54 protein-coding genes and 1 tRNA gene (2 of these 55 only partly in view) are annotated in these 55,517 nt (G+C 73.3%); 33 read left to right on the top strand and 22 right to left on the bottom strand.

Annotation, left to right across the window (positions count from 1 at the left end):
* Positions 1-245: the 5' end (the start) of an ATP-binding cassette domain-containing protein gene (locus ACQPXG_RS24955; RefSeq protein ID WP_433461531.1), read on the bottom strand. 694 nt of this gene lie to the left of the window's left edge; only the first 245 of its 939 coding nucleotides appear in the window; its start codon is at positions 243-245; the stop codon falls past the left edge of the window.
* Between the two features lie 176 nt (positions 246-421).
* Here ACQPXG_RS24955 and ACQPXG_RS24950 point away from each other — a divergent pair, with 176 nt between their 5' ends.
* From ACQPXG_RS24950 to ACQPXG_RS24905, 10 genes are all read left to right on the top strand, one after another.
* Positions 422-1,663 (top strand): arginine deiminase, encoded by a 1,242-nt coding sequence (locus tag ACQPXG_RS24950; protein ID WP_433461530.1) that lies wholly within the window; start codon positions 422-424, stop codon positions 1,661-1,663.
* A gap of 25 nt (positions 1,664-1,688) precedes the next feature.
* Positions 1,689-2,624 (top strand): carbamate kinase, encoded by a 936-nt coding sequence (gene arcC / locus ACQPXG_RS24945; protein WP_433461529.1) that lies wholly within the window; start codon positions 1,689-1,691, stop codon positions 2,622-2,624.
* A 230-nt stretch (positions 2,625-2,854) separates the two neighbouring features.
* Positions 2,855-3,625: a helix-turn-helix transcriptional regulator gene (locus tag ACQPXG_RS24940; protein WP_433470045.1), complete on the top strand. Its 771-nt coding sequence runs from the start codon at positions 2,855-2,857 to the stop codon at positions 3,623-3,625.
* Positions 3,622-5,034 carry a Fe-S cluster assembly protein SufB gene (sufB, locus tag ACQPXG_RS24935; RefSeq protein WP_433461528.1) on the top strand — a complete coding sequence of 471 codons (1,413 nt, stop codon included), beginning with the start codon at positions 3,622-3,624 and terminating at the stop codon, positions 5,032-5,034. The genes ACQPXG_RS24940 and sufB overlap by 4 nt, the downstream gene beginning before the upstream one ends.
* The gene (gene sufD / locus ACQPXG_RS24930; protein ID WP_433461527.1) at positions 5,034-6,170 is read left to right on the top strand and encodes a Fe-S cluster assembly protein SufD; all 1,137 of its coding nucleotides are present in this window, start codon (positions 5,034-5,036) and stop codon (positions 6,168-6,170) included. Before sufB ends, sufD begins: the two co-directional genes overlap by 1 nt.
* Positions 6,167-6,529 carry a non-heme iron oxygenase ferredoxin subunit gene (locus tag ACQPXG_RS24925; RefSeq protein WP_433461526.1) on the top strand — a complete coding sequence of 121 codons (363 nt, stop codon included), beginning with the start codon at positions 6,167-6,169 and terminating at the stop codon, positions 6,527-6,529. Before sufD ends, ACQPXG_RS24925 begins: the two co-directional genes overlap by 4 nt.
* A gap of 26 nt (positions 6,530-6,555) precedes the next feature.
* Positions 6,556-7,320: a Fe-S cluster assembly ATPase SufC gene (gene sufC, locus ACQPXG_RS24920; RefSeq protein ID WP_433461525.1), complete on the top strand. Its 765-nt coding sequence runs from the start codon at positions 6,556-6,558 to the stop codon at positions 7,318-7,320.
* Positions 7,317-8,579, top strand: a complete 1,263-nt coding sequence (locus ACQPXG_RS24915; RefSeq protein ID WP_433461524.1) for a cysteine desulfurase — start codon at positions 7,317-7,319, stop codon at positions 8,577-8,579. Before sufC ends, ACQPXG_RS24915 begins: the two co-directional genes overlap by 4 nt.
* Before the next feature lie 42 nt (positions 8,580-8,621).
* On the top strand, positions 8,622-9,080 hold the full coding sequence (sufU, locus tag ACQPXG_RS24910; RefSeq protein ID WP_433461523.1) for a Fe-S cluster assembly sulfur transfer protein SufU: 459 nt from the start codon (positions 8,622-8,624) through the stop codon (positions 9,078-9,080).
* On the top strand, positions 9,077-9,454 hold the full coding sequence (locus ACQPXG_RS24905; protein ID WP_433461522.1) for a metal-sulfur cluster assembly factor: 378 nt from the start codon (positions 9,077-9,079) through the stop codon (positions 9,452-9,454). Before sufU ends, ACQPXG_RS24905 begins: the two co-directional genes overlap by 4 nt.
* A gap of 60 nt (positions 9,455-9,514) precedes the next feature.
* On the opposite strand, the gene ACQPXG_RS24900 is transcribed toward ACQPXG_RS24905, so the two are convergent.
* Positions 9,515-10,087 (bottom strand): hypothetical protein, encoded by a 573-nt coding sequence (locus ACQPXG_RS24900; protein ID WP_433461521.1) that lies wholly within the window; start codon positions 10,085-10,087, stop codon positions 9,515-9,517.
* 156 nt (positions 10,088-10,243) lie between these two features.
* On the opposite strand from ACQPXG_RS24900, the gene ACQPXG_RS24895 reads away from it, so the two are divergent.
* Both ACQPXG_RS24895 and ACQPXG_RS24890 read left to right on the top strand, forming a co-directional pair.
* On the top strand, positions 10,244-11,419 hold the full coding sequence (locus ACQPXG_RS24895; protein ID WP_433461520.1) for a sensor histidine kinase: 1,176 nt from the start codon (positions 10,244-10,246) through the stop codon (positions 11,417-11,419).
* The gene (locus ACQPXG_RS24890; RefSeq protein WP_433461519.1) at positions 11,416-12,093 is read left to right on the top strand and encodes a response regulator; all 678 of its coding nucleotides are present in this window, start codon (positions 11,416-11,418) and stop codon (positions 12,091-12,093) included. The genes ACQPXG_RS24895 and ACQPXG_RS24890 overlap by 4 nt, the downstream gene beginning before the upstream one ends.
* Positions 12,094-12,109: 16 nt before the next feature.
* On the opposite strand, the gene ACQPXG_RS24885 is transcribed toward ACQPXG_RS24890, so the two are convergent.
* The gene (locus tag ACQPXG_RS24885; RefSeq protein ID WP_433461518.1) at positions 12,110-13,240 is read right to left on the bottom strand and encodes an EAL domain-containing protein; all 1,131 of its coding nucleotides are present in this window, start codon (positions 13,238-13,240) and stop codon (positions 12,110-12,112) included.
* A 116-nt stretch (positions 13,241-13,356) separates the two neighbouring features.
* The gene (locus ACQPXG_RS24880) at positions 13,357-13,752 is read right to left on the bottom strand and encodes an ABC transporter permease (protein ID WP_433461517.1); all 396 of its coding nucleotides are present in this window, start codon (positions 13,750-13,752) and stop codon (positions 13,357-13,359) included.
* 68 nt (positions 13,753-13,820) lie between these two features.
* Between ACQPXG_RS24880 and ACQPXG_RS24875 the strand changes: the two genes are divergently transcribed.
* The 3 genes from ACQPXG_RS24875 to ACQPXG_RS24865 are packed head-to-tail and all read left to right on the top strand — an operon-like array spanning position 13,821 to position 15,878.
* Entirely contained in the window at positions 13,821-14,459 is a 639-nt protein-coding gene (locus tag ACQPXG_RS24875; protein ID WP_433461516.1) for an AIM24 family protein, read from the top strand.
* Positions 14,460-15,113, top strand: a complete 654-nt coding sequence (locus ACQPXG_RS24870; protein WP_433461515.1) for an AIM24 family protein — start codon at positions 14,460-14,462, stop codon at positions 15,111-15,113.
* Between the two features lie 3 nt (positions 15,114-15,116).
* Positions 15,117-15,878: an AIM24 family protein gene (locus ACQPXG_RS24865; RefSeq protein ID WP_433461514.1), complete on the top strand. Its 762-nt coding sequence runs from the start codon at positions 15,117-15,119 to the stop codon at positions 15,876-15,878.
* 38 nt (positions 15,879-15,916) lie between these two features.
* Here ACQPXG_RS24865 and ACQPXG_RS24860 read toward each other — a convergent pair whose 3' ends face one another.
* The gene (locus ACQPXG_RS24860; protein ID WP_433461513.1) at positions 15,917-16,714 is read right to left on the bottom strand and encodes a VOC family protein; all 798 of its coding nucleotides are present in this window, start codon (positions 16,712-16,714) and stop codon (positions 15,917-15,919) included.
* Between the two features lie 270 nt (positions 16,715-16,984).
* On the opposite strand from ACQPXG_RS24860, the gene ACQPXG_RS24855 reads away from it, so the two are divergent.
* The 3 genes from ACQPXG_RS24855 (at position 16,985) to ACQPXG_RS24845 (ending at position 19,876) form a co-directional block, all read left to right on the top strand.
* Positions 16,985-18,583: an ABC-F family ATP-binding cassette domain-containing protein gene (locus ACQPXG_RS24855; protein WP_433461512.1), complete on the top strand. Its 1,599-nt coding sequence runs from the start codon at positions 16,985-16,987 to the stop codon at positions 18,581-18,583.
* A 116-nt stretch (positions 18,584-18,699) separates the two neighbouring features.
* Positions 18,700-18,912, top strand: a complete 213-nt coding sequence (locus ACQPXG_RS24850; RefSeq protein ID WP_021596738.1) for a helix-turn-helix domain-containing protein — start codon at positions 18,700-18,702, stop codon at positions 18,910-18,912.
* A gap of 145 nt (positions 18,913-19,057) precedes the next feature.
* Positions 19,058-19,876 (top strand): enoyl-CoA hydratase/isomerase family protein, encoded by an 819-nt coding sequence (locus ACQPXG_RS24845; protein WP_433461511.1) that lies wholly within the window; start codon positions 19,058-19,060, stop codon positions 19,874-19,876.
* A 46-nt stretch (positions 19,877-19,922) separates the two neighbouring features.
* Here ACQPXG_RS24845 and ACQPXG_RS24840 read toward each other — a convergent pair whose 3' ends face one another.
* The gene (locus ACQPXG_RS24840; RefSeq protein WP_433461510.1) at positions 19,923-21,851 is read right to left on the bottom strand and encodes a Xaa-Pro dipeptidyl-peptidase; all 1,929 of its coding nucleotides are present in this window, start codon (positions 21,849-21,851) and stop codon (positions 19,923-19,925) included.
* Positions 21,852-22,032: 181 nt separating this feature from the next.
* Here ACQPXG_RS24840 and ACQPXG_RS24835 point away from each other — a divergent pair, with 181 nt between their 5' ends.
* On the top strand, positions 22,033-23,982 hold the full coding sequence (locus ACQPXG_RS24835; protein ID WP_433470044.1) for an ABC transporter ATP-binding protein: 1,950 nt from the start codon (positions 22,033-22,035) through the stop codon (positions 23,980-23,982).
* Between the two features lie 7 nt (positions 23,983-23,989).
* Here the strand turns inward: ACQPXG_RS24835 and ACQPXG_RS24830 are convergent, their stop codons facing one another.
* The gene (locus tag ACQPXG_RS24830; RefSeq protein WP_433461509.1) at positions 23,990-24,958 is read right to left on the bottom strand and encodes a sulfotransferase family protein; all 969 of its coding nucleotides are present in this window, start codon (positions 24,956-24,958) and stop codon (positions 23,990-23,992) included.
* Positions 24,959-25,113: 155 nt separating this feature from the next.
* Between ACQPXG_RS24830 and ACQPXG_RS24825 the strand changes: the two genes are divergently transcribed.
* The 4 genes from ACQPXG_RS24825 (at position 25,114) to ACQPXG_RS24810 (ending at position 29,188) form a co-directional block, all read left to right on the top strand.
* Positions 25,114-25,869 (top strand): SIR2 family NAD-dependent protein deacylase, encoded by a 756-nt coding sequence (locus tag ACQPXG_RS24825; RefSeq protein ID WP_433470043.1) that lies wholly within the window; start codon positions 25,114-25,116, stop codon positions 25,867-25,869.
* 88 nt (positions 25,870-25,957) lie between these two features.
* Positions 25,958-27,067 carry a S66 peptidase family protein gene (locus ACQPXG_RS24820; protein ID WP_433461508.1) on the top strand — a complete coding sequence of 370 codons (1,110 nt, stop codon included), beginning with the start codon at positions 25,958-25,960 and terminating at the stop codon, positions 27,065-27,067.
* The gene (locus ACQPXG_RS24815; RefSeq protein WP_433461507.1) at positions 27,064-27,954 is read left to right on the top strand and encodes a hypothetical protein; all 891 of its coding nucleotides are present in this window, start codon (positions 27,064-27,066) and stop codon (positions 27,952-27,954) included. Before ACQPXG_RS24820 ends, ACQPXG_RS24815 begins: the two co-directional genes overlap by 4 nt.
* A 106-nt stretch (positions 27,955-28,060) precedes the next feature.
* Entirely contained in the window at positions 28,061-29,188 is a 1,128-nt protein-coding gene (locus tag ACQPXG_RS24810; RefSeq protein WP_433461506.1) for a glycerate kinase, read from the top strand.
* Here ACQPXG_RS24810 and ACQPXG_RS24805 read toward each other — a convergent pair.
* Entirely contained in the window at positions 29,185-29,811 is a 627-nt protein-coding gene (locus tag ACQPXG_RS24805) for a YczE/YyaS/YitT family protein (RefSeq protein WP_433461505.1), read from the bottom strand. The genes ACQPXG_RS24810 and ACQPXG_RS24805 overlap by 4 nt on opposite strands.
* 94 nt (positions 29,812-29,905) lie before the next feature.
* Between ACQPXG_RS24805 and ACQPXG_RS24800 the strand changes: the two genes are divergently transcribed.
* Complete coding sequence (locus ACQPXG_RS24800; RefSeq protein WP_433461504.1) at positions 29,906-31,375, top strand: PLP-dependent aminotransferase family protein; 1,470 nt, start codon at positions 29,906-29,908, stop codon at positions 31,373-31,375.
* A 38-nt stretch (positions 31,376-31,413) separates the two neighbouring features.
* On the opposite strand, the gene ACQPXG_RS24795 is transcribed toward ACQPXG_RS24800, so the two are convergent.
* From ACQPXG_RS24795 to ACQPXG_RS24755, 9 genes are all read right to left on the bottom strand, one after another.
* A complete protein-coding gene (locus tag ACQPXG_RS24795; protein WP_433461503.1) occupies positions 31,414-31,848 on the bottom strand; it encodes a CBS domain-containing protein in 435 nt (144 codons plus the stop codon).
* Between the two features lie 189 nt (positions 31,849-32,037).
* The gene (locus ACQPXG_RS24790) at positions 32,038-33,651 is read right to left on the bottom strand and encodes a phytoene desaturase family protein (protein ID WP_433461502.1); all 1,614 of its coding nucleotides are present in this window, start codon (positions 33,649-33,651) and stop codon (positions 32,038-32,040) included.
* A 50-nt stretch (positions 33,652-33,701) separates the two neighbouring features.
* Positions 33,702-35,471 (bottom strand): SDR family oxidoreductase, encoded by a 1,770-nt coding sequence (locus ACQPXG_RS24785; protein ID WP_433461501.1) that lies wholly within the window; start codon positions 35,469-35,471, stop codon positions 33,702-33,704.
* Entirely contained in the window at positions 35,468-36,313 is an 846-nt protein-coding gene (locus ACQPXG_RS24780) for a M24 family metallopeptidase (RefSeq protein ID WP_433461500.1), read from the bottom strand. Before ACQPXG_RS24780 ends, ACQPXG_RS24785 begins: the two co-directional genes overlap by 4 nt.
* A gap of 70 nt (positions 36,314-36,383) precedes the next feature.
* Positions 36,384-37,316 carry a metal-dependent hydrolase gene (locus ACQPXG_RS24775; protein WP_433461499.1) on the bottom strand — a complete coding sequence of 311 codons (933 nt, stop codon included), beginning with the start codon at positions 37,314-37,316 and terminating at the stop codon, positions 36,384-36,386.
* 159 nt (positions 37,317-37,475) lie between these two features.
* Positions 37,476-38,288, bottom strand: coding sequence for a formate dehydrogenase accessory sulfurtransferase FdhD (gene fdhD / locus ACQPXG_RS24770; protein ID WP_433461498.1), 813 nt, complete (start codon positions 38,286-38,288; stop codon positions 37,476-37,478).
* Positions 38,289-38,338: 50 nt separating this feature from the next.
* Positions 38,339-38,965 (bottom strand): trimeric intracellular cation channel family protein, encoded by a 627-nt coding sequence (locus tag ACQPXG_RS24765; RefSeq protein WP_433461497.1) that lies wholly within the window; start codon positions 38,963-38,965, stop codon positions 38,339-38,341.
* Between the two features lie 113 nt (positions 38,966-39,078).
* Positions 39,079-39,174: transfer RNA gene (locus ACQPXG_RS24760), tRNA-Sec, on the bottom strand.
* A 10-nt stretch (positions 39,175-39,184) separates the two neighbouring features.
* Positions 39,185-41,026 carry an AMP-dependent synthetase/ligase gene (locus ACQPXG_RS24755; RefSeq protein ID WP_433461496.1) on the bottom strand — a complete coding sequence of 614 codons (1,842 nt, stop codon included), beginning with the start codon at positions 41,024-41,026 and terminating at the stop codon, positions 39,185-39,187.
* A 174-nt stretch (positions 41,027-41,200) separates the two neighbouring features.
* On the opposite strand from ACQPXG_RS24755, the gene selD reads away from it, so the two are divergent.
* Positions 41,201-42,193 (top strand): selenide, water dikinase SelD, encoded by a 993-nt coding sequence (gene selD, locus ACQPXG_RS24750; RefSeq protein WP_433461495.1) that lies wholly within the window; start codon positions 41,201-41,203, stop codon positions 42,191-42,193.
* Positions 42,194-42,271: 78 nt separating this feature from the next.
* Positions 42,272-42,547: a GlsB/YeaQ/YmgE family stress response membrane protein gene (locus tag ACQPXG_RS24745; RefSeq protein ID WP_433461494.1), complete on the top strand. Its 276-nt coding sequence runs from the start codon at positions 42,272-42,274 to the stop codon at positions 42,545-42,547.
* Between the two features lie 3 nt (positions 42,548-42,550).
* Here the strand turns inward: ACQPXG_RS24745 and ACQPXG_RS24740 are convergent, their stop codons facing one another.
* Together ACQPXG_RS24740 and ACQPXG_RS24735 are read right to left on the bottom strand one after the other, a co-directional pair.
* Positions 42,551-44,434 (bottom strand): propionyl-CoA synthetase, encoded by a 1,884-nt coding sequence (locus ACQPXG_RS24740; RefSeq protein ID WP_433461493.1) that lies wholly within the window; start codon positions 44,432-44,434, stop codon positions 42,551-42,553.
* 72 nt (positions 44,435-44,506) lie between these two features.
* Positions 44,507-45,994 (bottom strand): MFS transporter, encoded by a 1,488-nt coding sequence (locus tag ACQPXG_RS24735; protein WP_433461492.1) that lies wholly within the window; start codon positions 45,992-45,994, stop codon positions 44,507-44,509.
* Positions 45,995-46,259: 265 nt separating this feature from the next.
* On the opposite strand from ACQPXG_RS24735, the gene ACQPXG_RS24730 reads away from it, so the two are divergent.
* From ACQPXG_RS24730 to ACQPXG_RS24720, 3 genes are all read left to right on the top strand, one after another.
* Positions 46,260-48,014 (top strand): SelB domain-containing protein, encoded by a 1,755-nt coding sequence (locus tag ACQPXG_RS24730; protein ID WP_433461491.1) that lies wholly within the window; start codon positions 46,260-46,262, stop codon positions 48,012-48,014.
* Positions 48,015-48,128: 114 nt separating this feature from the next.
* The gene (locus ACQPXG_RS24725) at positions 48,129-49,322 is read left to right on the top strand and encodes an RtcB family protein (RefSeq protein WP_433461490.1); all 1,194 of its coding nucleotides are present in this window, start codon (positions 48,129-48,131) and stop codon (positions 49,320-49,322) included.
* Positions 49,323-49,327: 5 nt separating this feature from the next.
* Positions 49,328-50,152 (top strand): hypothetical protein, encoded by an 825-nt coding sequence (locus ACQPXG_RS24720; protein ID WP_433461489.1) that lies wholly within the window; start codon positions 49,328-49,330, stop codon positions 50,150-50,152.
* Between the two features lie 26 nt (positions 50,153-50,178).
* Here the strand turns inward: ACQPXG_RS24720 and ACQPXG_RS24715 are convergent, their stop codons facing one another.
* Positions 50,179-50,985 (bottom strand): alpha/beta hydrolase, encoded by an 807-nt coding sequence (locus tag ACQPXG_RS24715; protein WP_433461488.1) that lies wholly within the window; start codon positions 50,983-50,985, stop codon positions 50,179-50,181.
* Between the two features lie 141 nt (positions 50,986-51,126).
* On the opposite strand from ACQPXG_RS24715, the gene moaA reads away from it, so the two are divergent.
* From moaA to ACQPXG_RS24700, 3 genes are read left to right on the top strand one after another with little or no spacing between them, the layout of a single operon-like run.
* Positions 51,127-52,116: a GTP 3',8-cyclase MoaA gene (gene moaA, locus ACQPXG_RS24710; RefSeq protein WP_433470042.1), complete on the top strand. Its 990-nt coding sequence runs from the start codon at positions 51,127-51,129 to the stop codon at positions 52,114-52,116.
* A 4-nt stretch (positions 52,117-52,120) separates the two neighbouring features.
* Positions 52,121-52,687: a molybdenum cofactor guanylyltransferase gene (gene mobA, locus ACQPXG_RS24705; RefSeq protein ID WP_433461487.1), complete on the top strand. Its 567-nt coding sequence runs from the start codon at positions 52,121-52,123 to the stop codon at positions 52,685-52,687.
* 48 nt (positions 52,688-52,735) lie between these two features.
* The gene (locus ACQPXG_RS24700; protein ID WP_433461486.1) at positions 52,736-53,008 is read left to right on the top strand and encodes a DUF6457 domain-containing protein; all 273 of its coding nucleotides are present in this window, start codon (positions 52,736-52,738) and stop codon (positions 53,006-53,008) included.
* On the opposite strand, the gene ACQPXG_RS24695 is transcribed toward ACQPXG_RS24700, so the two are convergent.
* Entirely contained in the window at positions 53,005-53,247 is a 243-nt protein-coding gene (locus ACQPXG_RS24695; protein ID WP_433461485.1) for a hypothetical protein, read from the bottom strand. The two genes, ACQPXG_RS24700 and ACQPXG_RS24695, sit on opposite strands and share 4 nt — an antisense overlap.
* Positions 53,248-53,328: 81 nt before the next feature.
* On the opposite strand from ACQPXG_RS24695, the gene ACQPXG_RS24690 reads away from it, so the two are divergent.
* Positions 53,329-54,822 carry a DHA2 family efflux MFS transporter permease subunit gene (locus tag ACQPXG_RS24690; protein WP_433461484.1) on the top strand — a complete coding sequence of 498 codons (1,494 nt, stop codon included), beginning with the start codon at positions 53,329-53,331 and terminating at the stop codon, positions 54,820-54,822.
* On the opposite strand, the gene ACQPXG_RS24685 is transcribed toward ACQPXG_RS24690, so the two are convergent.
* A protein-coding gene (locus tag ACQPXG_RS24685) for an FAD-dependent oxidoreductase (protein WP_433461483.1) crosses the window boundary here: on the bottom strand, positions 54,754-55,517 show its 3' portion. 541 nt of this gene lie beyond the right edge of the window; 764 of the gene's 1,305 nt are visible here — the last part of the coding sequence; the start codon falls outside the window, past its right edge; its stop codon occupies positions 54,754-54,756. The two genes, ACQPXG_RS24690 and ACQPXG_RS24685, sit on opposite strands and share 69 nt — an antisense overlap.

The raw sequence follows: 55,517 nt of genomic DNA, 5'->3' as shown, positions 1-55,517 counted from the left end.
GCGCGCCCGTCCGCGGCCGGATCCAGGCCGAGGACGCGGACGGTGCCGGAATCGGCCCGCCGGAACCCCTCGCAGATCTCGATCGTCGTGGTCTTGCCGGCCCCGTTCGGGCCGAGCAGCGCGGTGACGGCGCCCCGGGCGGCGCTGAGCGACAGGCCGTCCACGGCCCGCCTTTCACGGCCGGCCGCGCCATAGCGCTTGACGAGCGACCGCAGCTCGACCGCGCCGTCTCCGGGGGGTGTCATGCTGACGAGTTTAGGTCCGGGCGGGGACGGCTCCGCGCCCGGTCCCGGCGGCGGGCCCGGTGAAGGTGCGGCAAAGCCTTCCGGCAAAGGCCCATCCAGTTTCGCCCGCGCGGCCCGGGGGAATTCGCGAGCTGGGGGTTCTCGCGGCGCCGTGGCCGGGCCCCGGGGAGGTGGGGATGGCGTTCCACGTCGATTCGGAGGCCGGCCGCCTCCGGGAGGTGCTGCTGCACCGCCCCGAGCTGTCGCTGAAGCGGCTCACCCCGTCCAATGCCGCCGGGCTGCTGTTCGACGACGTGCTGTGGGTCAGGCGGGCGGTGGAGGAGCACGAGGAGTTCGAGGACGTGCTGCGGTCGCAGGGCGTCCGGACGCATCTGCTGCTCGACCTGCTGCGCGAGACGATCTGGATCCCCGAGGCCCGCAAGCACATCCTGGACGCCGTCGTCGACCCGCACTGGTTCGGCCCGCTCGCCACCGACGCGATCCGCAACCGCCTCGACGCGATGGACGTGACGGAGCTGGCCTCGTTCCTGATCGGCGGCATCACCAAGAGGGAGATGCTGGAGCGGATGCCCGAGCCGGCGTCCATCGCGTTCCACTCCCTCGGCATGGACGGGTTCGTCCTGCCGCCGCTGCCCAACCACCTGTTCACCCGCGACACGTCCTGCTGGATCTACGACGGCGTGTCGATCAACACGATGCGCAAGAAGGCGCGGATGCGCGAGACGGTGAACATGGAGGCGGTCTACCGCTGGCATCCGCTGTTCGCCACCGGGTACGGCAGGCCCGCGGAGGGCGGGTTCCACGTCTGGAACAGCGGCATCGCGATGGCGCCGGCGACGCTGGAGGGCGGCGACGTCCTGGTCATCGGGAACGGCAGCGTGCTGGTCGGGATGAGCGAGCGGACCCAGCCGCAGGCCGTGGAGATGCTCGCCCAGTCGCTGTTCGCCGCCGGCTCGTGCCGCCGGATCGTCGCGCTGCGCATGCCGCGGGCGCGGGCGTTCATGCATCTGGACACCGTCCTGACGATGGTCGACCACGGGGTGTTCACCAAGTACGCCGGGATGGGCATGCTGCCGTCGTACACCGTGGAGCCGGGCGACACCGAGAAGGAACTCAAGATCACCGATCACCCGCCCGAGGACATGCACCGGGCGATCGCCGCCGCGCTCGGGGTGGACGACATCAAGGTCCTCACCCCGACGCAGGACGTGTTCGCCGCCGAGCGCGAGCAGTGGGACGACGGCTCGAACGTCCTCGCCGTCGCGCCGGGCGTGGTCGTGGCCTACGAGCGCAACGCGACGAGCAACAACCATCTGAGCCGGAACGGGATCGAGGTCGTCACGATCCGCGGCAGCGAACTGGGCCGGGGACGCGGCGGCCCGCGCTGCATGAGCTGCCCGCTCGTCCGGGACGCCTAGAAGCAGGCGGGTGAAGGGGGAAGGGATGCGCGTGGTCGTCGCGCTCGGGGGGAACGCGCTGGTCAAGCGGGGCGAGACGCCCGACGCCGCACTCCAGCGCCGCAACGTGGACCGCGCCGTGCGGTCCCTGGCGCCGCTCGCCGAGCGGCACGAGCTGATCATCACGCACGGGAACGGCCCGCAGGTCGGGGTGCTGTCGCTGGAGAGCGTGAACGACCCGAACCTCACCCGCCCGTACCCGCTCGACACCATCGGCGCCGAGACCCAGGGAATGATCGGCTACTGGATGCTGCAGGCGCTGCAGAACGCGCTGCCGGGCCGCCAGGTCATGGCGATGATCAACCAGACGCTGGTGTCGGCGGTGGACCCGGCGTTCGAGAACCCCACCAAGTTCGTCGGCCAGGTCTACGACCGGGAGGAGGCGGAGAAGCTCGCCGCCGAGTACGGCTGGACCGTCCGCGAGGACGGGGACCGCTGGCGCCGCGTCGTGCCGTCCCCGCGCCCGCAGCGGGTGATCGAGACCCGGCTGATCAGGGAGCTGGTCCGGCTCGGCACGGTGGTGGTCTGCGCGGGCGGCGGCGGCATCCCGGTGTTCCGCAACGACGTCGGGCGGCTGGAGGGCGCCGAGGCGGTGATCGACAAGGATCTCACCGCGTCCGTCCTCGCCGAGAGCATGGACGCGGACGCGCTGCTGATCCTCACCGACGTGCCCCGCGTGATGCGGAACTTCGGCACGCCCGAGCAGGAGGAGATCACCCACACCACGCCGCACGAGCTGCGGGCCGAGGACTTCCCGGCCGGTTCGATGGGCCCGAAGGCCGAGGCGGCGGCGAGCTTCGTCGAGCGGACGGGGGACATGGCCGCGATCGGGCTGCTCGACCAGTGCGAGCGGATCCTCGAAGGCACCGCCGGCACGATCGTCACCCCGAACGCCACCTGGCCGCTGGCGAGCACCCTCTGACCTCCGGGCGTCGATATGCTGCCGGGTGGGGTCTGACCTGCCCGGTCGGGCGATGGCGTGCCGCCGCGCGGGCCGCGAGTGAATCCGCAGGTTAGGTAAGGCTTACCTGCGTGAGCTACGACATCGGGATTCCGGTGTTTCGAGGGAAGTAATTACGGCACACTGATGTTGTGAAAAACGTGAGCGAGGATCAGACGAGCGCCCGGGCCGCCTCCGCGCGGCCTTCCGGCGTGCCGTCCGGGCCTGGCCACACCGAGCGTGACACGCGCGCCCGGGTGGCCCGGCTGATCCTCGAACACGGCCCGGTCACGGCGTCCACGCTGGGGGAGCGCGTCGGCCTCACGCCGGCCGCGATCCGCCGCCACCTGGACGCGCTGCTGGCCGAGGGCATGATCGAGGTCCGCAAGGCGCGGGTACCGCAGACCCGGCGCGGCCGGGGCCGGCCCGCCAAGTGGTTCGCCATCACCGACGCCGGGCGCAGCGCCTTCGTGCACGCCTACGACGATCTGGCGACCAGCGCACTGCGGTTCCTCGCCGAGACGGCCGGCGACCATGCGGTCGCCGAGTTCGCCAGGCGGCAGATCGCCGACCTGGAGCGGCGGTACCGGCCCGTGGTGCAGGACGCGCCGCCCCAGCAGCGGGTCCGCACGCTCGCCGAGGCTCTGTCAGGAGACGGCTACGCGGCCGCCGCCGCCAAGGCGCCCCAGCCGGGCGGCGGCGAGCAGCTCTGCCAGCACCACTGCCCGGTCGCGCACGTCGCCGCGGAGTTCCCGCAGCTGTGCGAGGCCGAGACCGAGGCGTTCAGCCGCCTGCTGGGCACCCCCGTCCAGCGGCTGGCCACGATCGCCCACGGCGACGGCATCTGCACCACCCACGTCAGCCCCCGCTCCCTGTGCGGGACGGACGAGAGCGTCACCCCCGGTGGGGACGTGGCGGACGCGGGGGCGTCCGCCGAAAAGCATCTGATCATTGACGAGGAGTCCGGAGGGACGTCCCTATGACTACGGCAGCCCACCCTGAGTTGGAAGGGCTCGACAGGTACAAGTTCGGCTGGGCCGACTCCGACGAGGCAGGGGCCTCTGCGCGGCGCGGGCTGAACGAGGACGTCGTCCGCGACATCTCGGGCAAGAAGAACGAGCCCGAATGGATGCTCGACCTGCGCCTCAAGGGGCTGCGGCTGTTCAGCAAGAAGCCGATGCCCACCTGGGGCTCCGACCTGTCGGCCATCGACTTCGACAACATCAAGTACTTCGTGCGCTCCACCGAGCAGCAGGCCGCGTCCTGGGAGGAGCTTCCCGAGGACATCAAGAACACCTACGACAAGCTCGGCATCCCCGAGGCCGAGAAGCAGCGCCTCATCGCCGGCGTCGCCGCGCAGTACGAGTCGGAGGTCGTCTACCACAAGATCCGTGAGGACCTTGAGGAGAAGGGCGTCATCTTCCTCGACACCGACACCGGCCTGCGCGAGCACCCGGAGATCTTCCAGGAGTACTTCGGCTCGGTGATCCCGGTCGGCGACAACAAGTTCGCCGCGCTCAACACCGCGGTGTGGTCGGGCGGCTCGTTCATCTACGTCCCGCCGGGCGTGCACGTGGAGATCCCGCTCCAGGCCTACTTCCGGATCAACACCGAGAACATGGGCCAGTTCGAGCGGACGCTGATCATCGCCGACGAGGGCTCCTACGTCCACTACGTCGAGGGCTGTACCGCTCCGATCTACAAGTCGGACTCGCTGCACTCCGCCGTCGTGGAGATCGTCGTGAAGAAGGACGCCCGCGTCCGCTACACGACCATCCAGAACTGGTCCAACAACGTCTACAACCTGGTGACCAAGCGCGCCGTCGCCTACGAGGGCGCCACCATGGAGTGGGTCGACGGCAACATCGGCTCCAAGGTCACCATGAAGTACCCGGCCGTCTACCTGCTCGGCGAGCGCGCCAAGGGCGAGACCCTGTCGATCGCCTTCGCGGGCGAGGACCAGCACCAGGACGCCGGCGCCAAGATGGTGCACGCCGCGCCGAACACCTCCAGCAGCATCATCTCCAAGTCGGTGGCGCGCGGCGGCGGCCGCACGTCCTACCGGGGGCTGGTGCAGATCCAGGAGGGCGCCGAGCACAGCAAGTCCACGGTCAAGTGCGACGCGCTGCTCGTCGACCAGATCAGCCGGTCCGACACCTACCCCTACGTCGACGTCCGCGAGGACGACGTGGAGATGGGCCACGAGGCCACCGTGTCCAAGGTGTCGGAGCAGCAGCTGTTCTACCTGATGAGCCGCGGCCTCACCGAGGACGAGGCGATGGCGATGATCGTGCGCGGGTTCGTCGAGCCCATCGCGCGCGAGCTGCCGATGGAGTACGCCCTGGAGCTGAACCGGCTCATCGAGCTGCAGATGGAAGGAGCCGTCGGCTGATGGGGCTGGAGCAGAAGCCTCTTTCGACGCTGCACGAGAAGGCGTCCTACGAGGTCGGCGACTTCGACGTGCCGACGGGCCGCGAGGAGGAGTGGCGGTTCACCCCGCTGCGCCGCCTCCGCGGCCTGCACAACGGCACCGCCGAGGAAGGCGGCAAGGTGCTGCTGGAGGCCGAGGCGGCGCCCGGGGTCACCGTCGAGACCGTCGGCCGCGACGACGACCGGCTCGGCAAGGCCTACGTCCCCGCCGACCGGGTCAGCGCCCAGGCGTGGAGCTCCTTCACCCACGCCACCGTCGTGACCGTCCCGAAGGAGACGGTCGCGCCGGCGCCGACCGTCCTGCGGCTGCGCGGCGAGGACGCCTCCGCCGCCGCCTACGGGCACACCGTGATCGTCCTGGAGCCGTTCGCCGAGGCCACCGTCGTGCTCACGCACCGCGGCCCGGCGACCTACGCCGACAACGTCGAGTTCCTCGTCGGCGACGGCGCCCGCCTGTCGGTGATCAGCCTGCAGGACTGGGCGGACGACAGCGTCCACGTCTCCCACCAGCACGCCCGGCTCGGCCGCGACGCCCGGTTCGTCTCGCACAACGTGTCGCTCGGCGGCGACGTCGTGCGGATCTCGCCGTCCGTCGCCTACGACGGGCCCGGCGGCGACGCCGAGCTGTACGGGGTGTACTTCGCCGACGGCGGCCAGCACCTGGAGCACCGCCTCCTCGTCGACCACGCCGTCCCGCACTGCCGCAGCCGCGTCGACTACCGCGGCGCCCTGCAGGACCAGGACGCGCACGCCGTCTGGATCGGCGACGTGATCATCCGCGCGGAGGCCGAGGGCACCGACACCTACGAGCTGAACCGCAACCTCGTCCTGACCGACGGGACGCGGGTCGACTCCGTCCCGAACCTGGAGATCCTCACCGGCGAGGTCGCCGGCGCGGGACACGCCTCGGCGTCCGGGCGGCTGGACGACGAGCACCTGTTCTACCTGCAGGCGCGCGGCATCACCTTCGACGAGGCCCGCCGCATGGTGGTGCGGGGCTTCCTCGGCCAGCTGGTGGAGCGCATCGAGGTCGCCGAGGTGCGCGAGAAGGTGCGCGAGGCGATCGAGGCGGAGCTCGACCTCGGGGCGGCGAAGTGACCGCCGCCGCGAAGGACGAAGGGTCCGGCGCGTCCACCCGGGACGGATACGTGAAGGTGTGCGCGCTGGACGAGGTCCCGGCCGACGGGGCGCTCGCCGTCGAGGTCGACGACACGCCCGTCGCCATCGCGCGCAGCGGCGACGACGTGTTCGCCCTGAACGACATCTGCTCGCACGCCGAGGTCTCCCTCTCCGAGGGCGAGATCTACGACGGCACCATCGAGTGCTGGCTGCACGGGTCCTGCTTCGACCTGCGCAGCGGCAAGCCCACCAACCCGCCGGCCACGCAGCCGGTCGCCACCTACAAGGTCAAGGTCGAGGGCGGCGACGTCTACGTCTCGCTCGCCGCCGACGACTGACCGCACGACGAAGGACTACACGCACTATGGCCACGCTTGAGATCCGCGACCTCCACGTCTCCGTCGGCGACGGCTCCGACGGGGCGAAGGAGATCCTGCGCGGGGTCGACCTGACCGTGAAGGCCGGCGAGACCCACGCGATCATGGGGCCGAACGGCTCCGGCAAGTCCACCCTCGCCTACGCGATCGCCGGCCACCCGAAGTACGAGGTGACGTCCGGCACCGTCACGCTCGACGGCGAGGACGTCCTGGCCATGTCGGTGGACGAGCGCGCCCGCGCCGGGCTGTTCCTGGCGATGCAGTACCCGGTCGAGGTGCCCGGCGTCTCGGTCTCCAACTTCCTGCGCTCGGCCGTCACCGCGGTCCGCGGCGAGGCCCCGAAGCTCCGCGAGTTCTCCAAGGAGATGAAGTCGGCGATGGACGCCCTGTCCATCGACCCGGCGTTCGCGCAGCGCAGCCTGAACGAGGGCTTCTCCGGCGGCGAGAAGAAGCGGCACGAGATCCTCCAGCTGGAGATGCTGAAGCCGAAGGTCGCCGTGCTGGACGAGACCGACTCCGGCCTCGACGTCGACGCGCTCAAGGTCGTGTCCGAGGGCGTCAACCGGTTCGCGGGCGGCGAGACGGGCGTCCTGCTCATCACCCACTACACGCGCATCCTGCGCTACGTGAAGCCCGACTTCGTGCACGTGTTCGCCGCCGGCCGCGTCGTGGCCGAGGGCGGCCCCGAGCTGGCCGACGAGCTGGAGAACGAGGGCTACGAGAAGTACGTGAAGGCAGGCGCATCCCTATGAGGCTGCTGCCCGAGGAGCTGAAGAAGGACTTCCCGCTGCTGCAGCGCACGGTCCGCGGAGGTCGCCCTCTGGTGTACCTCGACTCGGGCGCGACGTCGCAGAAGCCCGTCCGGGTGCTGGACGCCGAGCGGGAGTTCTACGAGCGCCACAACGCGGCGCCGCACCGCGGGGCGCACCTGCTCGCCGAGGAGGCGACGGAGGGCTACGAGAACGCCCGCGCGTCGATCGCCCGGTTCATCGGCGCGACGCCGGGCGAGATCGTGTTCACCAAGAACGCCACCGAGGCCATCAACCTGGTCGCGTACGCGATGAGCAACGCGGCCACCGCCGGGCCCGAGGCCGAGCGGTTCGCCGTCGGCCCCGGCGACGAGGTCGTGGTGTCGGAGATGGAGCACCACGCCAACCTCGTCCCGTGGCAGGAGCTCTGCCGGCGGACCGGGGCGACCCTGCGGTGGTTCGGGATCACCGACGAGGGCCGCCTGGACCTGGAGAACCTCGACGACCTCGTCAACGAGCGCACGAAGATCGTCGCGCTGACCCACCAGTCGAACGTGCTCGGCACCGTCCCGCCGGTCCAGCGGATCGTGGACCGTGCCCACGCCGTCGGCGCGCTCGTCCTGCTGGACGCCGCGCAGTCGGTTCCGCACCAGCCGGTGGACGTCACCGCCCTCGGTGCCGATTTCCTGGCGTTCTCCGGGCACAAGATGCTCGGCCCGACCGGCATCGGCGTCCTGTGGGGGCGCGGCGAGCTGCTGGAGGCCATGCCGCCGTTCATCACCGGCGGTTCCATGATCGAGGTCGTCCGCATGGAGGAGACCACGTTCATGCCGCCGCCGCAGCGGTTCGAGGCCGGCGTCCCGATGACCGCCCAGGCGATCGGGCTCGGCGTCGCCTGCGACTACCTCGCCGAGATCGGCATGGACCGCGTCCACGCCCACGAGGAGGCCCTCGTCGGCTACTCCCTCGAACGGCTCGGCGAGATCCCCGGCGTCCGCGTCATCGGTCCCGGCACCACCGAGGCCCGCGGCGGCGCCGTGTCCTTCACCGTCGAGGACATCCACCCGCACGACGTCGGCCAGGTCCTGGACGAGCTGGGCGTCGAGGTCCGCGTCGGCCACCACTGCGCGTGGCCGATCTGCCGCCGCTTCGGCATCCCTGCCACCACCCGCGCGACGTTCTACCTCTACAACACCCTCGGCGACGTGGACGCGCTCGCCGACGGGGTGCGGGAGGCCCAGAAGTTCTTCGGAACAGCCTGAGGGCACGCCCTGTTGTAGCGAGAAAGGCTTGGAAGGGACGACATGCAGCTCGAGGCGATGTACCAGGAGGTCATCCTGGACCATTACCGCAACCCCCTGCACAAGGGGCTGCGGGAGCCGTTCGAGGGCGAGGCGCACCACGTCAATCCCACCTGCGGTGACGAGGTGACGCTGCGCGTCCACCTGGACGGCGAGGGCCAGGACGCCACGGTCGCCGACGTCTCCTACGACGCCATGGGCTGCTCGATCAGCCAGGCCAGCGCCTCGGTGATGTCCGACCTGGTGATCGGCAAGTCCGTCAAGGAGGCGATGGCGGTCGGCGAGGAGTTCCTGGCGCTGATGCAGTCCCGCGGCCAGGACGTCGAGCCGGACGAGGACGTCCTGGAGGACGCCATCGCCTTCGCCGGGGTCTCCAAGTACCCCGCCCGGATCAAATGCGCCCTGCTCGCCTGGATGGCGTGGAAGGACGCGACCGCCCGCGCACTCGGAGAGGCACCATGACCGACACGCCCGCGACCGACACCCCGGCGACCGACACCCCGGCGACCGACACCCCGGCGACCGCCATGTCGCCCCAGGAGGAAGAGGTCTTGGAGGCGCTCAAGGACGTCGTCGACCCCGAACTCGGCATCAACGTCGTCGACCTGGGCCTGGTGTACGGCGTCGACCTCGCCGACGAGGTCGCCACCCTCGACATGACGCTCACCAGCGCCGCCTGCCCGCTCACCGACGTGATCGAGGACCAGGCCCACAGCGCGCTGGAGGGCCTCGTCAAGGATGTCAAGATCAACTGGGTCTGGCTCCCGCCGTGGGGCCCCGACAAGATCACCGACGAGGGCCGCGACCAGCTCCGCGCCCTCGGCTTCAACGTCTGACCGCGGACCTTCCGCACCGCGCCATGAGGCCGCGCCCCGCCCGGGGCGCGGCCTCACGCGTCACCTTGGGTGCGCGTGCTCCGCGGGGGTTGTGTCCGGCGACTTGGGCTTGGGCGGCCAGAGGGTCGTGCTGATCGGCCAGATGGACCAGATCGCCAGGACCACGCCGAGCCGTCCCAGCCAGGCGGTGAGGGCCTCGGTGCGGTCGGCGTCGCCGACCAGGGCGATCATCGCGAGGAGGAGGGCGCAGGCGATGGCCGTGGCGAGGGTCGCCTTGCCGAAATCGCGCCACTCGTAGCGGACGCGGGCCACGCCGTACTTGGGCTTGCCGGACGGTGGCGGGCCGCCGGCGAACCGGTGCGCGAAGCGCTCGTCCGCCCAGCGGACCATGCTGTGGCCGAACGCGACCGAGTAGCCGAGGTAGGCGGCGGCAAGGCCGTGGCCGGTGCCGGCGGTCGCGCCGCCGCGCAGGTCGATGACCGTGGCGGCCAGCAGCACCACGTCGAGCAGCGGGACGCACAGCAGGAGCGCCGCGCCGGTGCGGCGGAGGCGCAGTGGGTAGCGGGCGGCGAGACCGGCCGCGAGGACGATCCAGAACCCGATCTCGCATCCGGCGATGACCGCGATGAGCACGTTGACATCCCTTCTCGGCGGCGGAATTCCATCGTGTGCCCCGGCGGCAGGGGAGATCGTCCTCTGGTGTGAGGTTTCGCGGGTCGTCCGAAGGATGTACGCGGACTCCTCACCCGGGTGGACGAGACACGCCGGCGGGGATGTTGAGATGGATCCGTGCACAGGCTCCGACGTCTCACCACGCGCCAGGACGCGCTCATTGCCGCGGCGTCGCTGGCCGGCGGATTGGCGGTGCTCGCGGCGCACGGTCACACGACATGGTCCAAGGACTGGGACCCGTCGTTCTGGGTTCGTCTTTTCCCGTTGTTCGGGCTGTGCTCGGCGATGCTGCTGAGACGGACGGCCCCGATCACCGGGCTGCTGCTGGCGACACCGTTCAACTTCGCCGACGTCGCGTTCGGACCGAGCCTCGCCACCGCGATGATCTTCGGGGACGCGCTGTACGCGGCGAGCCTGTACGGGCGGCGCCGGACGGCGGAGTGGCTGCTCGGGGTGACGCTCGGGGGGAGCCTCGCGGTGGCGGCCGGGGCCGGGATCGCGCTGCGCGGCGTCGCCGTCGGCGTGGTGGCCGGGTCGGTCGCCGGGGTGGTGTGGGTGGCGCCGGTGCTGACCGCGATGGCGGTCCGGGAGCACCGGTCCCGGGCGGAGGCGGAGCGGCAGCGCGCCGAGCAGGTCGCGCGGCTCGCGGAGATGGACCGGCGCGCCGCGGTGACCGCCGAGCGCGCCCGGATGGCCCGCGAGCTGCACGACGTGATCGCCAACCATCTGAGCGCGGTGGCGCTGCACTCCTCGGCCGTCCTGAAGGTGCCGGACCTCGACCGGGACGGGGTGAACCGGGCCATGGAGGTCATCCGGGAGAACAGCGTGCAGGGCCTGGCCGAGATGCGCCGCATGATCGGGCTGCTGCGGGAGGGCGACGGCGCGGACCCGGCCGCCCGGCCCCGGCTCGCCGAACTGGGGCGGCTCGTCGAGCACACCGGCCGGCCCGACCTGTCCGCCCGGCTGGAGGTCACCGGGGAGCCGCCCGAGCTGCCGGCGGCGGTGGAACTGGCCGCGTACCGGATCGTCCAGGAGTCGCTGACCAACGCGTTGAAGCACGGCGGGCCGGGCCGCGCCGACGTCCGGGTCGCCTACGCCGGGAAGAACGTGGTGATCGACGTGCTCAGCCCGCTCGGCCGGGACGGCTCCCGGCTGCCCGGCACCGGCAGCGGCCTCGTCGGGATGCGGGAGCGTGCCGTGATGCTCGCCGGCAGGTTCGCCGCGGGACCCGACGGCGGGCGGTGGCGCGTGCACGCCGAACTGCCCGTCGACCTCGTGAACGGGGCGGCATGATCGAGGTGCTGGTCGCCGACGACCAGGCGGCGGTGCGGGCGGGGCTCGTGCTGATCCTCGGTTCGGCGCCGGACGTGCGGGTGGTCGGCGAGGCCGCGGACGGGGTGCGGGCGGTCGAGCTGGCCCGCGCGCTGCGCCCGGACGTCGTGCTCATGGACGTCCGCATGCCCCGCCTGGACGGCATCGGCGCCACCCGGGAGATCGCGGCGTTCACCGACGTGCTGGTGCTGACGACGTTCGACTTGGACGAGTACGTGTTCGGCGCGCTGCGGGCGGGCGCCGCCGGATTCCTGCTGAAGGACGTCGACGCCGACAAGCTGGTGGAGGCCGTGCGGACGGTCGCGGCGGGCGAGGGGATCATCGCGCCGAAGGTCACCCGGCGGCTCATCGGCGCCTTCGCGTCCCGGCCGGCGGCGCCCGCGGAGACACCCGGGCTGGACGAGCTGACGCCGCGCGAACGCGAGGTGTTCGCCTGCCTCGGGGAAGGGCTGTCGAACGGCCAGATCGCGGCGCGGCTCGACATGGCGGAAACGACCACCAAGACGCACGTCAGCCGGATCCTCGGCAAGCTCGGGCTCACCGGCCGCGTCCAGGCGGCCATCCTCGCCCAGGAGACGGCCGCACGCGGGCTTTCCCGCCTTGATCCACATAAAGGATCATCCGGGGCGGTCTAGGGGCACAGCGGCGATCTCAGCGCGACATCGCCCGGATCAGGTCGGCCACGCGGACGATGCCGAGGCAGCGGCCCACCTCGTCCACCACGACCAGGTCGTCGTAGACCCGCTCGTCCTCGGCCCCGGCGGCCCGCAGCGCGGCGATCGCCGGGACGGTCCGCGGCACGGGACGCGGCGGATCGGCCAGCCGCGCGGCGGGCCGGCGCGCGTGCAGCGCGTGCCCGTAGGCGCCGGACAGCTGGAGCAGGAAACGCGTCCGGTCCACGGTGTGGAGCGGGCGCTGCCTGTCGTCCACCAGGACGACGCTCGTGGCGCCGGTCTCCGCGGTCAGCGCGGTGAGCACCTCGTCGGCGGTCGCCGTGTGCGGCAGCGTCACCGCCGGGAGGGTGAACTCCGACACCCGCGGCCCGAGCCCGGCGCCCGGCCGGGCCGGCGGGGCGTGCTCCGCCGCGACCGGGATGCTGACCGGCATCCCCGGGCGCCACTCCGGCGGCGCGAGGGCCGGCCCCTGGACGAGCCGGACGCCGGCCTCGCGCATGTGCATCACCTGGTCGCCCGTCGCCATGCCGGGCGCCAGGACGTGCGTCTCCAGCCGGTGCGCCAGCTCGACGAGGCTCGCCACGAGCGCCGCTCGGCGCGGCTCGGTGAGCGCGCCGCGGGCCAGTTCGGGATCGAGCTTGACCAGGTAGGACGTGCCGTCCACCAGCAGGTCGAGCGGCGCGTGCGCGGAGCCCAGGCCGGCGTGCCCGACGAGGTAGCCCGCGCGGCGCAGCGCCGAGAGCGCGGCGGTCAGGGCCGGGCGCCGCGCGGGCGGGAACCCGCCCGTGACGCACAGGATGATCTCGTGCGGGCGCCGGCCGGTCTCGCCGAGCCCGTGGTGCAGCTCGCCCAGCAGATCCTCGCCGGACGCCAGGGTCTCGGCGCGCAGCCCGATCTGCAGGGGCAGCGGCGTGCCGAGGTCCGCGGCCGCGCGGGCCGCCTCGACCGCGCGCCGCACGTCCTCGGACGCGGGGTCGAACCGCACCGGCCCCCGGGACGGCCCGGCGTGCGCCTCCACGGCGACGACGGCGCCCGTACCGAGATCGACCACGGGATGGAACACGGCCCGGGCCGGAAGCAGCGCGTCGAGGGTCTCGGTGGCGGACACACGCGCATCATGCCGCCCGAACTCCGGCGAAACCACCCCCGCGGGGAGAAGTTAACCCAGAGTTCTCCCAGGTCGTGGCGCGGATCACCGGCCGGGAGCAGCTCCCCGGCGCACCCTCACAGGCCGCGTCCGGCGGCGAGCGCCGACAGCAGGTACGTCACCCCGGCCACGGCCGCCAGCCACGCGTAGGCGATGAAGTCGGCGCCGCGCAGCGTCTGGACGACGAGCCCGCCGACGATCGCGACGGTCAGCACGTCACCGGTCATCGCGGCGGCCCGCAGGTGGGCACGGGCCCGGGTGCCCGACCCGAAGCCCTCACTGAGCGGCACCGCCGGCTCGTTGCGCCGGTAGGCGAGGTAGGCCGCGTATCCGGCCAGCGCGGCGAGCGCGACGAGGGCCGCCCCGGACCGCCCGTCGGCGGCCAGCACGGCCCCGACCACCACACCGGCGCACAGGACGAGCCCTGGCACGGCCCACCGGCTGAGACTGCGGCGTTCGGGAGCGATCCACATGGGTTTCATCCTTCCCGATCCGCGCGTGCGGCGGACCGTCAACGCGCCGGGCTGTATCTTCTCGCTTCGTGGCGCAATTCAGGTTGAACGGCTCGAAGATGCTCGCCGTCGACCTCGCCGGCGAGACCGTCCGGGCCCTGAACGGGTCGATGGTCGCCTACGAGGGGCAGATGGCGTTCAAGCGGCAGGGCATGACGGGCGGCGAGGGCCTCCGCGGCGCCCTCAAACGCAGGATCGCGGGTGAGGGCATGACCCTCATGGAGATCACCGGGCAGGGGACGGTCTACCTGGCGAGCGAGGCGACGGAGGTGACGCTCGTCCAGCTCACCGGAGACACGCTCTTCGTCGAGTCGGAGAGCCTCCTCTCCCTCGACGGGAACCTGCAGACGGGCGTCCAGTTCGTCGGGCTGCGGGGGATGGGCACCGGCCAGGGGCTCGCCACCACGAAGGTGGACGGGCACGGGACGGTCGCGATCCTGTCCGCGGGGCCCGCGATCGCGCTGGAGGTGACCCCGCAGACGCCGCTGTGCGTCGACCCGCACGCCTACGTCTGCCACCACGGGCAGCTCCAGCAGGACGTGGTCACCGACGTCAACTGGCGGACGGTGATCGGCCAGGGATCGGGGGAGAGCGTGCAGTTCCGGTATCAGGGGCACGGGCTGGTGTACGTCCAGCCCGCCGAACGCGGCGGAATTCTGGAGATCTGAATGCCCGGCTACCAGTCGATCAACTCCAAGATGCTCCAGGTGCCGATCGGGCAGGGGCAGGAGGTCTACAGCAAGCGGGGCGCGATGCTGGGCTACACCGGCCCGGTGTCGTTCGCCCCGTCCACCACGGCGGGGCAGGGCATCGGCGGCGCCGTCGGGCGCGCGGTCGCCGGCGAGCGCAGCGCGATGATGCACGTGACCGGCCAGGGCAGCGTCATGTTCGGCCACGGCGGGCTGCACGTCAGCGTCGTCGACCTGAACGGCGCCGACACCCTGTACGCCGAGGCCGACCGGCTGCTCGTGCACGACGCGACCCTCCAGGTCGGGACGATGTTCATGGGCGAGCAGGGCGGTGTGCGCGGCATCGTCCGCGGCGCGGTCACCGGGCAGGGGCTGTTCACCACGACGCTCACCGGGCACGGCTCGTGCGCGCTGCTGTCGCACGGCGGCGTGATGGAGCTGCCGATCACCCCGCAGCGTCCCGTGCACGTCGACCCGCAGGCGTACGTCGCCCACCGCGGGCAGGTGCAGAACAAGCTCACCACGGCGGTGGGCCTGCGCGACCTGATCGGACGCGGCTCCGGCGAGGGCTTCCAGCTCGAACTGAGCGGCTCCGGCGTCGTCTACGTCCAGGCCAGCGAGAGGAAGATCTGACCCGTGAGCACGTTCGGCACGAAGACCTGGAACGTCTCGACGCTTCCGGCCAACGACAACGTCAACCCCTACGCCTTCAGCGTCGACCTCAACGGGCAGTGGTTCGCGCAGAAGGGCAAGATGATCGCCTACTACGGGCAGATCAGGTTCGAGGCGCTGTCGGCGGGCCCGCTGGACTCCCTCGTCGCGCACACCTTCAACTCGCCGCTGTACGCGCAGGACTGGATCGTCGCGCAGGGCCAGGGCAAGCTCGTCCTCGCCGACCGCGGCTTCGACGTCAACTCCTTCGACCTGGAGAACGGAAACCTCACCGTCCGGGCCGGGAACCTGCTGGCGTTCGAGCCCGGCCTGGAGCTCAAGCAGTCGATCATCCCGGGCTTCCTGACGCTGATCGGCACGGGACGGTTCGTCGCCGCGTCCAACGGGCCCGTCCACTTCGTCGAGCCGCCGATCCGGATCGACCCGCAGGCGCTGCTCGGCTGGGCCGACTGCCCGTCGCCCTGTCACCACTACGACCACTCCTACATGCGCGGCGCGTTCGGCGCCGCCCGGATGATCTTCGGGATCGGCGGCTCGTCCGGCGAGGAGCACCAGTTCGACTTCACCGGCCAGGGAACCGTGCTGATGCAGTCGTCCGAGGTCGTGATGAACGAGGACGTCCTGCTGCGCGACCTGGAGGGCCAGATCGGGCTGGTCGGCACGTCCGGCCTCCAGCGCCTCCAGGCATCGATCTCCCAGCGGCTCTCCGCCGAGCGCCAGGGCTGACCCGGGGCCCGGACCGCTCCGGGCCCCGGGCCACCCGGTCACGACTCCGGCGTGGGCGCCGGCTTCATCACGTGGAACGGGACGCCGAACGGGTCGCGGACGGCCGCCGACCGCCCGTACGGGGTGTCCTGCGGCTCGGAGTCGACGGTGCCGCCGCCGGCGCGGACCCTGCGGACCGCCTCGTCGGCGTCGTCGACGGAGAAGTACGTCGTCCACGACGAGACCGGGCCGTCACCGCCGCCGAGGAGGATGTCGGAGCCGCCGAGGATGCCGCCGATGTAGCGGCCGTCCTCCGCGCGCTTCAGCGCGGTGTAGTCCATGCCCCCCGGGATCGGCTCCAACTCGTAGCCGAACACCGCCTTGTAGAACTCGCCGGCGGCCGCGGAATCCCTCGTGACTAGCTCGTTCCAGACGAACGAGCCCGGGTCGTTGACGATCCGCGAGCCCGGGTGGGTGCGGCCCTGCCACAGGCCGAACTGCCCGCCCTGCGGGTCCCGGACGATCGCCATGCGGCCCTGGTCCATCACGTCCATGGCCGGGGCGACGACCTCGCCGCCCGCGTCCGTGACGCGCTTGACGAGCCCGTCGCAGTCGTCCGCGGCGAAGTAGACGCTCCACCAGTACACGTTGGGCTGGTCCTCGGGGTTCCGCATCATCCCGGCGACGGGCTCGCCGCGCAGGGTGCACAGGTTGTAGTGGCCTCCTTCGGGCCCCGTGTCCTCGTACTGCCAGCCGAAGAGCGTCCCGTAGAACGTCTTCGCCCGTTCGAGGTCGGGGATGCCGATGTCGAGCCAGTTGGGCGTCCCGTCCGGCGCATTGCTCGTGACATGGGTCATCCGACTCACACTCCTTTGTGCTGGGACCTTGGCCCCGGTGCCGTCCCGCCGCACGCCCGCCACTTCCCATCCTGGCCCCCAGCGGGGCGTTCACACATCGTTCCCGCCCTGATCGGCGTGGCCGAGACCGGCCTGGCCGTCACGTACACTGATCGGATGGTTCCGCTCCCGAACTGACAGGCCGCCCAGCGCGCCGCCCGGTCCCAGGACCGCGGCGCGCTGTTTCGTGCGCCTGTCCATCGAGCCGTCAGTCAGGGGAGCCCTGTCACTGTGATCATCGCGAAAGACATCGAGCTGCGCGCCGGACCCCGGCTGCTCATCGAGGCCGCCACGTTCCGGGTCAATCCCGGAGACCGGGTCGGCTTCGTCGGGCGCAACGGCGCCGGCAAGACCACCCTCACCAAGGTGCTGGCGGGGGAGGCGCTGCCCGCGCAGGGCGCCGTGACGTCGTCCGGCACCATCGGCTACCTGCCGCAGGATCCGCGCGGCGTCGACCTGGAGGAGCTGGCCCGCGACCGGATCCTGTCCGCCCGCGGGCTGGACGAGGTGATCCGCAAGCTGCGCGCCGCCGAGGAGGCGATGGCGACCGCGGCGGGCCCCGACCGGGACAAGGCCGTCCGCCGCTACGGGCGGCTGGAGGAGCGGCTGCACGTGCTCGGCGGCTACAGCGCGGAGGCCGAGGCCGCCTCGATCGCCTCCAGCCTCGGGCTGCCGGACCGGGTGCTGACCCAGCCCCTCGGGACGCTGTCGGGCGGGCAGCGGCGCCGCGTGGAGCTGGCCCGCATCCTGTTCTCCGGCGCCGACACCCTGCTGCTGGACGAGCCCACCAACCACCTGGACGCCGACTCCATCGTCTGGCTCCGCGACTTCCTGAAGGGCCACCAGGGCGGCCTCGTCGTGATCAGCCACGACGTGGAGCTGCTGGACGCGGTGGTCAACCGGGTGTTCCACCTGGACGCCAACCGCAGCGTGGTCGACATCTACAACGTCGGCTGGAAGAAGTACCTCGACCAGCGGGAGACCGACGAGCGGCGCCGCAAGCGCGAGTCCGCCAACGCGCACCGGCAGGCGTCCGCGCTGCTGTCGCAGGCCGACAAGATGCGCGCGAAGGCCACCAAGGCGAAGGCCGCCCAGCAGATGGACCGGCGCGCGCGGCAGCTCCTCGCCGGCGTCGAGGGCGAGCGGCAGGCCGACAAGGTTGCCAAGATCCGCTTCCCGGAACCCGCCCCGTGCGGCAAGACTCCCCTCACCGCGGAGGGTTTGTCGAAATCGTACGGATCTTTGGAGATTTTCACCGACGTGGACCTGGCCGTCGACCGGGGCAGCCGCGTGGTCATCCTCGGCCTCAACGGCGCCGGGAAGACGACCCTGCTGCGCCTGCTGGCGGGCGTCGACAAGGCCGACACCGGGGCGGTCGTGGCCGGTCACGGCCTGCGGATCGGCTACTACGCCCAGGAGCACGAGACCCTGGACGTCGAGCGGTCCGTGCTGGAGAACATGCAGTCGGCCGCGCCCGGCATGGCGCCGGTCGAGGTCCGCAAGATCCTGGGCTCGTTCCTGTTCTCCGGCGACGACGTCGACAAGCCCGCGGGCGTCCTGTCCGGCGGCGAGAAGACCCGGCTGGCACTGGCGATGCTGGTGGTGTCCAGCGCCAACGTGCTGCTGCTCGACGAGCCCACCAACAACCTCGACCCGGCGAGCCGCGAGGAGATCCTCGGCGCCCTGCGGACGTTCGCCGGCGCCATCGTCCTGGTGACCCACGACGAGGGAGCGGTCGACGCGCTGGCGCCGGAAAGAGTGATTTTGCTCCCGGATGGTGTGGAAGACATCTGGAGTGACGAGTTTGCCGATCTGGTGGCGCTCGCGTGACCTGCACGGTGACTTCCGCAGATCTTTTCTGGCCGAGTGGGTAGCCGAACCGGCGGGAATGACTGATCATGGCGGGGGATAACGCAGCGGTCACCACATCACTACGGGAGGTACTCGTGGCCGAGACCCTTAAGAAGGGCACCCGCGTGACCGGTGCCGAGCGCGACAAGCTCGCGGCGGACCTCAAGAAGAGGTACGACTCCGGCGAGAGCATCCGCGCCCTGGCAGCCGCCACCGGCCGCTCGTACGGTTTCATCCACCGGATTCTGACCGAGTCCGGCGTCAACCTGCGCGGTCGCGGTGGCGCGACCCGGGGCAAGAAGTCCTGAACGGACAACGGCCCCCGGATGAGCGCACCGCCTGACCCGGCGCCGCGACCGGCCGAGTAAGGTTCGGTCGCGGCGGCGGACAGGTTCCGGGTCCCGCCCCGTGGACGGCGGGGCGGGCCCGGTTCGCTCATCGAGAGGAAGACCCATGGGGGACGCGACGGCGGCCGGACGGCCGGAAACGGCCACGGGCCCTGCGGCGGAGTCCGCCCGGCCCGGCCTGGAGCAGGCGGGCCTCCGGCTCGATGTGGACGGCGCGGTCGCGACCGTCACCCTGAACCGGCCCGAGCGGCGCAACGCCATGACGTTCACGACCTGGCGCGGGCTCGCCGAGATCGGGCGCTCCCTGCCCGCGGACGTGCGCGTCGTCGTCCTGCGGGGCGCGGGCCCGTCGTTCTCGGCGGGGATCGACCTCGGCATGTTCTCCGGCGGCGGCGAGGGCTTCGCCGACGGCGCCGACGCCGAGGGCACCGACCGCTTCATCGCCGAGCTGCAGGAGGGCTACACCTGGCTCCGGCGCCCCGATATCGTCACCGTCGCGGCCGTGCACGGCCACGCCATCGGCGCCGGCTTCCAGCTCGCGCTGGCCTGCGACATCCGCGTGATCGCCGACGACGCGAAGTTCTGCATGAAGGAGCCCGCGCTCGGGCTCGTCCCCGACCTGACCGGCACCAAGCCGCTCGTGGAGGTCGTGGGCATCGGGCGCGCCCTGGAGCTGTGCCTCACCGCCCGCACGGTCCTCGCGGACGAGGCGGCCCGGATCGGCCTCGCCGAGACCGTGGTCCCGCGCGACGGCCTCGACGGCGCCGTCCGCGACCTGGTGGACGCCCTGCTCGCGGTGAACCCCGGTGCGGCGGTGGCGACCAAGCGGCTGCTGTGGCAGGCCGCCGAGAACACCCTGGACGAGCAGTGCGCCGCCGAGCGCCGCGAGCAGATCGGCCGTCTCCGCGAACTCTTCGGCACGTGACCGGCGCCCGCCCGGGGCGAGGTTCTCGCCCCGGGCGTAGCCGCTTCTACCGGAGGGCCTTCCGGCCGCCGCTTGCCAGCGGCAGCAGGACCCTGCTGACGCCCGGCTGCACGGTGACCTCGGTTCCGGCCGGGTAGCGGAGCGTGTAGTCGTAGTCGGTCGACAGCAGGATCACGCCGAGCCGGTGGCCGGCCTTCACCACGTAGTCGGTGGGTTCGAGGTTCCACCGGAACCCGTACGTCCGGCCCGGCTCTACCGGCTCGGTCCGGCTGAAGTCGTGCCGGTTCCGCGCGTCCAGCCACCCCCGCGTGATGATCTTGTAGGGGGCGGTTTCGGTCGCGAGCGCCTGCCTGATCGTGCAGCCGGAGTCGCCGGGCACGCTCTGGCCGTAGCAGACCTCCTGGCCGGTGTTGACGCGGGCGCCCGTCGGGCGGGTGTCGGTGCCGTAGTCGACCAGCAGCGCGGTCAGGTACGGCGACCTGCCGTCGAGCGAGGCCCGCAGGGACACCGACGGGACGCCGTCCACGCGGACGGGCTCGGGCAGCGGCTCCGTCAGATAGGCGAGCCGGTTCGGATCGGCCTGGTCCTCGTTGGCGAGGAGCTGCTCGGCGGTGCGTGTCTTTCCGGCGTCGGTGAAGGACTGCGCCGCGCCGTGCCGCGGCCGGAGACCGAGGGTGCCCGGCTGCCCGGACGGGCCCGCGTTCAGTCCGAGCGGGACGGTGCGGGTGCCGGGAACCGGCCAGTCCTTCGCCGTCTCCCATGTCCCGTCGGCGTGCTCGACGTCGACCCGCGGCGCCTTCTCGATCCCGTTGCGGATGCCGTACAGGTACCGGTCGAACCAGTGCAGCGTCTGCCGCAGCCACTCCTCGACCCGCCAGCGGAACGGCGTCGAGTGGTTGCCCTGGTGCAGCCACAGCTTGCGCGGCACCCCCTCCTCCTTGAGGGCGTTCCACCACTGCACCGAGTTCTTGATCTTGACGTTCCAGTCGTTGAGCCCGTGCACGACCATGACGGCGGCGCGCACCCTCCGCGCCTGGCCGACGTAGTCGCGGTCGGCCCACACCTTGGAGTAGTCGCCGGTCTCGCGGTCCTGGGCCGCCTCGATGTCGTCGATGACCTTCGCGCAGACCTCCGGGTTCTTCCGGGTCAGCACCGCCTTGGCCAGGACGTCCAGGTCCTCGCCCTGGAAACCGCCGGGCGCGACCACGCCGCCGCCCGCGCGGTAGTAGTCGTACCAGCTGGAGATCCCGGCGATCGGGACGATGGCCTTCAGGCCCTCCACGCCGGTGGCGGCGGCCATGTTCGGCAGCGTCCCGTCGTAGGACTGGCCGATCATGCCGACGTTCCCGGTGGACCAGGTCGCCCGCACCGGCGCGCCGTCCGGCGCCCAGCCGCGGGCGCGGCCGTTCAGCCAGTCCACTGCGGCCCTGGCGCCCGCCTGCTCGCTGCGGTCGCCGGAGGTCGGGCAGCCGGTCGAGCCGCCCGTCCCGATGCTGTCGAGGTCGGCGACGGCGTACCCGCGCGGCAGGAAGTAGTTGTCGTAGTAGCCGGGGAAGATCTCGGCGAGGTTCCGCTTCGTGCCGGTCAGCGAGCGGGCCCGCGCGTCGCCGATGTCGACCGGATGGTTCGGGACGTCCTTGATGCCGGCCCAGTACGGGCTGGGCTCCAGGATCGTCGGCACCTTGAGCCCGGCGGTGCCGGTCTCCTTGGGGCGCATGATCCGCATCTGCACGCGGTCCCGCACGCCGTCGCGGTCGCTGTCGGCCGTCGTCTCGATGTTCACGGTCTGGGTGACGGCGTCGGCGCGGGAGAACACCGGCTGCGTCTCGCCGTCCTCCACCGTGACCCGGTGAGCGCCGGGTGAGCGGGGTCCGGGCCTCGCCGGCCCGGCCGCGACCGCGGGCAGTGCGGTGGTGGCGACGAGCGCGGCGGTGAGGGTGATCACGCCGGCCCCGCCCGTGCGGCGTCTTCTCATGGGGGCTCCTGGGGGATGTGAGCCTGGGGGTGAAGATCACGGTTACACCCGCCGGGCGGGTTGTCCAGAGGCGTTTACGCCGTGAGCGGAGCCGGGAAGCCCGGCGGCCGGAGACGCGTTGTGTCGGCCGGATACTGAGATGCTTACTTGATTACGTCGACGTTCGGAGGCGCTCGTGGGAATGCCGGGAATGCCGGGCAACGGCTGGCAGGTGATGGCCTCGTTCCGCAGGGACGGCTCCGTCACCCGGCAGAAGCTCAAGCCCGGCACCGTGGGGCGGATCGCGGGCTACGCCCGTCCCTACGTCCGCGAGCTGGTGCTGTTCCTGGCGCTGAACTCGCTGTCGGCGCTGATCGTCGTCGCCAACCCGCTGCTGCTGAAGGGGATCATCGACCGCGGCATCGTGCCGGGCCGGCAGAACATCGTCATCTGGCTCGCCGCCGCCGTCGCCGGGCTCGCCCTGGTGGAGGCCGTGCTCGGCCTCGTGCAGCGCTGGTACTCGGCGCGCATCGGCGAGGGGCTCATCTACGACCTGCGCAGCCAGGTGTTCGCGCACGTCCAGCGGCAGCCGGTCGCGTTCTTCATGCGAGCGCAGACGGGCTCGCTCGTCAGCCGCCTCAACAATGACGTCATCGGCGCGCAGCGCGCCCTCACCACCACCCTGTCGTCGGTGGTGTCCAACGTGATCAGCCTGATCCTGGTGGTGGTCACGATGCTGGTGCTGTCGTGGCAGGTCACGCTGATCGCCCTGCTGCTGCTCCCGATCTTCATCCTGCCGGCCAAGTGGGTCGGCAAACGGCTGCAGCGGGTGAGCCGCGAGCAGATGGTGCTGGACGCCGAGATGGGCTCGCTCATGACCGAGCGGTTCAACGTCGCCGGCGCGATGCTCGCCAAGCTGTACGGGCGGCCCGCCGAGGAGGAGGAGAACTTCTCCGGCCGCGCCGCCCGCGTCCGTGACATCGGGGTGGTCGCGGCCATGTACGGGCGGGTCTTCTTCACCGCGCTGACGCTGGTAGCCGCGCTCGCCACCGCCATGGTCTATGGCGTCGGCGGCTACCTGGCCGTGGACGGCACCCTCGAGCTCGGCACGCTCGTCGCGCTCGCCACCCTGCTGACCCGGATGTACGGGCCGCTGACCGCGCTGTCCAACGTCCACGTGGACGTGATGACCGCGCTCGTCAGCTTCGACCGCGTCTTCGAGGTGCTCGACCTCAAGCCGCTGATCCGCGATCGCGAGGACGCCCGGGAGCTGGCGGAGGCCCGGGCGCCGTCCGGAAACGGCGCCGCGCCCGCGCTGTCGAAGGCGCCCTCGATCGAGTTCGACCACGTCCGGTTCGCCTACCCGGCGGCGGACGAGGTGTCGCTGGCCTCGCTGGAGTCGATCGCCCGCACCGACACCGCGCCCAGCCGGGAGGTTCTGCACGACGTCGACTTCACCGCCCGCCCGGGCCAGCTCGTCGCGCTCGTGGGCCCGTCCGGCGCGGGCAAGTCGACGATCACGCACCTGGTGTCGCGGCTGTACGACGTGTCCGGCGGCGCGGTCCGGATCGGCGGCGCCGACGTCCGCGACGTCACGCTCGAATCGCTGCGCGCCGAGATCGGCGTCGTCAGCCAGGACGCGCACCTGTTCCACGACTCGATCCGCGAGAACATGCGCTACGCCAGTCCCGGCGCCTCCGACGAGGAGATCCTGGCGGCGCTGGAGGCCGCGCACATCGGCGACCTCGTCGCCGACATGCCCGAGGGCCTGGACACGGTCGTCGGCGACCGCGGCTACCGGCTGTCGGGCGGCGAGAAGCAGCGGCTCGCGATCGCCCGGCTGCTGCTCAAGGCGCCGTCGGTGGTCGTCCTGGACGAGGCGACCGCCCACCTGGACTCCGAGTCCGAGGCGGCCGTCCAGCGGGCGCTGCGGACCGCCCTCGCCGGGCGGACGTCCCTGGTGATCGCGCACCGGCTGTCGACGATCCGGGAGGCCGACCAGATCCTGGTGATCGAGGGCGGCCGCGTCGCCGAGCGCGGCCGGCACGAGGAGCTGCTGCTGGAGGGCGGCCTGTACGCCGAGCTGTACCGCACCCAGTTCTCCCGCCAGCGGGACGAAGACCGGGAGACCGAGCCGCTCGGCGCCGAGTAGCGGCCGCTCAGGCGTCGGAGCCGAGCCGGTACCCGAGCCGCCGCAGCTCGGTGCCGGCGACCTTCTCGACCTGCGCGGCCTGCCGCGGGGTGAGGCGTTCGCGCCACACCCCGACGTCCGGCTCGCCGGCGTCCCGCGCCCCGGCCCGCACCAGACCCGAGAACGCCGTCTTGGACAGCGGCGCGTCCAGGTACTCCGACAGATCGGCACCGACGCGCCGTGGCCTGGAGACGAGCTCTTCGTAACGGACGGTGAACAGCTGCTCTTCCGGAACCTGCTGGCGCAGCTTGGCGCTGAGCCGCACCGAGCCGCGCCACCGCAGCGCGCACTTGACGGCGGGCGCCGCGCGCGGCCACCGGTTCCGGTCGGTGTGGTCCTCGACGCCGAAGAACGGGTTGGGGAAGACCGTGTCGAGGTTGGCGAGGCCGGGCTTGAACCAGGCCAGGCAGCGCTCGTCGTCCAGCATGTCGGCGACCGCGTCCCGGCCGTCCCGGATCACCTGGACGAGCTGGGCGTCGGGGAAGGCGTCCAACAGCACGTCGGCGCTGTAGATCAGGTCGGGGGAGGCGTCGGCGAAGCGGGCGAGCCCGTTCGGCTCCACGCACGGTTCCCGCAGGTCGGCCTCCTGCGCCGGCCGGTCCGGCGGGCCGGGCGGGCGCGGCGGAAGGCCGCCCAGCTCGCGGCACTCGTCCGGGCACTGCGCGCAGGCCCGCGCCGAGACCTGCCACGCCTCGGCGTAGGCGTCCCGCAGCACCCGCGCGGCGCCCTTCCCGCGCTCGTTCGCGATGGAGGGCTGCCTGGCGAACGCGTAGGTGACCCGCAGGACGCCGTGCCGGCCGGTGGTCAGATGGAAGCCGGGGGAGCGCTTGACCGCACGCGCGAGGAGCTCCGCACCCGAGTGCGGAGCGCCCAGGATGAACACCGGGCGGCGGACCTTGGTGCCGTTGATCACCAGGATGTGCGGCGTCGATCTCATACCGGGCCAAGTTTGTCACCTTTTGAGGCCCGGCCGGTCCGTGACCCTCCGTAAGGAGCCGCCCGATACCCATCCGTTAGCCGCCGAGTACCGGTCCGTCATCCGGGACCGGGGCGGGCCGCCCTGGACCTACCATGTGGAGGGTGGACGCTCCCATGACGCTCGCCGAACTTCTGCCGAAGGCCGAGTCGATCACGGTACTCACCGGCGCCGGGATCTCCACCGACAGCGGGATCCCCGACTTCCGCGGCCCGCAGGGCGTCTGGACGAAGGACCCCTCGGCCGAGGCGATGTCCACGATCGGCGCCTACCTGGCCGACCCGGAGGTGCGCCGCCGGTCCTGGCGGGCCCGCCGCGACCACCCGGTCTGGCGCGCCGAGCCGAACGCCGCGCACGCCGCCCTGGTCGAGCTGGAGCGGGCGGGACGGCTCCGCGCCCTGATCACCCAGAACATCGACGGCCTGCACCAGCGCGCCGGATCGTCGGCGGACGCGGTCATCGAGATCCACGGGACGGTGCGGGAGGCCGTGTGCCTCACCTGCGAACTGCGCACCCCCATGACCGAGATCCTCGCCCGCGTCGACGCCGGCGAGGGCGACCCGCCCTGCGCCGACTGCGGCGGCGTCCAGAAGTCGGCGACGATCTCCTTCGGCCAGGCCCTCGACCGGGACGTCCTGGACGCGGCGATCGCCGCGGCCCGGTCCTGCGACCTGTTCCTCGCGGTCGGCACGTCGCTGACCGTGCAGCCCGCCGCCGGGCTGTGCCTGGAGGCGGTCGACCACGGCGCCCGCCTGGTGATCATCAACGCGGAGGAGACGCCCTACGACGGGCTGGCCGACGCGGTGCTGCGCCGGCCGATCGGCGAGACGCTGCCGCGCCTCGCCGGGCTCGTCCTCGGCACGGGGCGGTGATCTGTTTGCGGGTCGTGACCGGTCGCCCCTTCCGCTGGCGTCCGGATCCTGACAAGCTCTATCCGTCGCGGTGCGAGGAGGGATCGGGTTGAACAGCGGGGGCGCCCGCGCGGAGGCGGCCGACGGGCCGTCCGACGCGCCCGCCGTCGGCATGCCCGGCGGCGCGGGGCGCGCGCGAAAGGCCCGCAGGTACGGGCGGTTGCGGCCCGGCGATCGTGTCGCGGTGGTCGCGCCAAGCGGCCCCGCCGAGCCCGCCCGGCTGGAGGCGGGCTGCGCCGTGCTGCGCGACCTCGGCCTTGACGTGGTGGTCGGAAAGCACGCTTTGGACCGTGTCAACCTCGGCCCTTCCGGGCCGGTGCGCGCCGACTGGCACCGGCTGGCGGGAGGCGACGCCGACCGGGCCGCCGATCTCCAGGCCGCCTGGTGCGACCCGCGGGTCCGCGCGGTCGTCTGCGCGCGGGGCGGCTACGGCGCCACGCGTGTCCTGGACCGTCTCGACTGGGACGCCCTGCACGCGGCGACGGAGGCGTCGGACGCCTCCCGCGGCGGCCCGAAGATCCTGCACGGCTCCAGCGACATCACCGCCCTGCACACCGCGTTCGGAACGCGCCTGGGCGTCACCACGTCCTTCGGCCCCATGCCGGCCGGCGTCATCGCCGATTTGGACCCGGCCGCGCCGGACGACTCTCTGGACGGCCTCCGCGCGGCCCTGTTCGGCGGTCCGGTGACCTTGCCGGGCACGCACTCCCTGCGGCCCGGACGCGCCGAAGGCCCGCTCACCGGCGGCACCCTCTCGCTCCTGACGGCGGTGCTCGGCACCCCGTACGCGCCGCCGCCCGCCGCCGGCCGCATCGTCTTCCTCGAAGACGTGACCGAGGCGCCCTACCGGATCGACCGGATGCTGGTCCAGCTCCTCCAGGCGGGCTGGTTCGACGGCGCGGCCGGCGTGGCGCTCGGCACCTGGAAGGACTGCGGCGACCCCGCCGAGCTCGACTCGGTGTTCGCCGTGCGGCTCGGCCCGCTCGGCGTCCCGGTCCTGGCGGGCCTCCCCGCCGGGCACGGCCCGCGCCAGCACACCCTGGAACTCGGCGCCCCCGCCGTGCTGCACGCCCCCGACCCCGCAAGCACAGATCCGCACCCCGCCGTGCCGGACCCCGGCGCGCTCACCTTCGAAGCGCCCCCAGGAGGTGCGCGATGAGCGGCCGCCACGCCCGTCCCGAACCGTGGGACGACGGGACCCTCGACTCACTGCTCGTCCTCGTCGCCGAGAGTCTCGGCTACACCTGCAGCCCCGCGCCCGGCGAGGTGATGCTGCTGGAGGGCGCCAACCGGCTGCACGTCAGCCTGCGCGACCTGCGGCAGCTCGCCCGGCTCGTGCCGCGCGACGACTGGCCCGCGCTGGTCTCCGACCACGTCACCACGATCGTCACCGCGGTCGAGGAGCCCCTCGACCTCAGCGACTTCGACCTCGCCCAGCATCTGCTGCGCACCCGCATCTACCCGGTGGAGGCCGACAACGGCGTCCTCGCGGCCCGGCCGTTCGCGCCCGGGCTGATCGAGGTCGTGGTGGTCGACACCCCCACGACCGTCCGGACGGTCACCACCGAGGAGATGAACGGCTGGCCGGTGTCCGGCGACGCGCTGTTCATGCTCGGCCGCTCCAACGTCCGCGCCGACGGGCCGCTCCAGCTGGACGAGCAGGACCTCGGCGGCGTCCGCGTCTCGGTCCTGCACGGCTGGACTTTCTACGCCGTCACCCACCTGGCGTGGCTGGAGGAGTACCTGTCGATCGGCCCGTACGGCGCGCTGGTCATCGCCCCCAACCGCAGCCTCATCGTCGCGCACCCGCTCAAGATCGCCGAAGCCTGTCCGCGGGCCCGTTACCGCGAGGCCGTGGCGGCCGCCACCGAGCTTCACGCGCAGGCTCACCGCGCGTACGAGGAGGGGCCCGGATCGCTGAGCCCGCACCTGTACTGGTGGCGCGCCGGTGAGCTGACCTACCTCGAAACCCGTTACGAGGGCGACACCCTGGTCCTGCCCGAGGAGTTCGCCTCGGTCCTCGCGACGCTCGCGGCAGAACGATGACCGCAGTGGAGCTCCGGCGGAGCGAGGATCGTCGTTCTGCCGTCCTTCGGGGGGCTGGGGGTCGTCCCCCAGTTCTGAACAGAGCGATGACCGTGGCGGAGTGCTGATGCGGATCGTCGTCGCGCCCGACTCGTTCAAGGGCAGCCTGTCCGCGGCGGCGGTGTGCGCCGCCGTCGAGGCGGGCGCCCGGCGCGCCGTGCCGGACGCCGAGGTGGTCGCGGTCCCGATGGCCGACGGCGGCGAGGGCACCCTCGACTGCTTCCTCAGCGCCCGGGCCGGCGACGCGATCGAGGTCGCCGCCACCGACCCGCTGGGACGTCCGGTCAAGGCGCGCTACGCCCTGTCCGGGGACGGGCGGTCCGCGGTGGTGGAACTGGCCGCGGCGTCCGGCCTGCCGCTGGTCGAGGACGTCCCGCCCGACCCGATGAACGCCGCCACCACCGGCACCGGCGAGCTGATCGCCGACGCGGTGCGGCGCGGAGCCCGCGACGTCCTCGTCTGCATCGGCGGCAGCGCCAGCACCGACGGCGGCGCCGGGCTGCTGCGCGCGCTCGGCGTCCGCTTCCTGGACGACCGCGGCGCCGAACTGCCGCCGGGCGGGGCGGCGCTCGCCCGGCTCGCGTCGATCGACGACTCAGGGGTGCCCGGCGAGGTGCGCGCGACCCGGTTCCGGGTCGCCTGCGACGTGACCAACCCCCTGGTCGGGCCGGACGGCGCCGCCGCCGTGTTCGGCCCGCAGAAGGGCGCGTCCCCCGGCCAGGTGGCGGAGCTGGACGCCGCCCTCACCGTCTTCGCCGACGTCGTGGCCGCGCACGGCGGGGTCCGGGTCCACGACCTGCCCGGCGCGGGCGCGGCGGGCGGCACCTGCGGCGGGCTCGCCGGCCTGCTCGGCGCGGAGCCGGCCGGCGGCGCGCTCCTTGTCGCCGAGGCCGTCGGCCTCCCGGCCGCGCTGGCCGGAGCGGACCTGGTCATCACGGGGGAGGGCCGCGTCGACGGGCAGAGCGCCGCCGGCAAGGTCGTCTCCGCCGTCGCGACGTTCGCCCGGGAGCGGGGGACGCCGTGCGTCGCCCTCGCCGGCGGCGTCGCGGGGCCGCTGGACGAACTGCACGCGCTCGGGCTGACCGCCGCGTTCAGCCTCGCCGACGGCCCGCGGACGCTCGCCGAGCTGAAGGCGGACGCCGCGCCCCTGCTCACCGCGCTCGCGGAGCAGGCCGTCCGCCTCTTCCGCCGCTAGGCGGCGCAGACGGGCTCCGGTTCCGGCGCGGGCTCCGGGGCACGGGGCTTGATCGTCAGCGCCGGCAGCAGGACGTGGGTGAGCGGCCCGATCGCGACGGCGTACAGGACGGTCCCGACGCCGACGGTGCCGCCCAGCAGCCAGCCGGTGGCGAGCACGGTCAGCTCGATCGCCGTCCGGACCACGCGGATCGAGTGGCCCCGCGCGGCGAGGCCGGTCATCAGCCCGTCGCGCGGCCCGGGGCCGAGACCCGCGCCGATGTAGCAGCCGGTGGCGAAGCCGCCCACGAGGACGGCGGCGATCAGGTAGGCCCAGCGTGCCGCGAGCGCGCCGGGGTCCGGCAGCAGCCAGAGGAACAGGTCGGCGAACGCGCCGACGAGCACGACGTTGCTGACCGTCCCGATCCCGGGCCGCTGCCGGAGCGGAATCCAGGCGAGCATCACGACCGCGCCGGCGATGATGATCCACATGCCGATCGACAGTCCGAGACGCCGGGAGAGGCCCTGGTGGAAGACGTCCCACGGGTCGTTGCCGAGGCCGGACGACACCTGGAGGGCGATCCCGAGCCCGTACAAGGCCAATCCAACATAGAGCTGCACCAGACGGCGCGCCATCAAGGCCATTATCGCGCTCCAACCCACTAGTGGCCATCGTTCCAGGTCATTCTCCGGACAAGTGGCCTGGCATTTGCAGGGCCAATATGCGAAAGTGGCTTGTATGAGTACGCGTTACGTGAGCGGCCCGCATCTCGCCCGGCTGCTGGGCGACGTGTCACGGGAGCGGCCCGTCTACGCGGCGCTGGCCCGGTCGGTGCGCGGCCTCGTCCTGGACGGCCGGCTCGCGCTGCGGACCCGGCTGCCCGCCGAGCGCGACCTTGCCGCCGCCCTCGGCGTCAGCCGCACCACCGTCACGACCGCCTACGACCGGCTCCGCGACGAGGGCTACATCGAGAGCCGGCAGGGTGCGGGAAGCTGGACGGCGCTGCCCCCGGTCCGCATGTCGGCGGCCGACCCGGCCACCGCGGCCCAGGCCGGCCACCGGTTCGGCAGGGCCCACCCCGCGCCCGACGACCCGTCCTTCATCGACCTCGGCTGCGCCACCCCCGGCGCACCCGCGATCTTCGGCGAGGCCGTCGCCGCGGCCGTCGACGAGCTGCCCCGCTACAGCTCCGGCCCCGGTTACGAGCCCGCCGGGCTGGCGAGCCTGCGGCAGGTCATCGCGGACGGCTACGCGGCCCGCGGCGTCCCCACGCGCGCCGACCAGATCGTCGTCACCACCGGCGCGCAGCACGCGTTCACTCTGCTGTCGGAGCTGCTCATCGAGGCGGGCGACGCCGTCATGGTCGAGCGCCCCACCTACCCGCACGCGCTCGGCGCGCTCCGCCGCCGCGGCGCCCGGCTCGTCCCGGTCGGCGTCAACGAGGGCTGGGACGTCGAGCTCGCCGCGGGCGCCATGCGGCAGGCCGCGGTCCGGATGGCGTACACGATCCCCGACTTCCACAACCCGACCGGCCACCTGATGTCCGCGGACGACCGGGCCGCGCTCGTCGACGCCGGGCGGCGCGCCGACGCGTTCCTCGTCTGCGACGAGACGTTCGCCGACCTCGCCCACGACCCCGAGGCGCCGCGCGAGCCGCCGCTCGCGTCCTACGACGCCGGCGGGCGGGTCGTCACGATCGGGTCGGCGTCCAAGCTGCTGTGGGGCGGGCTGCGGATCGGCTGGATCCGCACCACCGCGCCGCTGGCCCGCCGCCTGGTGCTCGCCCGCGAGCCGTTCGACATGGCGAGCCCGGTGCTGGACCAGCTGATCGTCCGGGAGCTGCTGCTGCGGGTGGAGGAGGTCCGCGCCGAGCGTGCCGAGAGCCTGCTGCGCGGCCGCGACGCGCTCGCCGCGGCGCTGCGCGAGCTGCTGCCCGGCTGGGAGTTCCGGCTGCCCGCGGGCGGCATGTCGCTGTGGGCGCGGATCGGCGCGCCCGTCGCGTCGCGGCTCACCGAGGCGTCCGAGCGGCTCGGCGTCCGGGTGGTCGCCGGCCCGGTGTTCGGCGCGGACGGCGTCCTGGAGGACTATCTCCGGCTGCCGTACGTGCTGCCGCCGGACACGCTGCGCCTGGCGGCCGAGCGGCTGGCTCTCGCCTGCCGTGAGGTCGAGGCGGCGCCCGCCGCCCGGCCACTGCCCGCCTACGTCTGACCGGTGCTGGGTCTGACCGGTGCTACGTCTGACCGGGGCTACGGGGCGCGCTGGATGTAGTCGACCAGGTGTTCCCGTTCGCTCTCCAGCTCGTCGATGGCGCTCTTGACGACGTCGCCGATGCTGACGATCCCGGCGAGCCGGCCGTCCGCGACGACGGGCGCGTGCCGGAAGCGGTGCTCGGTCATGACGCGGCGCAGGTCCTCCACCCGGTCGCCGGGTCCGCAGCTGCGGACCTCGGCGGTCATGATGTCGGAGACGGGATGGTCCAGCAGCGCGGCGCCGTGCTCGTGCAGCCGCCGCACCACGTCCCGCTCGGAGACGATGCCGGCGATGGACGTGCCGTCGGGCGAGACCACCACCGCTCCGATGTTGTGCTCCGCCAGGATGGCGAGCAGCTGCCGCACGGTGGCCTCGGGCCGCACCGTGGCCACCGCGTCTCCCTTCCTCCGCAGAATGTCGCGAATCCGCATGCCTCACGCTCCGGTGCCGGTTTCGGACCCGTGGGACGACGGCCGCCGGGGGCGGGGCCGGTCGCCGGGCTTGTTCCTGCAAAGGTCGCATGTTCCGGCGTCCGGGGAAACCCCGAGCCGGTAAACGTCGGAAACGTCCGTCCGTATTCAAGCCGCGGATCGGGAGGACCGACGCGAACGCGCTGCGCGTCAGGGGGCGACGAGACGGGTCAGCGCGTTGAGGGCGGGGGTGAGCAGGCGCCCCGCGGGGCCGGCGTGGGCCAGCGCGGCGCGCGCGGCGTTGGCGCCGCACGCGCCGTGGACGCCGCCGCCGGGATGCGCGGACGCGGAGGCCAGGTAGAGCCCCGCGACCGGGGTCTCGGCGCGTCCGAGACCGGGCACGGGGCGGAACACGAGCTGCTGGTGGATCATCGCCGTGCCGCCGTTGAGCGCGCCGTTCCGCAGGCCGGCGTTGTGCGCCTCGAACGCGGGCGGCGCGACGACGCGGCGGGCGACGACGCGGGACCGGAATCCCGGCGCGTAGCGCTCCACGACGTCCTCGACCCGGTCCGCCATGACCGCCTGTTCGCGTTCGTCCCAGACGCCGGTGATGCCGCCGGGCCCGGCGTCGGCCTTCACCCGCTGGGGGACGTGGGTGTAGGCCCAGGCCGACTCGGTTCCGGCGGGGGACCGGGCGGGGTCGGCCGTCGTCATCTGGCCGAGGAGCGTGAACGGCTCGGACGGGACCCGGCCGGTGGCGAGGTGGCCGCTGTGGCCGGTCAGCTCGTCCAGGCCGGGGGACAGGTGGACGGTCCCGGCGCGTCCGGCGCCGGGCGACGCCCAGGGGATCGGGCCCGACAGCGCCCAGTCGACCTTGAAGGTGGCGGGGTCCCAGGTGAAGCGCCGCATGTCCGCGCGGAGCGAGGAGGGCAGGTCGGCCCACGGGACCAGACCGCCGTAGAGGGCGGGAGCGGGGACGTCCGCGAGCACCGCCCTGGCGGCGCGCACCGGTTCACCGGACGCGGTGCGGACGCCGAGCGCGCGCCCGTTCCGGACGACGACCGACGTCACCGGGGTGCCGCAGCGGACACGTCCGCCGCGGGACTCCAGCCGCCGCACCAGCGCCGCCGTCAGTTCGGCCGCGCCGCCCTCGGGGACCGGCCACCCGTGCCGCTGGCCGAGCATGGCGAGGAGCCAGCCGAACAGCGACCCGGCCGGCGACTCGGGGGACAGGTCGGTGTGCAGCGCGGACCCGGCGAGCAGCAGCGGGCCGCCGGGTCCGCCGAACTCCTGTTCACCGAGTGTGCGGACCGGCGCCAGCAGCGAGCGCAGGACGCGGAGGCCGCCCGCGCGGCGCGCCGACGCCGCCAGCGGAAGCGCGGCCCGGACCGGCGGGAACGGGGTGAACAGGGCGCGCAGGACGTCCTCTCCCATCTCCTCCCACAGGCCGTACAGCCGCAGCCATGCCTCGCCGTCGCCCTTCCCCAGCGCGTCGAGGCCGGCGGCCGTCGCTTCCGGGTCGCGTTCGAGGAGGGCGCAGCGTCCGTCGGGGAGCGGATGGGCGAGGACGGCGGGAGCGTGCCGCCAGCGCAGCCCGTGCCGTTCGAGATCCAGCGCCCGCATCGCCGGCGACGCGACGCCGAGGGGGTAGAACGCGCTGCACAGATCGCTGACGTAGTCGGGATGGACGCCGCGGTCGCTGCGGACGGCGCCGCCCGGCTCCGGCTGCGCTTCGAGGACCTCTACGTCCCAGCCCGCGTCGGCCAGCACGTTGGCGGCGACGAGCCCGTTCGGTCCCGCGCCGATGACCACGGCGTCGGCCATGTGGCATCGCCTCCCCGGTGATCACCCTACGGGTACCGGGCGGGCGCGGATCAGCCGACGTCGAGCCGGGCCAGCCGGCGCATCACGCCGGGTGCCATTCTGGACGCCAGGTAGCTCAACCGTGCCTCCGGTGTCACCGGTACCACCGGCCGGTCGTCGCGGACGGCGGCGACGATCCGCTCCGCCACGCGGTCCGGCCCGAAGCCGCGGCGCGCGTAGGCCCGTGCGACCCGCTGCCTGCTCCGCTCCTCCTCGTCCTTCCCCTGGCCGACGAAGCGGGACGTCCGGGTGATGTTGGTGTTGACGATCCCGGGGCAGATGGCGCTGACCCCGATCCCCTGGCCCTTCAGCTCGGCGCGCAGGCACTCCGACAGCATCAGCACCGCCGCCTTGCTCGTCGCGTAGGCGGGCAGCGCGCGGGACGGCGTGAACGCGGCGGCCGAGGACGTGTTGACGATGTGGCCGCCCTGCCCGCGCTCCACCATCTGCTTGGCGAACAGCCGTGAACCGTGGACGACGCCCCAAAGGTTGACGTCCAGGATCTTCTGCCAGTCGTCGGCGGTGTGGTCGAGGAAGGCCCCGGCCATGCCGATCCCGGCGTTGTTGACGACGACGTCCGGAACGCCGTGGTCGTGCAGGACGGACTTGGCGAAGTCCTCCATCGCGGTGGGGTCGGCCACGTCGACCTGGAAGGCGTGGCCCGCCGGGCCGAGGAGACCGGCGAGTTCGGTGGTGCGCTGGGCGGTGGCCAGGTCGAGGTCGGCCGCGACCACCTCGGCGCCGCGTTCGGCGAAGGCGAGCGCGGTCGCGCGTCCGATTCCGCTGCCCGCTCCGGTGACGACGACGAGGGAACCCTCGAATGGGCGCCGGTTCCCGCCGACCCTGGCCCGGGCGAGCGCGCGTGACTCGGCGGCGCTCAGCGGGCCGCCCTGGACACCCGTGACGTGCTCGGTGATCCAGCGGGCGACGACGCCGGGATGGCTGCGCGGCACCCAGTGCCCGGCGGCGATGGGCCGCAGCGACAGGTTCGGGACGCGTCCGGCCAGGCCGCCCACCAGGTGCGGCGAGACGAACAGGTCCCGGGTGGGGACGATGACCTGCGTCGGGACGTCCGTGCGCCGGTCGCGCGGACGGCGGAGCCGCCGCAACATGTTCGCCCGGTACAGGCCGACCCCCGCGGCGGCGTCGCGGGCCATGGTCCGGGCCGGGTGGCCGTCCCGGGCCGGGATGCCCTCGCCCAGCTGCAGCGCCTTGCCGAACGGCCCGGCCATCCCCGCCCGCCACAGCAGCTCAGGCAGGACCGGCGTCTGGAAGAAGTAGATGTACCAGGATCGGAACGCCTGCCCCGCCGCCCGCCGCAGGTTGGCGGGCGTCGGCCGGGCCAGGTTCCGCCGCATCCAGTGTGCGACGTGGTCGAGGCAGGGCCCGGAGATCGAGGTGAACGAGGCGAACCGGTCCGGCATCGTGCAGGCGGCCTCCCACGACTGGATCGACCCCCAGTCGTGGCCGACCAGGTGCACCTTGCGCTCGGGCGCGGCGGCGTCGAGCACGGCCCGCATGTCGGACATCAGGTAGTCGAACGTGTAGCGCCTGCTCCCGAACGGCCGCGAGGAGGCGCCCGCGCCCCGCACGTCGTACCGGACGACGTGGAACCGCCCGGCGAGCCGTCCGGCCACCTCGTCCCAGACGGCGTGGGTGTCGGGGTAGCCGTGGACCAGCAGGACGGTCGGGTTCGACCGGTCGCCCTGCTCATAGACGGCGAGGTCGACGCCGTCGCCCCGGACGCGCCTCTTGGTGGCGGGTGGAGCGGGGGGTGTCATGGGGTCGTCTCCCGTCGGGCCCACCGGTGCACGTGGGGCAGGTCGTCGTCGAGCCAGTACGCGTCGTCCTCGGTGACCACGAGGATCTCCTCGAACTTCACGCCGACGCCGCGGAACCCGATGTGGGGCTCGACCGCCCACAGCCCGGGCGTCGGGGGGTGCTGGGACTGCGCGGCCCCGTTCCAGAGGGGGGAGCGCCCTTCGAGGCGTTCCTTGACCAGTTCGCGGCCGATGGTCTGGAGGAACCGTACACCGAACGGGAATCCCACGCGCCTGGGGAGGATCCCGCCGATGATCCCGACCTGGTGGCCGATGACGCGCCCCGGGTACTTGCGGTGCCGGCTCTCGTAGCCCTGCCGTTCGATGAGCGCGTCCACCTCGGCGTAGATGCCGGCGAACGTGCGGCGCTCCCGCACCAGATCGAGGATGAGCGTCCGGTAGGCGGCGAGGTCGGCGTCGAGCCGTTCCCAGACGCGGTTCTCCCCGAGGACGCCCCCGTACCCGATGTCGGCGGAGTAGCCGTCCTTCACCGGCGCCATGTCGAGGATGTAGGGCATGCCCTCCTCCAGCCGCGTCCGGCCGGGAAGGAACTGCGTGGGCACCTTGAAGCCGCGGAACGCCGACCGGTCGCCGAACCAGGCGAACGGGGTGTGCAGCCAGTCGTCGACGCCCCGCTCCCGCAACCAGCGGCGCATGCGGCGGCACGCCTCGCGTTCGGTCACGCCCGGTTCGAGGGTGCCGGCGACCTCCTCGGCGCACCGGTAGCACAGCCGCTGGACGGCACGGAATCGCTCGAGCTCCGCCTCGTCGTGCACGCGGGCGAGCGCCACTTTATTGGACACGACGTTAATAAATCGCCGAATCGCCCCCCGGTCAAGAGCCGCCGGCGTGACGCCCGCCACGGCCGGCGGTCTAGTACGGGTCGTAGCCCGCGGCCTTCGCCGCGGGCGACCGCCTCAGGTACTCCAGCGCGCGCGGCGTCGAGCACACCTTCGACGGGTGGTGGTTCGGCTTGAGGTAGACGGGCGCCTCGCCGAGCAGGAGCCGGAAGACCCCGGGCACGTGGCCGAGCCGGACCGACCGCCGGTACGAGCGGTAGACGCGCAGCGGCGTCACCCGCCGCTTGACCGTCGGGTCCTGCTTGAGCAGGTACAGCGAGCCGCCGATCAGCGCCCAGTACAGGAAGAACAGCGACACCACCCAGGCCGCCACGCGGGTGGGGTAGCCGCCGCCCATGGCCTTGAAGACGTCGAAGACCACCGACCGGTGCTCGACCTCCTCGGCGCCGTGCCAGCGCAGCAAGTCCAGCATCGTCGGGTCCACGCCGGCCTCGTCGAGCCGGTCGTTGTCCATGATCCACTGGCCGAGCACGGCGGTGTAGTGCTCGATCGAGGCGACCGCCGCCAGCTCGAACCGCAGCCGGCGCCGCCAGGCCCGCGGGTCGCGCTCCTTCAGCGCCGCCATCTGCGCGGGCCGCTCGGCGTTGCCCCGGCCCGCCGCGTCCGTGATCTTGGAGACGTCGATCCCGGCGCGCTCCAGGATCTGGTCGAGCACGCCCTGGTGGGAGCGGGCGTGCACCATCTCCTGCCCGATGAACCCCTTGATCTCCTCCAGCAGCCGCTCGTCCCCGATGTGCGGGCGGGCGTCCTTGACGCACTGGATGAACCACTTCTCGCCCTCGGGCAGGACGATGTGGAACGAGTTGATGATGTGCGTGGCGACCGGGTCGCCCGGCACCCAGTGCAGCGGCGTGTCCGACCAGTCGAAGAACACGCGCCGCGGTCTGATCGGCGGGTGCCGCTCGTCGATGGGCGCCGGACCGCCGTCCGCCAGGGGCCTCGTCATTTCGGTCCTCGCCTCCACGCGTCCTGCCGGACGCGGCGTGCCCCTCGCCGCGCGTCTGCCATTGGCAGAGCAGTCAACCCCCGCCGGGCCCGCGGTTTCTTGAGGACAGCCCAACAAGTTACCGCTTGGTTTTCGGTGCATGGTGACAAGAGCCGCACGTCACGGCCCAATACGGTGCGCCCCCGCGTAGACGTTCATGGTCTCGCCGCGCAGGAATCCGACGAGCGTCATCCCGGCGTCCTCCGCGAGCTCCACCGCCAGCGAGGACGGCGCCGACACCGCCGCCAGCACCGGGACGCCCGCGGTCATCGCCTTCTGCGTCAGCTCGAACGACGCCCGCCCGCTGACGATCAGGACGGTCCCGGACAGCGGCAGCCGGTCCTGCCGCAGCGCCCACCCGATCACCTTGTCGACGGCGTTGTGCCGGCCGACGTCCTCGCGCACCGCGAGCAACTCGCCCGCGGCGTCGAACAGCCCGGCGGCGTGCAGCCCGCCCGTCCGGTCGAACACCCGCTGCGCGTCCCGCAGCCGATCCGGCATGGCCGCGAGGACGTCCGGGGTGAGCCGGAGCGGGTCGCCCGCCACCTCGTACGGCCGGTCGGCGCGCAGCGCCTCGATGCTCGACTTCCCGCACACCCCGCACGCGCTCGTCGTCGTGAACGCTCTGGTCATCGAGTCGTCCGGCGGCGCCACGCCGACCGCGAGCACGACGTCCAGCGTGTTCTGCTCCGCCGTGTCCGCGCAGTACCGCATGGTCGCGAGGTCGCCGGCCGCCCCGATCACGCCCTCGGCCGCCAGGAACCCGGCGACCAGGTCGAAGTCGTGCCCGGGCGTGCGCATCGTGATCGTCAGCGGCTTGCCGGCCACGCGGATCTCCAGCGGCTCCTCCACCGCGAGCGTGTCGGGCCTGCGCCCGCGCGACCCGGACGTACTCAGCCGCAGCACGGGCTTCCGCACGGTGATCCGCCCCATGACCGTGACGGTACCCCGGAAATACGTCATACACGAAGGCGGCGCGGGGGCTAGTCGGGAACGCCGCGCGGCCGGGGCGCCCGCCACCCGTACCGCAGGGCGAGCACCCGCAGCCCGAACGCCATGGCGGCGGCGCCGGCGGTGACGGCGCCGCCGTGCAGGTCCGCGGCGTCAGCGGCCGCGGTCACGGCGGCGCCCAGCAGCGCCGGCAGCGCGTAGAGCTGCCGGTCGTAGAGCACCGCGGGGATCTGACCGCCCAGCATGTCCCGCAGGATGCCGCCGCCGACCGCCGTCACGATCCCGAGCAGCACCGAATGCACCGGCGACAGTCCGTAGGCGAGCGCCTTCACCGTCCCGGTCGCGCAGAACAGCCCGAGCCCCGCCGCGTCGAAGAGCAGCACCGCCGGCAGCAGCCGCGTCACCTGCGGATGCCAGAAGAACACCAGTGCCGACGCGGCCAGCGGCACCAGCACGTACCCGAGGTCGGTGAACGCCGCCGGGGGCACCGCCCCGATCATCAGGTCCCGGATGATCCCGCCGCCCAGCGCGGTGATCTCCGCCAGCACGACCATCCCGACGACGTCCAGCCGCTGCCGGACGGCCGCCAGAGCCCCGGACACCGCGAACACGAAGATGCCGGCCAGGTCCAGCACCGCCGCGACGTCCGGCCCCGTCACACCCGGCGGTCCGTCCGGTCGATGCCCCAGTTCGCCACCACCGCCGCGAACGGCGGGATCACCAGCGCCACCATGCCCCAACCGTACGCGGCACCCCGCCGCCGGAACGGGGGTGGCGGAGGCGTACGGGAATCGAACCCGCCGTCCCGAGATGCTCGGGACCGTCGGCTTTGAAGGCCGGGGAGGCCACCAGGCGCTCACACGCCTCCGCGGGCGATCTTAGCCGGTGTAGAGGGCGTCGAGCTCGGCGGAGTACTTGGCGTGGACGACGCGGCGCTTCAGCTTGAGGGTCGGGGTGAGCTCCTCGCTCTCGGCGGTCCACTCGGCGGGGAGCAGGCGCCACTTCTTGACCTGCTGGACGCGGGCGAGGCGGGCGTTGGCGTCCTCGACGGCCTTGGCGACCTCGTCGAGGACGAGGGGGTGGGCGGCGAGGGCGGCCAGGTCGGTGGTGTCGATGCCGCGGGCGGCGGCCCAGACGGGGGCGACCTCGCCGTCGAGGGTGATGAGGGCGACGACGTACGGGCGGCGGTCGCCGAAGGCCAGGGCCTGGCCGACCAGGGGGTGCTCCTTGAGCCGGTTCTCGATCAGGGACGGGGCGATGTTCTCGCCGCCGGCGGTGATGATCAGTTCCTTCTTGCGGTCGACGACGGTGAGGAAGCCGTCGGCGTCGAGGCGGCCGACGTCGCCGGTGCGCACCCAGCCGCCCGGGTCGATCAGGTCGGCGGTCGCGTCCGGGCGGTGCAGGTAGCCGGGGGTGCAGGTGGCGCCGCGGACGAGGATCTCGCCGTCGCCGGCCAGCCTCAGTTCCACGCCGGGGAAGGGGCGTCCGACCGTGCCGAGCTTGAAGGAGTCGGCGAGGTTGGCGGTGACGGCGCCGGTCGTCTCGGTCATCCCGTAGGCGTCGAAGATCTTCAGGCCGAGCCCGGCGAAGAAGCGGGCGACCTCGACCGGCAGCGGGGCGGCGGCACTGGACGCCTGACGCACGCGGTCCAGGCCGAGGAGGGCGCGCATCGGCGTGAGGACCGCCGTGTCCGCCGTCTCGAACGCGGCGGTGATCTCGGGGGTGAGGGTGTTGCCGTACTCCTGTGCCGTCACGTAGGCGCGGCCCGCCTGGAGGGCGGCGGTCACGGCCTGCTTCTTCGCCTCGTCCCGCTCGGCGGACAGGACGGCCTGGATGCCGGCCATGACCTTCTCCCAGACGCGCGGGACGCCGAAGAAGGAGTGCGGCCGCACCTCGGCCAGGATCGTCGTGAGCTGGGCCGGGTCTGGGCAGAAGTGGACGTGGGAGGCCAGCCCCACGGGCAGGTAGTAGCTGAGGACGCGGTCGGCGATGTGCGCGAACGGCAGGTAGGAGATGCCGGACGGATGGTCGGGCAGGACGGAGGTCCGCCGCACCATCTCGGCCTCGTGCAGCACCATCGAGTGCGTGATCAGGACGCCCTTGGGGTCGCCCGTGGTGCCGGAGGTGTACAGGAGGGTGACGGTGTCCTCGGGCTTGACCGCCCGCCAGCGCCGGTCGGCGGCGGACGGGTCGGCGGCGAGTTCGCGGCGGCCGAGCTCGGTGAGGGCGTCCCAGGTGAGGTAGCGGTCGCCGGACGGGCAGGCGTCCGCGTCCACCACGATGATCTTGCGGAGCCCGGGCAGCCGGCCGAGCACCGGCAGCCAGCGGTCGAGCTGGTCCTTGCCGTCCAGGACGGCGTACCTGGCGGAGCAGTGGCCCGCGACGAACGCGACCTGGTCGGGCGCGAGGGTCGCGTACACGGTGGTGGGGACGCCGCCGGCGTGGACGGCCCCGAGGTCGGCGAGGACGTGCTCGGAGCGGTTCGGCATCATCAGCGCGACGACGTCGCCGGACTCCAGGCCGAGGGCGGCGAACCCGGCGGCCGTCTCCAGCGCGCGGGTCCGGGTGTCCGCCCAGGTCAGCGTCTTCCATTCGCCGTCGATCCGGTCCGAGTAGGCGGGCCTCGCCCCGTGCCGCGCGGCGGTCTCGGCGAGGGCCGTGCAGATCGTCCGTCCGGCGACCGCCCGGTCCAGGTCGGCCACCTCCTCCTGGATCCCCATGTCGCCCCTTGATGTAAGTGATGACTTGCAGAGGGAATCGCATCATGCCGAACGGCGTTCGGACAAGGGTTTCGCCGAATCCGGCGCTGGTCGCGGCCGGTATGGGCCCTCGGTGATCGCCCCCGCACTGTCCGTTTGTTGATCATTTGAGATAGTTGTGCGTTAAATCTTGCGGTGACCCGACTCGCCCCCGCCGCCCGCCTGACGCAGTACGCGCACGGCGGCGGCTGCGCCTGCAAGATCCCGCCGGGGGAGCTGGAACGGGTCGTGGCCGGCCTGACCGGCGGGGACGACTCCCTCCTCGTCGGCGGCCCGGACGGCGACGACGCGGCCGTGCTGCGGATCGAGGGGGCGCGGGCGGTGGTGTCCACCGCCGACTTCTTCACACCGGTCGTCGACGACGCCTACGACTGGGGCCGCATCGCCGCCGCCAACGCGCTCTCCGACGTGTACGCGGTCGGCGGGGAACCGCTGATCGCCCTCAACCTGCTGGGCTGGCCGGCCGACGCGCTGCCCGTGGAGCTGGCCCGCGAGGTGCTGCGCGGCGGACGGGACGTGGCGGCCCTCGCCGGCTGCGCGATCGCGGGCGGGCACAGCATCGACGACCCCGAGCCGAAGTACGGCCTGGCGGTGACCGGCGTCGCCGACCCGGGCCGGCTGCTGCGGCTGGACGCCGGCCGCCCCGGCATCCCGCTGACGCTGACCAAGCCGCTCGGCATCGGCGTCCTCAACGCCCGGCACAAGGCGACCGGGGAGGAGTTCCCGCACGCGGTCGCGACCATGACGGAGCTGAACGCCGGCGCCGGGCTGGCCGCCCTCGAACACGGCGCCACCTGTGCCACCGACGTCACCGGGTTCGGGCTGCTCGGCCACCTGTACAAGCTGGCGCGGGCGAGCGGGGTCACGGCGGTCGTGAACGCCTCCGCCGTCCCGTACCTGGACGGCGCGCGCGAGGCGCTCCGGGACGGATTCGTGCCGGGCGGCACCCGGCGCAACCTGTCCTGGGTGTCGCCGCACACCGACTTCCGCCGCATCGCCGAGGAGGAGCGGCTGCTGCTCGCCGACGCCCAGACGTCCGGCGGCCTGCTGGTCGCCGGGGAGATTCCGGGCGCCCCGGTCATCGGCGAACTGGTCGGCCGGGGACGGCACACGCTCGTCATCCGCTAGCCTTCCGCGCTCGTGTCGCCGCCCGGGACGCGGGTAGGGCTCCGACGGGGGCCCGAAGGCGACGGGAGGAGCGTACGGATGACCATCGGGGGGCTGGCCGCGGCCGTCGTCCTGGGCGCGGTCATCGGGGTCCTGGGGCGGCTGATCGTGCCGGGCAGGCCGACCATGCCGGTGTGGCTCCTGATGGCGGCCGGCGTCGTCGCGGCGTTCGCCGGGACGGGCCTGGTCCACGTGTTCGGCCTGGGGGACGGCGGCTGGAGTCCCTGGGAGATCCTTTTCCAGATCGTCCTCGCGGCGGCCGGCGTCTGCCTCGTGGCGGCGTTCTGGCCGAAGCCGACCCGCCGCACCCCCTAGCGGCTACGGCGCCCGGCGCAGGACGGGGCGCAGGTCGTCCAGGACGTCCGGGTCCTCGATCGTGGACGGGACCGGCACCTCCTGCCCGTCGGCGATTCCCCGCATCACACCGCGCAGGATCTTGCCCGACCGCGTCTTCGGCAGCGCCGGCACGACCGAGATCTCCTTGAGCGCGGCGACGGGCCCGACCTGGTCGCGCACCAGCCTCACCAGCTCCGCGCACACCTCTCCCGGCTCCGCCAAGACCCCGCTCTTCAGCACGACGAGCCCGCGCGGCACCTGCCCCTTGAGCGAGTCCTGGACGCCGATGACCGCGCATTCGGCGACCGCCGGATGGGAGGAGATGACCTCCTCCATCGTCCCGGTGGACAGCCGGTGCCCGGCCACGTTGATCACGTCGTCGGTGCGGCCCATCACCCAGACGTAGCCGTCCTCGTCGATGTGCCCGCCGTCGCCGGTGAGGTAGTGGCCCGGGAACCGCGTCAGGTAGGACTCGACGAACCGCTCGTCGTCCTGCCACAGGGTGGGCAGCGTGCCCGGCGGCAGCGGCAGCCGGATCGCGATGTCGCCGTCCGCGCCGGGCGGGACGGCCGAGCCGTCCGGCGCCAGGACCCGCACGTCGTACCCGGGGACGGGCACCGACGGCGACCCCGCCTTGACCGGCATGGGCTCCAGCCCGCGCAGGTTCGCCACGATCGGCCAGCCGGTCTCGGTCTGCCACCAGTGGTCGATGACCGGGCGGTCCAGGACGCGCGACGCCCACCGGTAGGTGTCCGGGTCGAGCCGCTCGCCGGCGAGGAACAGCGCGTCCAGCGCGGACAGGTCGTGCCCGGCGAGCAGCGCGCCCTCCGGATCCTCCTTCTTGATCGCGCGGATCGCGGTCGGCGCGGCGAACAGCACCTTCACCCGGTGCTGCGCCGCCACGCGCCAGAACGCGCCCGCGTCCGGCGTCCCGACCGGCTTGCCCTCGTACAGGACGGTCGTGCAGCCGGTGAGCAGCGGCGCGTACACGATGTAGGAGTGCCCGACGACCCAGCCGACGTCGGACGCGGCCCAGAACACGTCGCCGGCACCGACCCCGAACACGTTCTCCATCGACCAGCGCAGCGCCACCGCGTGCCCGCCGTTGTCGCGGACGACGCCCTTCGGCCGCCCGGTCGTCCCGGACGTGTACAGGATGTAGAGCGGGTCGGTGGCGGCGACGGGCACGCACTCGGCGGGCTCGGCCGTGGCGAGCGCCTCGTCCCAATCGACGTCCCGCGGCCGGACCAGGTCGGCGTGCAGCTGCTCGCGCTGCCGGATCACGCACCGCTCGACCTTGTGCCGGGCGAGTTCGAGGGCCTGGTCGAGCAGCGGCTTGTAGGGGACGATCCGGCCCGCCTCGATCCCGCAGGACGCCGACACGACCGCCTTGGGCCGGGCGTCGTCGATGCGGACGGCCAGCTCCCGCGCCGCGAACCCGCCGAAGACCACCGAGTGCACCGCGCCGAGCCGCGCGCACGCCAGCATCGCGATGACCGCCTCCGGCACCATCGGCAGGTAGATGACGACGCGGTCGCCGCGGTCGACGCCCTGCGCCCGCAGCGCCCCGGCGAACCGGGCGACGAGGCCGGTCAGCTCCCGGTAGGTGTAGGTGCGCACGGTCCCGGTGACCGGGCTGTCGTAGATCAGCGCGGTCTGGTCGCCGCGGCCCTCCTCGACATGCCGGTCCAGCGCGTTGTCGCACGTGTTGAGCTCACCGCCGGTGAACCAGCGGTAGAACGGCGGCGCCCCGTCGTCCAGGACCCGGTCCGGCGGCACGAGCCAGCGGACGTCCCGTGCGGCCAGCCCCCAGAAGCGGGTCGGGTCGGCGATGCTGCGTTCGTACGCGGCCGCGTAGGCGCCCATGTGGTCCTCCCGGTGACGGGTCCATGGCCCGAGTCTGCGCTGCGGCCTCGATCCGCGATTAGGGCCGCACACCTATAGGGCATGGCGCGGGGCCGGTTCGTCAAGGGCCCGCGCCGCCGGGACGGGGGTCTCCGAGGGGTGGCGCAGGGCGTGCGCGACGGCGATGAGGGCGGCCACGGCCGCGCCGGCGGCGACGATCCAGAAGCACAGCACGTACCCGCCGAGGGTGGGGGTCGCGGTGCCGTCGATCACCCGCCCGGCCAGGATCGACGCGGTGACGGCGCCCGCGACGCTGCCGCCGGTGGTGCGCACGAGCGAGTTGATCCCGCTGGCGATCCCGGTCTGGTCCATCGGGACATGCTGGACGGCGAGCGTCCCGAGCGCCGCGTACGCGATCCCGAACCCGAGGCCCTGGATGGCGCTGAACGCGAGCATGTCGTACCCGTGCGAGTTCGACACCGCGAGCCAGGCGTAGCACAGCCCGGCGAACGCCGACCCGATCGCGAGCGTCCAGGCGGGGCCGAGCCGGGCCGCGATCCGCCCGGCCATCGCCGAGAAGACCAGCATGGTCACCGTGCTCGGCAGCATGTAGAGGCCCACGTCCAGGACCGAGCCGTCCAGCCCGTACCCGACCTTCGCGGAGGGGGCCTGCACGAACCCGGCGATCAGCGTGAACGCGGCGAACATCGAGAAGCCGAGCAGCGCCGAGACGAGGTTCGCCGACAGCGACCGGGCGCCGACCAGCAGGTTCGGCCGCACCAGCGGTGCCCGGACGCGCAGCTCGATCACGACCCAGACCGCGCAGGCCGCCGCGGCGGCGCCGAACAGGGCGAGGACGCCGCCGGACGTCCAGCCCCATGCGTTGCCCTGGCTGATGCCGAGCAGCAGGCAGACCAGCCAGCCGGCCAGCATCGCCGCGCCGGCGTAGTCGGGCCGTCCCCCGGCCCGGACGCCCACGTCCCGGGCCGCCGTCGCGGCCAGGGCCAGCGCGGCCGCGGCCAGTGCGGCGGCGATCCAGAACACCGGGTGGTGGCTGGAGGTGCGGGTGGCGATCAGCCCGGTCACGATCATGCCGGCGCTGCCGCCGACGCCCATGGTGGCGCTGACGATGCCGATCGCCGTGGTGACCCGGGCGGGCGGGAAGGTGTCCCTGATCATGCCGATCGCGAGCGGGATCAGCGCGGACGAGACGCCCTGCAGCGCGCGCCCGGCGATCAGCACCGGAAGCGAGCCGGACACCGCGCAGACCACCGAGCCGGTCAGCAGCAGCACGAGCGCGAGCAGGATCATCCGCTTCTTGCCGTACATGTCGCCGAACCGCGTCAGCAGCGGGGTGGCCACCGCGCCGGCCAGCAGGGACGCGGTGAACACCCAGGTCACATCGGTGATGGAGGCGTCGAAACGGTCCATGAGCTGCGGCAGCAGCGGCAGGACGAGGGTCTGCTGCACCGACACGACCATCCCGGCCGCCGCGAGCGCGAGCAGCGTCGGTCCGGTGGGCCGGGCGCGGCCGCCCGGACGCCCGGACGCCTCGCGCGCCGTGGCCGGGGCGCCGGTCATGCGAACCTCCCGCGTCGGCCGGTCGCCGGGTCCCGGCATCGCGGCATTTTCCTTACTTAGGGTAAGTAATTGTAGAGGGGCGGGATTCACCGCAGGTCGTCCCCCCGGCGAGTGCGGATCTGTCCGCGCGTCCTGGTTTGCGCGGGGCCCCGGCCTCCATAGGCTTGCCTTCCGTGGACCTTCGTCTGCACAACCCCCGTTATGCCTCTCCCCGCGCGGCTCGTCCCTGTGAGGTCTTCCGCGTTCAGGTCCGGAAAGGACGCTGATGCAGGTCGTCACCACCGCCGGCCACGGTGGGCACGGCAAGTCTGCGCTCGTGCGAGCCCTCACCGGCACCGAGCCCGGCGAACCGGGCGCCTGGACGGAGCTGCCCTCGGGGCGGCGCGTGGCGTTCGTGGACGTCCCCGGAGACGAGCGGTCCGTCCCGGCCATGCTGGCCGGCGCGGCGCCCGCCCCGGCCGTCCTGCTCGCCGTCGCCGCCGACGAGGGCTGGATGGCGCAGACGCGCGAGCACCTGGACGCCCTCGGCGCGCTCGGCGTCCGGTCCGGCGTCCTCGCGGTCACCAAGGCCGACGCCGCCGACCCGAAGCTGGCGCTGCGCCTGATCCGCGAGCGGCTCTCCGGCACCGCGCTGCGCGGCGTGGAGGCCGTCGCCGTCAGCACCGTCACCGGCGCCGGGATGGACGAACTGGCCGCCGCGCTCGACCGCCTCACCGGCCGGCTGCCCGTCCCCGACCCCGCCGCCCCGGTGCGGCTGTGGGTGGACCGCGCCTTCACCGCCGGGAGGCAGACCGTCGTCACCGGAACCCTCGGCGCCGGGACGATCGCGGTGGGGGACGAGTTGCTCCTCATGCCCGCCGGGGAACACGTCCGCGTCCGCACGATCGGCTGCGCCGGGGAGCCCCGCGAGTCGGTCGGGGGAGTCTCGCGGGTCGTGCTGACCCTGCGCGACGCGGGACGTGTGGACGCCGGCATGGCCCTGGTCACCCCGGGCGCCTGGACGCACACCACCAGCATCGACGTCCGCACCCGGTTCGGTGAGGCGTCCGGCAGGCTCGCGCGGCGGCTGACGCTGCACGTCGGCTCGGCCGCCGTCCCGGTCCGGCTCCGCCCCCTCGGCCCGGACACCGCGCGGCTGACGCTGAACACCCGGCTCGCGCTGCACCTCGGCGACACCGGGGTCCTGCGCGACCCGGAGCGGCGGTCGATCGCCGGGGTCAGCGTCCTTGACGTCCGTCCGCCGACCCTCGTCCGGCGCGGCGCCGGCGCGGCCCGCGCGCGGGAGCTGGCGTCCTGGCCGGACCGCCCGGACGGCACGATCGTGCTGCGGCGCCACGGCGTGCTCCGCCGGTCCGAGCTGTCGCTGATGGGCTGCGCGCCGCCGCCGGAGGCCGTCGCGCTGAACGGCGAGTGGGTCGCCGACCCGGCCCACTGGCGGTCGCTGTTCGACCGGCTCGCCGAGGAGACGTCCCGGCACGCCGCCGCGAGCCCGCGCGCCCCGGGCATCCCGCTGGAGACCGTCCGGCTGCGGCTCGGCCTGCCGGCCCGGCAGCTCGTGACCGCGCTCGTCCGGCCGCCGCTGCGGGTGGCCGCCGGACGCGTCTACGGACCCGTACCGGCCCCGGCCGAAGAACCCGGGCCGGCGGCGGCTCCGCCTCCCACGGCGGTCGCCTCGGCGCCCCCACCGCCCTGGGCGGACGGCGTGCGGCGTCTCCAGGCCGATTTCGCCGACGCCCCTTTCGAACCGCCCACCGCCGAGCGTCTCGAAGAACTGGGCCTGACGGGCGAGGTCCTCGCCGGCGCGGAACGCGCGGGCGCCGTCCTGCGGATCGCCGACGACCGCGGCGACATCGTGCTGCTCCCGGGCGCCGACCGGGAGGCGCTGCGCGTGCTGTCCGGCCTGCCGCAGCCGTTCACGCCCGCCCAGGCCGGCGACGCCCTGGCGGCCGGCCGCCGCGTCGCCGTCGCGCTCCTGCGCCACCTGGACCGGCTCGGCCTGACCGAGCGCCGCCCCTCCTGAACCGCCCTCCCGGCGCCGCCTTCCTGACGCCGGCGGGCCGAAAACCGGTTGAACCGAGATCGGTGATTCTGGCGTCATAGTTCGCGGTTCGGTTCCGTCGATCAAGGAGAGGGCATGCCGTACCAGACCCTGAAGGGCGGCCGCGTCCCGATCCGGATGTGGACCGACCCCGACACCGTCGAGGACCTGGCCCTCGACCAGCTCCGCAACGTCTCCGCCCTGCCGTGGGTGGAGGGCCTCGCGGTGATGCCCGACGTCCACTACGGCAAGGGCGCCACCGTCGGCTCGGTCATCGCGATGCGGGACGCGGTGTCCCCGGCGGCCGTCGGCGTCGACATCGGCTGCGGGATGACCGCCGTCAAGTCGTCCCTGACGGTCGAGGACATGCCGGACGACCTGTCCGGCCTCCGCGGCCGGCTGGAGAAGGCGATCCCCGTCGGGCGCGGCTCCCACAAGACGGCCGTCGACCCGTCCGGGCTCCCCAACCTCAAGGAACGCGGCTGGTACGACTTCTGGAAGGGCTTCGACGACCTGCACCCGGCGGTGCGGGCACGGCTCGGCCGCGCCCGCGCCCAGATGGGCACGCTCGGCGGCGGCAACCACTTCCTGGAGCTGTGCGCGGACGACGACGGCGCGATCTGGCTCGTCCTGCACTCGGGGTCGCGCAACATCGGCAACGAGCTGGCCGAGCACCACATCGAGGCCGCCCGCAAGCTCCCCCACAACCAGGACCTCCCGGACAACGACCTCGCCGTGTTCCTCACCGGGACCGCGAAGATGGACGCCTACCGGCACGACCTGTTCTGGGCGCAGGAGTACGCGCGCCGCAACCGCGCCGTCATGACCGCGCTCGCGCAGGGCGTCGTCACCAAGCGGTTCGGCGAGAACCGCTGCAAGTGGGGCGAGGTCATCTCCTGCCACCACAACTACGTGGCGGAGGAGGAGTACGGCGGCGTCGAGCTGCTCGTCACCCGCAAGGGCGCGATCCGCGCGGGCCGCGGCGACCTCGGGATCATCCCGGGCTCCATGGCGACCGGCACCTACATCGTCCGCGGTCTCGGCAACGAGACCGCCTACAACTCCGCGTCCCACGGCGCGGGCCGCAGGATGAGCCGCAACAAGGCCCGCAAGCACTTCACCGTGGACGACCTGATCGAGCAGACCAGGGGCGTGGAGTGCCGCAAGGACGGCGGTGTCGTCGACGAGATCCCCGGGGCCTACAAGGACCTGGAGACGGTCATCGCCGCCCAGTCCGACCTCGTCGAGGTCGTCGCGCACCTGCGCCAGCTCATCTGCGTGAAGGGCTGACGGCGATGCGGGCGGTGCAGCGGCCGGCCAACGCCCGGTACACGGGCGACGGCATGAAGCTGCACCGCCGGACGCTGCGGCTCGCCGGCCGCGACCACACGGTCGTCGGGCTGCGGCCCGGCACGCGGGTCCGGTTCAGCACGAACCTCTTCCACGGCACCTGGCACGTGCTGTCCGACCCACGCGGCGCGAACGTCCTGGGCCGGCTGCTGTGGGGCCTGTCCTACCAGTCGAGGCCCGGGACGCTGGTGGTCGTCGACCGTCCGTTCCTCGTCCCGACGCCGTTCGACGCCGATCCCGCCGACCCGATCGTCCTCGTCCCCGCCTGGCACACGCCGTTCACCGGGAAGACCGCGCGCGACCTGGCGCGAAGGCTCCCGCTCCGCCGCCCGCCGGAGGGAACCGTCCGCTGGCGGACGCACGGGCTGGACGACGCGCTCGCGGACTGGCAGGGGTGGTTCCGCGCGGACATGTGGAAGGACCGTTACGACGGCCGTGTGAAACGGCAGCACGGCCTGGTCACCCTCATGCCCCGCACCCCGCTGGAGATGCGCGACTGGGCGGTGCTCGCCGCCGGCCTGAACCCGTCCGGACGGCACGGAACGGACTACGCGTACTTCGGGTCGTGGGGGCACGGCTACGAGGGGGAGATCCAGATCTTCCGGGGCTTCCACCGCGACGTGAGCGTGTCCCGGCAGGCGCGCGCCGATGTGCTCGCCTGCCCGGACGCGCCGGCGGACCCCGCCGAGCTGCAGCCGCTGATCTGGGATCGGCACGACCTGATCAAGAGGAGGCGGGCGGCGGCCGCTGCGACCCGCCGCGCCCGGTAGCGCACCCGCGCCGGGCGGGTGCGGGGTCAGCCGAGGACGCGGTCGACGAAGGCGGTGACGTCGGCGAGGACCTCGTCGCGGTTGGTCTCGTTGAAGACCTCGTGGCGGGCGCCCGGGTAGAGGCGCTCGGTGAGGTCGTCGCCGCGGATCGCCTCGATGCCGGCGCGGGTGCCGTCCAGGGGGACGAGTCGGTCGGCGTCGCCGTGCACGTAGAAGGTCGGCAGCGCGCCGAGGGAGCCGTGCTCGTTGATGCGCCTGAGCGCGGTGTCGAGCGCCAGGATGGTGGGCTTCTTGAACGGGCCGTGCCAGACGAGCGGGTCCTCGGTGTACGCCTTGCCGACGGCCGGGTCCCGCGACAGCGTCGAGGTGTCGATCGGCTCGTCGGGCATCTCGTCCAGCGGGAGCAGCGCCTCGACCGCGTGCCACCGGCCGAGGACCGGCCCGGACAGCACCAGCGCGGCGAGGACGCCGCCGTGGAGCTGGGCGTACCGGGCGGCGATCAGCCCGCCCATGGAGTGGCCGATCATGACGACGGGCAGGCCGGGATGGTCGCCGCGCGCCGCCTCCACGACGGTGTGCAGGTCGGCCACGACGTCCTCGTAGTCCTCGATCAGCACGCGGTCGCCGGCCGAGCGGCCGTGGCCCATGTGGTCGGGACCGCAGACGACGGCGCCGTGCCGGACCAGGACGCCGGCGACGTGGTCGTAGCGGCCGAGGTGCTCGCCGTATCCGTGCACGAGGACCGCGACGTACCGCGGTTCGCCGTCCGCCCAGATCCGGGCGGTGATCGCGCCCCGCCTGCCCGCGAACTCCCACTCCCGCGACGTCGTCACTCCGGCCTCCCTGATGTTCGACGGAACGTAACCGTCCCCCGCGGTGGGACGGATCGTCAACCACCGCAATAGGCTGGGGTGACGACCGCAATCCAGCGGCGGCCCGCGCGCCGGGCCGCCGGGCAGCAGGAAGGGGCATCCGTGCTGGTCGACACCTTCGGCCGTACCGCGACGGACCTGCGGGTCTCGCTCACCGACCGGTGCAACCTGCGATGCTCCTACTGCATGCCGCCCGAGGGGCTGGACTGGCTGCCGAAGCCGGAGCTGCTCACCGACGACGAGGTGATCCGGCTGGTCGGCCTCGCCGTGCGCGATCTCGGGATCACCGAGGTCCGCTACACCGGCGGCGAGCCGCTGCTGCGGCGCGGCCTGCCGGACATCGTCCGGCGGACGGCGGAGCTGACGCCGCGCCCGCAGATCTCGCTGACCACCAACGGGATCGGGCTCGACCGGCTGGCGGGTCCGCTCGCCGGGGCCGGGCTCGACCGGGTGAACGTGTCCCTCGACACCCTCGACCGCGACACCTTCAAGCGGCTCGCGCACCGCGACCGGCTGGGCGACGTCCTGAAGGGCCTGGCCGCGGCGCGGGAGGCCGGCCTGGAACCGGTGAAGATCAACGCGGTGCTGATGCGCGGGATCAACGACCACGAGGCCGTCCCGCTGCTGCGGTACTGCCTGGAGCACGGCTACCGGATGCGGTTCATCGAGCAGATGCCGCTGGACGCCCAGCACGGCTGGACCCGGGAGAACATGATCACCGCGGACGAGATCCTGGACCGGCTGTCCGCGGCGTTCGACCTGGCGCCGGACACCGAGCACGACCGCGGCAGCGCCCCCGCCGAGTCGTTCCTGGTCGGCGGCGGCCCCGAGACCGTCGGCGTGATCGGGTCGGTGACCCGGCCGTTCTGCGGCGCCTGCGACCGGGTGCGGCTCACCGCCGACGGGCAGATCCGCAACTGCCTGTTCGCCACCGAGGAGTCCAACCTGCGGGACGCGCTGCGCGCGGGCGCCACCGACACCGAACTGGCCGACCGCTGGCACAAGGCGGTGTGGGCCAAGCGCGCCGGGCACGGCATCGACGACCCGTCGTTCCTGCAGCCCGCCCGGCCCATGTCCGCGATCGGCGGCTGAATCCGTGGGGGCCGGGGCGGGGTTCGACGCCGTCCTGCTGGCCGGCGGGCGGGCCCGCCGGTTCGGCGCCGACAAGCCCGCCGCGCCGGCCGGCGGGCGCACGCTGATCGAATGGACGGCCGCCGCGGTGCCGGACGCGTCCCGGCTCATCGTGGTGGGGCCGCGGCGGGACGTCCTGCCGGGCGCCGTCGTCGTCCGGGAGGACCCGCCGGGCGCCGGGCCGGTGCCCGCGCTGCGCGCCGGGCTCGCCGAGGTCCGCGCGCCCCGGCTGGCGCTGCTGGCCGCCGACCTGCCGTTCCTGCGTCCCCGGCACATCGCCGTGCTGCTGGAGGCGGTGGGGGAGCGGGCGGGGGCCGTGCTGGTGGACGGGCAGGGGCGTGAGCAGTGGCTCGCCGGGTGCTGGCACACCGGCGCCCTCCGGACCGCGCTGGCGGGCTACGCGGGCGCGTCCCTGCACGCGTTACTCGAACCCCTGCGGCCCGCGACGGTCGCGCTGCCGCCCGGTACCCGCCCGGCCTGGTTCGACTGCGACACCCCGGAGCAGCTGGCCGCCGCCGACCGGCTGCTTTGAACGTGCGAAAGTGGGCAGACCACCCGAACCATGCGTGAAGGGGGACCCATGTCGGTGCTTGAGGACTGGATCAGCGCGGCCTGCCTCGAACTGGGCCTGGAACGCGGCGACATCGACCAGGGCCTGGTGCTGGACCTCGCCCGCGACGTCGCCCACGGGGTCGCCAGGCCGGGGGCGCCTCTGACGGCGTACCTGCTCGGCCTCGCGGTCGGGCGCGGCGCGCCCGCGCGGGACGCCGCCGCCCGGCTGACCGAGATGGCCGAGGGCTGGCGGACCGAGGTCCCGGGGCCGGCGGGCGAGCCGGTCCTGGACGACGCCTAGCCCCGGTCCGGGGGCCCGTCCAGGTCGGCGACCGGCACCACGTCCTTCAGGAAGCCGCGGCGGGACAGGAACGCCGACAGGCTCTCGCGGTGCTCGTCGCAGGCCAGCCAGATCTTCCGCCGGTCCGGCGTGTGGATCTTCGGGTTGTTCCACCGCAGCGCCCACACGGCGTCGGCGCGGCAGCCCTTGGCGGAGCACAGCGGTTCCTCGGGGCCGGTCCCCGGAGTGGAATCGGTCATCCGGCAACTCTGGCACAGCGCGGCGGCCGGGCCGTACCCGCCCGGCGTTTCGCCCGGTGTTCTCCGGAAAGGACCCTGCCCGTGCAGTCAGAGGCCGCGGACGCGCCGGAGCACGGCGACGGGCGGCGGCGGTGGCAGGCGCTCTCGGTCTGCCTGGTCGCGGCGTTCATGACGCTGCTGGACGTCAGCATCGTCAACGTGGCGCTGCCCTCGATCCGGGCGGGCCTGGACGCCTCCGAGGCGGAGCTGCAGTGGATCCTGTCGGGGTACGCGCTGACGTTCGGGCTCGTCCTCGTCCCGGCGGGGCGGCTCGGCGACGCCCGCAGCCGCCGCGCGGTGTTCATGTCGGGGCTCGCGCTGTTCACGCTGGCGAGCGCCGGGGCGGGCATCGCGCCGACGACCCTGTTCCTCGTCCTCGCGAGGCTGGTGCAGGGCATCGCGGGCGGGATCGTCATCCCCCAGGTCGCGGGCCTCATCCAGGAGCTGTTCCGGGGCGCGGACCGGGGGCGGGCGTTCGGCGCGCTCGGCGGCGTCATCGGCGTCGCCACCGCCGTGGGCCCGCTGCTCGGCGGGGCGCTGATCGCGCTGGCCGGTCCCGAGGAGGGCTGGCGGTGGGTGTTCTACGTCAACGTCCCGGTCGGGGTGGCGGCGCTGTTCCTGGCGTGGCGGCTGCTGCCCGCGCCGGTCTACGGGGAGCGGCAGGGCCTGGATCCGCTCGGCGTGTTCCTGCTGGGCGCAGGCGTCGTGTGCGTGCTGCTGCCGCTCGTCCAGGAGCAGCAGTGGCACGGCGGCCTGAAATGGCTGCTGATCCTGGCGGGCGCCGTCCTGATCGCGGTGTTCGCGGCGTGGGAGCGCCGGGCCCGGGCACCGATGATCGATCTCGCCCTGTTCCGGCTGCGCTCCTACACGCTGGGCACGGCGATCGCGCTGCTGTTCTTCGCCGGGTTCACCGCGATCTTCTTCATCTTCACCCTCTACCTGCAGAACGGCCTCGGCTACAGCGCGCTCGGCGCGGGCCTGGCGATCACGCCGTTCGCGGTCGGGTCGGGGATCGCGTCCGCGGCCGGCGGCCGGGCCGTGTCGCGCTACGGCCGGCTGCTCGTCTCCGCCGGCCTGGGCCTGGTGCTGGCCGGCCTCGCTGCCGCGTGGATCGCCGTGGAGCTGAGACCGGGCGGCGGTGTCGCCTGGGCGACCGCCGCGCCGCTGGCGCTGGCGGGCGTCGGCACCGGCCTCGTCATCGCGCCGAACCAGACGCTCACGCTGTCGGAGGTGGACTACACCGAGGGCGGCAGCGCGGCGGGCGTCCTGCAGACGGGGCAGCGCGTCGGCAGCGCGACCGGCATCGCCGCCGTCGGGTCGGTGTTCTTCGCCACCCTCGCCGGGACGCGCGGGGACTGGGCGACGGCGTTCCGGCACGGGCTGGTCGTCATCCTGGTGTTCGTGCTGGCGGCGCTGGCCGCGGCCGTCGCCGACCTCGCCGCGGGCCGCCGCGACCGCCGGGCCGCGCTAGCGGCGGCGGAGGGCGCGCAGACCCAGGCCGGCGGCGGCCGCGGCGCCGAGGACGGCGGCGGCTAGCACCCCGTTCTGCCGTCTGATCCGCGCCGGGATCTCCGCGTACGGCAGCGTCGAGAACGAGACCAGCTCGTAGCGCGAGACGTAGCGTCCGGCGAGGCGCCGCTCCAGCGCGTGCGTCGCGGCCTGCTTCGCCCGGTACACCGGGGACGACACCCGGTCGCGCATCTCGACGAAGTTGTCGAGCGCCATCTCGGCGATCGCGTCGGTGTTGGCCTTGCGCCGCTCCTGGTAGAGGGAGAGCGCGCGGGCCCAGTCGCCGCCGGCCTCGGTCAGGCACTGGTCGATCTCGATGCAGTCCTCGAAGGCGCAGTTCGCACCCTGCCCGAAGAACGGGACGATCGCGTGCGCGGCGTCGCCCAGCAGCGCCACGATCGCGCCGCGCCCGTACCTCGTCCACGGCCAGCAGCGGACGGTGACCAGCGACCCGACCGGGTTCCGCGCGTAGTCGGCGGTCAGGTCCGGCATCAGCCCGGCGACGTCGGGATAGTCCCGTTCGAAGCGGGCGGCGACCTTCTCCGGCGTGTCGAGGGCGGCGAGGTCGTCCTTCGGCCAGAACAGCGTGCAGGTGAACGACCTGTCCAGGTTCGGCAGCGCGATCACCATCGAGGTGCCGCGCGGCCAGATGTGCAGCGCGTCCGGGTCGAGCGCGAACTCGCCGTTCTTCGGCGGGACGGTCAGCTCCTTGTAGCCGTGCT

The sequence above is a fragment of the Spirillospora sp. CA-128828 genome (assembly GCF_050945415.1).
In the GTDB taxonomy this organism is placed as follows: Bacteria; Actinomycetota; Actinomycetes; order Streptosporangiales; family Streptosporangiaceae; genus Spirillospora.
This window is presented reverse-complemented; position numbering and strand designations above follow the sequence as displayed.

Bases quoted from the DNA above. Each gene is read 5' to 3' on its own strand.
- ACQPXG_RS24755 (WP_433461496.1), bottom strand. From the start codon at position 41,026: ATGGGGATCCAGGAGGAGGTGGCCGACCTGGACCGGGCGGTCGCCGGA.
- ACQPXG_RS24830 (WP_433461509.1), bottom strand. From the start codon at position 24,958: ATGAGATCGACGCCGCACATCCTGGTGATCAACGGCACCAAGGTCCGC.
- ACQPXG_RS24890 (WP_433461519.1), top strand. From the start codon at position 11,416: ATGATCGAGGTGCTGGTCGCCGACGACCAGGCGGCGGTGCGGGCGGGG.
- ACQPXG_RS24800 (WP_433461504.1), top strand. From the start codon at position 29,906: ATGAGTACGCGTTACGTGAGCGGCCCGCATCTCGCCCGGCTGCTGGGC.
- ACQPXG_RS24880 (WP_433461517.1), bottom strand. From the start codon at position 13,752: ATGTGGATCGCTCCCGAACGCCGCAGTCTCAGCCGGTGGGCCGTGCCA.
- ACQPXG_RS24745 (WP_433461494.1), top strand. From the start codon at position 42,272: ATGACCATCGGGGGGCTGGCCGCGGCCGTCGTCCTGGGCGCGGTCATC.
- ACQPXG_RS24725 (WP_433461490.1), top strand. From the start codon at position 48,129: ATGCCGTACCAGACCCTGAAGGGCGGCCGCGTCCCGATCCGGATGTGG.
- ACQPXG_RS24915 (WP_433461524.1), top strand. From the start codon at position 7,317: ATGAGGCTGCTGCCCGAGGAGCTGAAGAAGGACTTCCCGCTGCTGCAG.
- ACQPXG_RS24700 (WP_433461486.1), top strand. From the start codon at position 52,736: ATGTCGGTGCTTGAGGACTGGATCAGCGCGGCCTGCCTCGAACTGGGC.
- ACQPXG_RS24795 (WP_433461503.1), bottom strand. From the start codon at position 31,848: ATGCGGATTCGCGACATTCTGCGGAGGAAGGGAGACGCGGTGGCCACG.
- ACQPXG_RS24740 (WP_433461493.1), bottom strand. From the start codon at position 44,434: ATGGGCGCCTACGCGGCCGCGTACGAACGCAGCATCGCCGACCCGACC.
- sufD (WP_433461527.1), top strand. From the start codon at position 5,034: ATGGGGCTGGAGCAGAAGCCTCTTTCGACGCTGCACGAGAAGGCGTCC.
- ACQPXG_RS24785 (WP_433461501.1), bottom strand. From the start codon at position 35,471: ATGACACCCCCCGCTCCACCCGCCACCAAGAGGCGCGTCCGGGGCGAC.
- sufC (WP_433461525.1), top strand. From the start codon at position 6,556: ATGGCCACGCTTGAGATCCGCGACCTCCACGTCTCCGTCGGCGACGGC.
- ACQPXG_RS24775 (WP_433461499.1), bottom strand. From the start codon at position 37,316: ATGACGAGGCCCCTGGCGGACGGCGGTCCGGCGCCCATCGACGAGCGG.
- ACQPXG_RS24835 (WP_433470044.1), top strand. From the start codon at position 22,033: ATGCCGGGAATGCCGGGCAACGGCTGGCAGGTGATGGCCTCGTTCCGC.
- arcC (WP_433461529.1), top strand. From the start codon at position 1,689: ATGCGCGTGGTCGTCGCGCTCGGGGGGAACGCGCTGGTCAAGCGGGGC.
- ACQPXG_RS24735 (WP_433461492.1), bottom strand. From the start codon at position 45,994: ATGACCGGCGCCCCGGCCACGGCGCGCGAGGCGTCCGGGCGTCCGGGC.
- ACQPXG_RS24950 (WP_433461530.1), top strand. From the start codon at position 422: ATGGCGTTCCACGTCGATTCGGAGGCCGGCCGCCTCCGGGAGGTGCTG.
- ACQPXG_RS24720 (WP_433461489.1), top strand. From the start codon at position 49,328: ATGCGGGCGGTGCAGCGGCCGGCCAACGCCCGGTACACGGGCGACGGC.
- sufU (WP_433461523.1), top strand. From the start codon at position 8,622: ATGCAGCTCGAGGCGATGTACCAGGAGGTCATCCTGGACCATTACCGC.
- sufB (WP_433461528.1), top strand. From the start codon at position 3,622: ATGACTACGGCAGCCCACCCTGAGTTGGAAGGGCTCGACAGGTACAAG.
- ACQPXG_RS24860 (WP_433461513.1), bottom strand. From the start codon at position 16,714: ATGACCCATGTCACGAGCAATGCGCCGGACGGGACGCCCAACTGGCTC.
- ACQPXG_RS24695 (WP_433461485.1), bottom strand. From the start codon at position 53,247: ATGACCGATTCCACTCCGGGGACCGGCCCCGAGGAACCGCTGTGCTCC.
- ACQPXG_RS24790 (WP_433461502.1), bottom strand. From the start codon at position 33,651: ATGGCCGACGCCGTGGTCATCGGCGCGGGACCGAACGGGCTCGTCGCC.
- ACQPXG_RS24805 (WP_433461505.1), bottom strand. From the start codon at position 29,811: ATGGCCTTGATGGCGCGCCGTCTGGTGCAGCTCTATGTTGGATTGGCC.
- ACQPXG_RS24840 (WP_433461510.1), bottom strand. From the start codon at position 21,851: ATGAGAAGACGCCGCACGGGCGGGGCCGGCGTGATCACCCTCACCGCC.
- ACQPXG_RS24905 (WP_433461522.1), top strand. From the start codon at position 9,077: ATGACCGACACGCCCGCGACCGACACCCCGGCGACCGACACCCCGGCG.
- ACQPXG_RS24845 (WP_433461511.1), top strand. From the start codon at position 19,058: ATGGGGGACGCGACGGCGGCCGGACGGCCGGAAACGGCCACGGGCCCT.
- ACQPXG_RS24870 (WP_433461515.1), top strand. From the start codon at position 14,460: ATGCCCGGCTACCAGTCGATCAACTCCAAGATGCTCCAGGTGCCGATC.
- fdhD (WP_433461498.1), bottom strand. From the start codon at position 38,288: ATGGGGCGGATCACCGTGCGGAAGCCCGTGCTGCGGCTGAGTACGTCC.
- ACQPXG_RS24810 (WP_433461506.1), top strand. From the start codon at position 28,061: ATGCGGATCGTCGTCGCGCCCGACTCGTTCAAGGGCAGCCTGTCCGCG.
- ACQPXG_RS24730 (WP_433461491.1), top strand. From the start codon at position 46,260: ATGCAGGTCGTCACCACCGCCGGCCACGGTGGGCACGGCAAGTCTGCG.
- ACQPXG_RS24825 (WP_433470043.1), top strand. From the start codon at position 25,114: ATGACGCTCGCCGAACTTCTGCCGAAGGCCGAGTCGATCACGGTACTC.
- ACQPXG_RS24815 (WP_433461507.1), top strand. From the start codon at position 27,064: ATGAGCGGCCGCCACGCCCGTCCCGAACCGTGGGACGACGGGACCCTC.